The organism is Parapedobacter tibetensis, from assembly GCF_024704835.1.
In the GTDB taxonomy this organism is placed as follows: Bacteria; Bacteroidota; Bacteroidia; order Sphingobacteriales; family Sphingobacteriaceae; genus Parapedobacter; species Parapedobacter tibetensis.
This window is the reverse complement of sequence record NZ_JAMXBE010000003.1, coordinates 285,949-342,927: the sequence shown is the minus strand read 5'-3', so window position 1 is coordinate 342,927 and position 56,979 is coordinate 285,949. Positions and strand designations below refer to the sequence as shown.

At 47.1% G+C, this 56,979-nt stretch carries 58 protein-coding genes and 1 pseudogene (2 of these 59 cut by a window edge); 25 read left to right on the top strand and 34 right to left on the bottom strand.

Annotated elements, in window-relative coordinates:
- Together NF543_RS06485 and NF543_RS06480 are read left to right on the top strand one after the other, a co-directional pair.
- Positions 1-310, top strand: the final stretch of a protein-coding gene (locus tag NF543_RS06485) for a DNA cytosine methyltransferase (RefSeq protein ID WP_257667298.1). Its footprint begins 1,898 nt before the window's first position; the window shows 310 of its 2,208 coding nt (coding positions 1,899-2,208); its start codon lies off the left edge, out of view; it ends in the stop codon at positions 308-310.
- A gap of 2 nt (positions 311-312) precedes the next feature.
- Positions 313-1,509 carry an MvaI/BcnI family restriction endonuclease gene (locus NF543_RS06480; RefSeq protein WP_257667297.1) on the top strand — a complete coding sequence of 399 codons (1,197 nt, stop codon included), beginning with the start codon at positions 313-315 and terminating at the stop codon, positions 1,507-1,509.
- 150 nt (positions 1,510-1,659) lie between these two features.
- Here the strand turns inward: NF543_RS06480 and NF543_RS06475 are convergent, their stop codons facing one another.
- From NF543_RS06475 to NF543_RS06460, 4 genes are all read right to left on the bottom strand, one after another.
- Entirely contained in the window at positions 1,660-2,010 is a 351-nt protein-coding gene (locus NF543_RS06475) for an STAS-like domain-containing protein (RefSeq protein WP_257957447.1), read from the bottom strand.
- A gap of 15 nt (positions 2,011-2,025) precedes the next feature.
- Positions 2,026-2,205, bottom strand: coding sequence for a hypothetical protein (locus NF543_RS06470; RefSeq protein ID WP_257667295.1), 180 nt, complete (start codon positions 2,203-2,205; stop codon positions 2,026-2,028).
- A 5-nt stretch (positions 2,206-2,210) separates the two neighbouring features.
- A complete protein-coding gene (locus NF543_RS06465; protein WP_257667294.1) occupies positions 2,211-3,044 on the bottom strand; it encodes a KilA-N domain-containing protein in 834 nt (277 codons plus the stop codon).
- 204 nt (positions 3,045-3,248) lie between these two features.
- Positions 3,249-3,443, bottom strand: a complete 195-nt coding sequence (locus tag NF543_RS06460; protein ID WP_257957446.1) for a hypothetical protein — start codon at positions 3,441-3,443, stop codon at positions 3,249-3,251.
- 45 nt (positions 3,444-3,488) lie between these two features.
- Between NF543_RS06460 and NF543_RS06455 the strand changes: the two genes are divergently transcribed.
- From NF543_RS06455 to NF543_RS06445, 3 genes are all read left to right on the top strand, one after another.
- Entirely contained in the window at positions 3,489-3,683 is a 195-nt protein-coding gene (locus NF543_RS06455) for a hypothetical protein (RefSeq protein WP_257667293.1), read from the top strand.
- 156 nt (positions 3,684-3,839) lie between these two features.
- Positions 3,840-5,294, top strand: coding sequence for a hypothetical protein (locus tag NF543_RS06450; RefSeq protein ID WP_257667292.1), 1,455 nt, complete (start codon positions 3,840-3,842; stop codon positions 5,292-5,294).
- A gap of 10 nt (positions 5,295-5,304) precedes the next feature.
- Positions 5,305-5,679 (top strand): hypothetical protein, encoded by a 375-nt coding sequence (locus tag NF543_RS06445; protein WP_257667291.1) that lies wholly within the window; start codon positions 5,305-5,307, stop codon positions 5,677-5,679.
- A 203-nt stretch (positions 5,680-5,882) separates the two neighbouring features.
- Here the strand turns inward: NF543_RS06445 and NF543_RS06440 are convergent, their stop codons facing one another.
- Complete coding sequence (locus NF543_RS06440; RefSeq protein WP_257667290.1) at positions 5,883-6,530, bottom strand: autotransporter outer membrane beta-barrel domain-containing protein; 648 nt, start codon at positions 6,528-6,530, stop codon at positions 5,883-5,885.
- Positions 6,531-6,646: 116 nt separating this feature from the next.
- On the opposite strand from NF543_RS06440, the gene NF543_RS06435 reads away from it, so the two are divergent.
- Complete coding sequence (locus NF543_RS06435; protein ID WP_257667289.1) at positions 6,647-7,606, top strand: HNH endonuclease; 960 nt, start codon at positions 6,647-6,649, stop codon at positions 7,604-7,606.
- A gap of 11 nt (positions 7,607-7,617) precedes the next feature.
- On the opposite strand, the gene NF543_RS06430 is transcribed toward NF543_RS06435, so the two are convergent.
- From NF543_RS06430 to NF543_RS06365, 14 genes are all read right to left on the bottom strand, one after another.
- The gene (locus NF543_RS06430; protein WP_257667288.1) at positions 7,618-7,758 is read right to left on the bottom strand and encodes a hypothetical protein; all 141 of its coding nucleotides are present in this window, start codon (positions 7,756-7,758) and stop codon (positions 7,618-7,620) included.
- Positions 7,759-8,010: 252 nt separating this feature from the next.
- Positions 8,011-8,979 (bottom strand): protein NO VEIN domain-containing protein, encoded by a 969-nt coding sequence (locus NF543_RS06425; protein WP_257667287.1) that lies wholly within the window; start codon positions 8,977-8,979, stop codon positions 8,011-8,013.
- A complete protein-coding gene (locus NF543_RS06420) occupies positions 8,976-10,850 on the bottom strand; it encodes a DEAD/DEAH box helicase (RefSeq protein WP_257667286.1) in 1,875 nt (624 codons plus the stop codon). The genes NF543_RS06425 and NF543_RS06420 overlap by 4 nt, the downstream gene beginning before the upstream one ends.
- Complete coding sequence (locus NF543_RS06415; RefSeq protein ID WP_257667285.1) at positions 10,843-12,111, bottom strand: ParB/RepB/Spo0J family partition protein; 1,269 nt, start codon at positions 12,109-12,111, stop codon at positions 10,843-10,845. The genes NF543_RS06420 and NF543_RS06415 overlap by 8 nt, the downstream gene beginning before the upstream one ends.
- A gap of 5 nt (positions 12,112-12,116) precedes the next feature.
- Positions 12,117-12,581 (bottom strand): BglII/BstYI family type II restriction endonuclease, encoded by a 465-nt coding sequence (locus NF543_RS06410; RefSeq protein WP_257667284.1) that lies wholly within the window; start codon positions 12,579-12,581, stop codon positions 12,117-12,119.
- On the bottom strand, positions 12,559-13,467 hold the full coding sequence (locus NF543_RS06405; protein WP_257667283.1) for a DNA-methyltransferase: 909 nt from the start codon (positions 13,465-13,467) through the stop codon (positions 12,559-12,561). Before NF543_RS06405 ends, NF543_RS06410 begins: the two co-directional genes overlap by 23 nt.
- 156 nt (positions 13,468-13,623) lie before the next feature.
- Positions 13,624-13,839, bottom strand: a complete 216-nt coding sequence (locus NF543_RS06400; RefSeq protein WP_257667282.1) for a PLDc N-terminal domain-containing protein — start codon at positions 13,837-13,839, stop codon at positions 13,624-13,626.
- 39 nt (positions 13,840-13,878) lie between these two features.
- On the bottom strand, positions 13,879-14,067 hold the full coding sequence (locus NF543_RS06395; RefSeq protein WP_257667281.1) for a hypothetical protein: 189 nt from the start codon (positions 14,065-14,067) through the stop codon (positions 13,879-13,881).
- 19 nt (positions 14,068-14,086) lie between these two features.
- Positions 14,087-14,572, bottom strand: a complete 486-nt coding sequence (locus NF543_RS06390) for a DUF4943 family protein (RefSeq protein WP_257667280.1) — start codon at positions 14,570-14,572, stop codon at positions 14,087-14,089.
- The gene (locus tag NF543_RS06385; protein ID WP_257667279.1) at positions 14,569-14,844 is read right to left on the bottom strand and encodes a hypothetical protein; all 276 of its coding nucleotides are present in this window, start codon (positions 14,842-14,844) and stop codon (positions 14,569-14,571) included. The genes NF543_RS06390 and NF543_RS06385 overlap by 4 nt, the downstream gene beginning before the upstream one ends.
- Positions 14,845-14,856: 12 nt before the next feature.
- Entirely contained in the window at positions 14,857-15,072 is a 216-nt protein-coding gene (locus NF543_RS06380; protein WP_257667278.1) for a PLDc N-terminal domain-containing protein, read from the bottom strand.
- Between the two features lie 64 nt (positions 15,073-15,136).
- Positions 15,137-15,424, bottom strand: coding sequence for a hypothetical protein (locus NF543_RS06375; RefSeq protein WP_257667277.1), 288 nt, complete (start codon positions 15,422-15,424; stop codon positions 15,137-15,139).
- 418 nt (positions 15,425-15,842) lie between these two features.
- A complete protein-coding gene (locus NF543_RS06370; RefSeq protein WP_257667276.1) occupies positions 15,843-16,886 on the bottom strand; it encodes a PDDEXK nuclease domain-containing protein in 1,044 nt (347 codons plus the stop codon).
- A 25-nt stretch (positions 16,887-16,911) separates the two neighbouring features.
- Entirely contained in the window at positions 16,912-17,394 is a 483-nt protein-coding gene (locus NF543_RS06365) for a hypothetical protein (RefSeq protein ID WP_257667275.1), read from the bottom strand.
- A gap of 1,174 nt (positions 17,395-18,568) precedes the next feature.
- Between NF543_RS06365 and NF543_RS06360 the strand changes: the two genes are divergently transcribed.
- From NF543_RS06360 to NF543_RS06350, 3 genes are read left to right on the top strand one after another with little or no spacing between them, the layout of a single operon-like run.
- Positions 18,569-20,002 carry a TlpA family protein disulfide reductase gene (locus NF543_RS06360; RefSeq protein ID WP_257667274.1) on the top strand — a complete coding sequence of 478 codons (1,434 nt, stop codon included), beginning with the start codon at positions 18,569-18,571 and terminating at the stop codon, positions 20,000-20,002.
- A gap of 3 nt (positions 20,003-20,005) precedes the next feature.
- Entirely contained in the window at positions 20,006-23,197 is a 3,192-nt protein-coding gene (locus NF543_RS06355) for a SusC/RagA family TonB-linked outer membrane protein (protein WP_257667273.1), read from the top strand.
- A 4-nt stretch (positions 23,198-23,201) separates the two neighbouring features.
- Complete coding sequence (locus NF543_RS06350; RefSeq protein ID WP_257667272.1) at positions 23,202-24,575, top strand: RagB/SusD family nutrient uptake outer membrane protein; 1,374 nt, start codon at positions 23,202-23,204, stop codon at positions 24,573-24,575.
- Positions 24,576-24,626: 51 nt separating this feature from the next.
- Here NF543_RS06350 and NF543_RS06345 read toward each other — a convergent pair whose 3' ends face one another.
- The 5 genes from NF543_RS06345 to NF543_RS06325 form a co-directional block, all read right to left on the bottom strand.
- A complete protein-coding gene (locus NF543_RS06345) occupies positions 24,627-24,989 on the bottom strand; it encodes a hypothetical protein (protein ID WP_257667271.1) in 363 nt (120 codons plus the stop codon).
- A gap of 186 nt (positions 24,990-25,175) precedes the next feature.
- A complete protein-coding gene (locus tag NF543_RS06340) occupies positions 25,176-25,643 on the bottom strand; it encodes a MauE/DoxX family redox-associated membrane protein (protein ID WP_257667270.1) in 468 nt (155 codons plus the stop codon).
- Between the two features lie 87 nt (positions 25,644-25,730).
- On the bottom strand, positions 25,731-25,871 hold the full coding sequence (locus tag NF543_RS06335; protein ID WP_257667269.1) for a hypothetical protein: 141 nt from the start codon (positions 25,869-25,871) through the stop codon (positions 25,731-25,733).
- Positions 25,872-26,197: 326 nt separating this feature from the next.
- Positions 26,198-26,779: a Crp/Fnr family transcriptional regulator gene (locus NF543_RS06330; RefSeq protein ID WP_257667268.1), complete on the bottom strand. Its 582-nt coding sequence runs from the start codon at positions 26,777-26,779 to the stop codon at positions 26,198-26,200.
- A gap of 163 nt (positions 26,780-26,942) precedes the next feature.
- Complete coding sequence (locus tag NF543_RS06325) at positions 26,943-27,344, bottom strand: hypothetical protein (RefSeq protein WP_257667267.1); 402 nt, start codon at positions 27,342-27,344, stop codon at positions 26,943-26,945.
- Positions 27,345-27,510: 166 nt separating this feature from the next.
- Between NF543_RS06325 and NF543_RS06320 the strand changes: the two genes are divergently transcribed.
- Entirely contained in the window at positions 27,511-28,500 is a 990-nt protein-coding gene (locus NF543_RS06320) for a hypothetical protein (protein WP_257667266.1), read from the top strand.
- A gap of 173 nt (positions 28,501-28,673) precedes the next feature.
- Here the strand turns inward: NF543_RS06320 and NF543_RS06315 are convergent, their stop codons facing one another.
- The 3 genes from NF543_RS06315 to NF543_RS06305 are packed head-to-tail and all read right to left on the bottom strand — an operon-like array spanning position 28,674 to position 30,039.
- Positions 28,674-28,907: a hypothetical protein gene (locus NF543_RS06315; protein ID WP_257667265.1), complete on the bottom strand. Its 234-nt coding sequence runs from the start codon at positions 28,905-28,907 to the stop codon at positions 28,674-28,676.
- A complete protein-coding gene (locus NF543_RS06310; protein ID WP_257667264.1) occupies positions 28,874-29,284 on the bottom strand; it encodes a DUF5675 family protein in 411 nt (136 codons plus the stop codon). Before NF543_RS06310 ends, NF543_RS06315 begins: the two co-directional genes overlap by 34 nt.
- Positions 29,284-30,039 carry a hypothetical protein gene (locus tag NF543_RS06305; RefSeq protein WP_257667263.1) on the bottom strand — a complete coding sequence of 252 codons (756 nt, stop codon included), beginning with the start codon at positions 30,037-30,039 and terminating at the stop codon, positions 29,284-29,286. Before NF543_RS06305 ends, NF543_RS06310 begins: the two co-directional genes overlap by 1 nt.
- A gap of 402 nt (positions 30,040-30,441) precedes the next feature.
- On the opposite strand from NF543_RS06305, the gene NF543_RS06300 reads away from it, so the two are divergent.
- The 6 genes and pseudogenes from NF543_RS06300 (at position 30,442) to NF543_RS06280 (ending at position 37,504) form a co-directional block, all read left to right on the top strand.
- Positions 30,442-30,660 carry a hypothetical protein gene (locus tag NF543_RS06300; RefSeq protein ID WP_257667262.1) on the top strand — a complete coding sequence of 73 codons (219 nt, stop codon included), beginning with the start codon at positions 30,442-30,444 and terminating at the stop codon, positions 30,658-30,660.
- A gap of 114 nt (positions 30,661-30,774) precedes the next feature.
- Positions 30,775-31,968 carry an ATP-binding protein gene (locus NF543_RS06295; RefSeq protein ID WP_257667261.1) on the top strand — a complete coding sequence of 398 codons (1,194 nt, stop codon included), beginning with the start codon at positions 30,775-30,777 and terminating at the stop codon, positions 31,966-31,968.
- Between the two features lie 299 nt (positions 31,969-32,267).
- Positions 32,268-35,390, top strand: a complete 3,123-nt coding sequence (locus NF543_RS06290; protein WP_257667260.1) for a SusC/RagA family TonB-linked outer membrane protein — start codon at positions 32,268-32,270, stop codon at positions 35,388-35,390.
- A 17-nt stretch (positions 35,391-35,407) separates the two neighbouring features.
- A complete protein-coding gene (locus tag NF543_RS06285; RefSeq protein ID WP_257667259.1) occupies positions 35,408-36,892 on the top strand; it encodes a RagB/SusD family nutrient uptake outer membrane protein in 1,485 nt (494 codons plus the stop codon).
- An 18-nt stretch (positions 36,893-36,910) separates the two neighbouring features.
- Positions 36,911-37,018: pseudogene (locus NF543_RS25475) on the top strand (sigma factor-like helix-turn-helix DNA-binding protein); the annotation flags it as partial.
- A 201-nt stretch (positions 37,019-37,219) separates the two neighbouring features.
- A complete protein-coding gene (locus NF543_RS06280; RefSeq protein ID WP_257667258.1) occupies positions 37,220-37,504 on the top strand; it encodes an Rdx family protein in 285 nt (94 codons plus the stop codon).
- A gap of 65 nt (positions 37,505-37,569) precedes the next feature.
- On the opposite strand, the gene NF543_RS06275 is transcribed toward NF543_RS06280, so the two are convergent.
- From NF543_RS06275 to NF543_RS06265, 3 genes are all read right to left on the bottom strand, one after another.
- Positions 37,570-38,106, bottom strand: coding sequence for a hypothetical protein (locus tag NF543_RS06275; RefSeq protein WP_257667257.1), 537 nt, complete (start codon positions 38,104-38,106; stop codon positions 37,570-37,572).
- Positions 38,107-38,341: 235 nt separating this feature from the next.
- A complete protein-coding gene (locus tag NF543_RS06270; protein WP_257667256.1) occupies positions 38,342-38,764 on the bottom strand; it encodes a hypothetical protein in 423 nt (140 codons plus the stop codon).
- On the bottom strand, positions 38,761-38,955 hold the full coding sequence (locus NF543_RS06265) for a hypothetical protein (protein ID WP_257667255.1): 195 nt from the start codon (positions 38,953-38,955) through the stop codon (positions 38,761-38,763). The genes NF543_RS06270 and NF543_RS06265 overlap by 4 nt, the downstream gene beginning before the upstream one ends.
- A 74-nt stretch (positions 38,956-39,029) precedes the next feature.
- Between NF543_RS06265 and NF543_RS06260 the strand changes: the two genes are divergently transcribed.
- The 7 genes from NF543_RS06260 (at position 39,030) to NF543_RS06230 (ending at position 49,656) form a co-directional block, all read left to right on the top strand.
- The gene (locus NF543_RS06260) at positions 39,030-39,773 is read left to right on the top strand and encodes a T9SS type B sorting domain-containing protein (RefSeq protein ID WP_257667254.1); all 744 of its coding nucleotides are present in this window, start codon (positions 39,030-39,032) and stop codon (positions 39,771-39,773) included.
- Positions 39,774-40,398: 625 nt separating this feature from the next.
- The gene (locus tag NF543_RS06255; protein ID WP_257667253.1) at positions 40,399-42,720 is read left to right on the top strand and encodes a TonB-dependent receptor; all 2,322 of its coding nucleotides are present in this window, start codon (positions 40,399-40,401) and stop codon (positions 42,718-42,720) included.
- Between the two features lie 5 nt (positions 42,721-42,725).
- Positions 42,726-43,340: a MotA/TolQ/ExbB proton channel family protein gene (locus tag NF543_RS06250; RefSeq protein WP_257667252.1), complete on the top strand. Its 615-nt coding sequence runs from the start codon at positions 42,726-42,728 to the stop codon at positions 43,338-43,340.
- A complete protein-coding gene (locus tag NF543_RS06245; RefSeq protein ID WP_257667251.1) occupies positions 43,337-43,678 on the top strand; it encodes a DUF2149 domain-containing protein in 342 nt (113 codons plus the stop codon). The genes NF543_RS06250 and NF543_RS06245 overlap by 4 nt, the downstream gene beginning before the upstream one ends.
- A complete protein-coding gene (locus tag NF543_RS06240) occupies positions 43,675-47,679 on the top strand; it encodes a cobaltochelatase subunit CobN (RefSeq protein ID WP_257667250.1) in 4,005 nt (1,334 codons plus the stop codon). Before NF543_RS06245 ends, NF543_RS06240 begins: the two co-directional genes overlap by 4 nt.
- A 280-nt stretch (positions 47,680-47,959) precedes the next feature.
- The gene (locus tag NF543_RS06235) at positions 47,960-48,862 is read left to right on the top strand and encodes an ABC transporter ATP-binding protein (protein WP_257667249.1); all 903 of its coding nucleotides are present in this window, start codon (positions 47,960-47,962) and stop codon (positions 48,860-48,862) included.
- A gap of 2 nt (positions 48,863-48,864) precedes the next feature.
- Positions 48,865-49,656, top strand: a complete 792-nt coding sequence (locus tag NF543_RS06230) for an ABC transporter permease (RefSeq protein WP_257667248.1) — start codon at positions 48,865-48,867, stop codon at positions 49,654-49,656.
- 25 nt (positions 49,657-49,681) lie between these two features.
- On the opposite strand, the gene NF543_RS06225 is transcribed toward NF543_RS06230, so the two are convergent.
- From NF543_RS06225 to NF543_RS06215, 3 genes are all read right to left on the bottom strand, one after another.
- Positions 49,682-51,121: a sulfatase family protein gene (locus NF543_RS06225; RefSeq protein WP_257667247.1), complete on the bottom strand. Its 1,440-nt coding sequence runs from the start codon at positions 51,119-51,121 to the stop codon at positions 49,682-49,684.
- 122 nt (positions 51,122-51,243) lie between these two features.
- On the bottom strand, positions 51,244-51,756 hold the full coding sequence (idi, locus tag NF543_RS06220) for an isopentenyl-diphosphate Delta-isomerase (RefSeq protein WP_257667246.1): 513 nt from the start codon (positions 51,754-51,756) through the stop codon (positions 51,244-51,246).
- Position 51,757: 1 nt separating this feature from the next.
- Entirely contained in the window at positions 51,758-53,071 is a 1,314-nt protein-coding gene (locus NF543_RS06215; protein WP_257667245.1) for a nicotinamide mononucleotide adenylyltransferase, read from the bottom strand.
- A gap of 123 nt (positions 53,072-53,194) precedes the next feature.
- Here NF543_RS06215 and kbl point away from each other — a divergent pair, with 123 nt between their 5' ends.
- Entirely contained in the window at positions 53,195-54,385 is a 1,191-nt protein-coding gene (kbl, locus tag NF543_RS06210) for a glycine C-acetyltransferase (protein WP_257667244.1), read from the top strand.
- Between the two features lie 88 nt (positions 54,386-54,473).
- Positions 54,474-56,279, top strand: a complete 1,806-nt coding sequence (typA, locus tag NF543_RS06205) for a translational GTPase TypA (RefSeq protein WP_257667243.1) — start codon at positions 54,474-54,476, stop codon at positions 56,277-56,279.
- 21 nt (positions 56,280-56,300) lie between these two features.
- On the opposite strand, the gene NF543_RS06200 is transcribed toward typA, so the two are convergent.
- Positions 56,301-56,979, bottom strand: the 3' portion of a protein-coding gene (locus NF543_RS06200; protein WP_257667242.1) for a RagB/SusD family nutrient uptake outer membrane protein. It continues 779 nt past the right edge of the window; only the last 679 of its 1,458 coding nucleotides appear in the window; the start codon falls outside the window, past its right edge; it ends in the stop codon at positions 56,301-56,303.

The window sequence follows — 56,979 nt, the reverse complement described above, 5'->3', positions numbered from 1 at the left end:
AAAGAAATTAGAAAAAGCTGGCCTATCCTCGGATAAGCGAAATTACAGCGTACTCAAGCCCGATGGCCAAAGCCCAACCGTGATGACGATACCGGATGATTACGTGCATTATCGTGCACCGCGGGCCCTTACCGTACGCGAGATGGCTCGGCTCCAATCGTTTGACGATTCCTTCGTGTTCCAAGGCAAGCGCTCCACAGGAGGCGATAAGCGCAAGTCCGAGGTGCCGCAATATACCCTGGTAGGCAATGCCGTGCCACCATTGTTGGCCAGAGCCGTGGCTATGGAGATCTTACAACATATCGACTAACGATGAGGCAGCTTAGACAAATCGAACTGGACCGACTTCAATTGCTCACAGAACACAACGTTGAGTTTACGCTGATTGAGCCCACGGCCACAGGGCTTACCAAATCCATTATGGACGCAACCGGACCGGTTCGTACTTATCTCAAAACACAAGGCGTACACGACTTCAACCTCCAAGCGCAAGGCCAAGAGCATAAATTGCTAGTACAGGCCAAACTGCTAGGCGCTTTTAGTGAAAGCCATTCAACCGTCTCGCTCTACCGGCCCATTACGAAGAAGGGAGATCCGCGCATTTGGTTTACCGGTTTAAAAAGGTATGTGGAGGCAAACGATATCCTTGGGATTATCCATTTTGAAGGCACATTGTATGTAATCAACGTCGCCCAATTAGATTTGCGCCAACTGATTCAGGGTGAATTGCATAATCCCATCAAGGAATTAGTATCGCAAATCAATCGGGATGCCAATGCGATAGCAAACGAATTGCTCTTTCGCCTGAGAGGTATTGCCGCCATGGGTCCTGTGGCCGCATTGCTGCAAGCAGATACTGCCGTGGGCCGTACATTGGAAACGTTATTGGACATCCCCATCAATTCACGTCGTGCTCCAGATTACAAAGGTATCGAGCTTAAATCCTTTAGGGCCACTAAAGGAGCCAAAAAAACAAACAATCGTAAGACACTATTTGCCCAAGTACCAGATTGGCAGTTCAGCAAATTCAAAAGCTCAGCGCAGATACTGGATGCATTCGGTTATATGCGAAACGGTAAATTTAGGCTCAATTGTACTGTCAGCACATTAGGGTGCAATTCACAGGGCCTGCAATTGAAACTCAATGGATCCTTGGGGCGCTTGGTTGAAAACTCGGCGCGCGCAGAAATCGGAGATTTTGCCACTTGGGCAATAGACTCCCTACACCAGACCCTTCTTAGTAAACACAACGAAACTTTCTGGATTGCGGCGGATTCCATCCATGAAAATGGACAGGAATATCTCCATTATAAGAATGCAGCACATACACGCAAACCTATCACCTCACAATTTGACATTTTGCTTGAGCAGGGGTTAATAACGCTCGACCATCTTATCTCTCGTCATGATGATGGTAAAGTAAAAGAACACGGACCGCTCTTTAAAATCCATCCAAGAGCGCTCAGCTTATTATTTCCGCCAAGTCTATCTTATGACTTGTTGGTATAGTGGGGTGTCTAGTGTTTTACCGCGGCTTGTGTCGCTGCACTTCACAGGGGATGGGGGCCATGATTATAGTTTACGGAAACTACAGGGCGAACCAATGGACCGCAATCAGCCAAATACTTTCGGTAAAAAAAGCTGAATTGGCACCACAACCTACCAGCTCATCACAAAGCTTTCCATTTGCTTCAAATCATTGTACGAAGCTACTTGGTGGGTTTTCTTTACAGCCTTGCGTTTGGTCTGCGTCTTGGATACAGCATCCAACATGCGTATGATGGAAGCATCAGCATTTTTGATCACAATCTCAAAAATATCACTATCACGAAGATACAACTCTTTGTGAAACTGATCTGCAAAAGAGCGCGACATAAACTCTATGCCTGAAAAGTCCAATTCTATTTGCTTTTTGTCGCTATATTCCCTCACTATATCAGCAAGCCGAGTAGCCGCCTCACGAGAGTCCAGTGTAGTGGGCAATAGGCTGACAAGTTTCAATTCAGGCATCATCGTATAGATTCTTTATTGTTTAGGAGGTACCAGCTTTTCCAATTCGGCATACGGTTTCATGAACTTACCTTTCTTTGTAAGAATACCAGCGCTATTAAGTGACAATATAGCCTCTTTCTTAGACATAGTCTTAGCTTCTTCCAGTTTTCTCGCAGCTAGCTCCATTAACGCCTTAAAATCTTTATCAGTCATTGTCCCTAGCTATTCTTCAGTTTTCCCACCGATTTGCTATGCACCACCAATGAACGCAATTGTATGATTGCCATTCGGTTCAGCTGGACCAATCGCTCTGATTGGGCCAGTCCTTGGTGAATAAGCAACGCATTCGTACTTTCCATGTTTGACAATACCACCAGTTGCTCGATAGACGCATAGTCCCGAACGTTGCCCTTCTTGTTCGGATTCTCATCGCGCCATTGCTTGGCTGTCTTTCCAAACAATGCCATATTTAGCACATCAGCTTCATTCGCATACACGAAAGAAACCTGAGCTTTTGACAATGTCTCGGGAATCAGGTTTTCCTTGATGGCATCCGTATGGATGTGGTAGTTTACCTTGGCAAGTGTGCGCTGGAAATCCCAGTTAGATTTAAGCCTGTTGCTTTCCTCTTCCTTCAACCGTTGGAATTCCTTAATCAAATAAAACTTGAACTCTGCACTTAACCAAGTAGCAAACTCGAAAGCAATATCCTTGTGTGCAAATGTGCCGCCGTATCTTCCAGTCCTTGAGAGAATACCGATAGCGTTAGTTGTTTCAATCCATCTTTTCGGGGTAAGAGAAAAACTGTTTGATCCCGACTGATTTTTAATTCCATCGAATTCGATGGAATTAAAAGCGGGATTATTAAATTGTTCCCAGAGACCAATGAATTCAATGGTGCTCCGGTTCCTCATCCAGTTCTGCAGAATGTAATCACTACGTTCAGAATCACGGTGTCTTGCAATATCCGTCAAGGATATAAAATCACTGGTATTCTCTTGAAAGATGGTTATCTCCGTTCCCTTTACCTCTAATTTCGTGTTTTTTGCCATGGATAGGTTGTTATTTGGTTATATGGCAAAGATACATCTTGCCAAACGAAAAGCAAATATTTTTAGCAAAACGAACTCAAGGGCTTTCAAAATAAATTACTGTCGCCTCAACTTGAAGTTCCAATTTGGAAGATCAAGTTTTGAAAGGTATCAACACAAAGCTGGGACATAAAATCTCCGGAAAGCGCTTAATGTACAGAATTCCTATGTATTCGCGCTAATCAAGGCTTCCAGCATCTGTACGATGGAAGCAGCCACATTTTTGATCACAATCATGCCGAAGTTTTCAAAACCCGCTGTATCCGCGGTTGCATGAACCAGATGCCTATAGGCAGTATCCAAATCATAATGAAGTCGGCAACCTTTGACGAAGCAAACAATCCTAATTCGGCTTCCCATTCATTAAGCCCCTTTCGGATTAGATTTATGCAGTATAATAAGCCGATGAAATTCAATAGACTAATCGTATCCGGTATGACTGCCAGGTTGCCTTTAGCTATCACCTTTAGTGCCGGCGCAAATAGGAATACGCAAATCAACGATGAAAAACGCTCGATCGGCCTCTCTTTACAAAAGGTCGGATTTTGGACACCTGCGGTAAATGACCAAGACGTCATTGCCCCATCGCCATCTGCTTAAAGCTGCCAAGCGGCTATGCGACTTGGACGTAATTCTTAATTCGATAGGCCTCCGGCCTTCAGCTGTGCTATAATGGGCAGGTCTGCGGGAGTCCAACGTGTGCGTATTCGTTTCGTTTTATTAATTTTACCTGCGAAAACCAGAAACGAATTTACCATGCACAAAATTTTTGATGCGCCAATGCCCGAGCCGTCGGAAGATGACACGCGTTTACTTCAAGAATTCGCATTCTGGGGAGAGAAAGGAAAAAACCATTACCGAGAGGCTAAGATGTATGTCTCGAATGAGTTCGCGTGGGTCGGTATGACATACCGTAACGATTCAGCCTATCATCTGGCTTATTTCGAAGTGTCATTACCCTTTGAAGGGATCACAAAAACCACGTACTTTCTCAATAAACGGGCGGAAGACTACTGGTTTTGGGGGCACCGGTTTTTTGAAGGTGTTAGCAATAGGAATGCGAAGATTAAAAAGCCAGATGAGGTGGCCGCTTTTTTGTTGGATGCCTATTGGTTCGGAAAGATGGACGGATGTGAATCACATCGCAATTTTGCCTTCACACAGTATTTTTTGGGGAAGCAGCTTATGGAAGCTCATCGAGGGCGAGATCTGGTTTTGGCCAACACCATTAGCAGTGTCTGCTGGGATTTATTGGAAACGGAGCTCATCCAATACCAAATTCGACTACACGACTGGAGTCATTTTTATGCCACATTGCCTCCATATGAGGAAAGTTTGGTCGATATGACCGACTATTTTAAAAAATGGCGCGAGCCGGAATGGGAAACATATTTTGAAACTTTTGTTGAAGAACGTAGGATCGCTGAGTATCCCGTAGAATACGTCATGGCAGACGAGCCGGATCCATTGGAGTATATCTATGAAAAGCTGTGGACTCCTAGCCAATCAGAAGAGCGGGTAAAACAGGAGTTGCTTGATTTTTCGAAAGCGTATCGGATCACGGATGAATTGGATGACGATCTGGATTATCCGATGGAAACAGCGGAAAGGGAAACGCTACAGGCCTTTAGGCAGACGGTTAAGGATGGCACGGCGGATGAGTGCCGTAAACTAATTGGCAGCATCACTAGGTGTCAACGAAAATGGCCGGACAATCCCTATTTCGTTTTGTTGAAAAAAGATGTTTATAAGTCTTTTTGTCGTTCTACCAAGATTGCGGACATAAATAACCTTCTGCGCGACCGCTACCCAGACTTTCTACACACGAAGCTGTTTACTTATCCTGCGAAGGAAAGGAATACGGAATGGGTGTACCGGAATATTTACCATGAAAAGCTGACACCGAATCAGGTATTTCCACACCGCACTGTTTTTACAACAGACGAGGTTACGATTTTTTGTTTCGTGATGTTTGATTATTTCTTACACCGAAAGCATGACCTCGGGGCGGCGCTGCAATACCACAAGCTGTTGAGGCCACTGATTAAATATCCATCATTTGGGTGGTTTGATTTCATAACCGACCAACTTAATAAAAGAATCAGGCCATATGTTGAAAAACTGGTTTTGGAATCAGTAGATGATCACATCAGGCGAAAGAACCTTATCAAACGGATTATGGGGGATGGAATTACAGGCCTACCGGAATAAATAGCCAGTTATGAAAGCAATTTTATTGAAATTAATTATCCTATCTCTTTTATTCGGATTACTGGCATGCGATAAAGCTGAACGGCTTGAAGAAGACGTTTTCCGCGTTACATTCTTGGGAGAAGGGAATGGTTGTCCTAGCGGACCTTTAGTCCGTTTTGGAAAAAATGATATCGATCGGTTAGAGCGGTTTGTTCATGTAGAATTCAGTGAAGGATTTGGCGACCAAAGGGTTATATCGGCCGTCAATCTGAAAGGGGCCTATCGCGAAGGGCAAACCGTTACATTGAAGATCCGGAAATTTACAGACGAAGAAGTCCCTTTCTGCCTCGCACATGTGCCTTGGTACGTAGGCGTGTATGTTTTGGAAGAATACGCGGATTAAGTTGGTAAACTTCGAAAAGCAGTATGTCGAGATCGGCACCGTCTCGTTTATTGATGAGAACAATGCCAACCTTACTAACAAGCGCTCAACACCCATTATGGAGGAATAAAACACCTCTCTCGAGGAACGAAAAGTTCGAAGCGCTTGATTCATGGGTGTAACGCAAATGACGTATGTGGACGCAGACTAGGTTAAGGTACACATCATTTTGAAAACCTATATCCAAAGATAAAGCCCGGTTTTACTGCCGGAACAATGTTATCCCATTCATCACCCCTTACGCCTTTAATGTTTAAGTCGATCGGCACTGACCGATCCTCAGGTGACGCTCGGCCAACGATTTTTCTATCCATGAATCCCAATCCGAGCCCTAGCTGTGGGCCGAAGAAAAACCGTTTTCCTACATATTTCCGGTAACCAAAAAGGCCGTATGCCAACAATAACCCTTTATTCACGGAATACGATTGGCTGGTTCCTGTTTCCCCGTCCTCGTGCACAAGAGCGTCGTACGACGTGTAATTTATCTTAGAACCGCTAATACCTGCACCGAACCACCATTTTCGGCGGAAGAAATAACGGCCTTCCGCCGCCAGACTAAGGCCATCTGTCGGTTCGTCCAACACGTAGTGATAGTAATACACGCCTATATCGGTAGAAAGTGCTATCCTCTCGCTTACCGCGAATTCGACACCTATATTCGCGCTGGGATGTAATACACTGATGTTCCTGGCGGCATTGGTAAAAATCTTTACGCCCGGTGGAATGGTTTGTGCGGCGAGCTTTAATGTGGGTATGGTCACCAATAGCACCAAAGCAAGCATTTTGGTTGATGGGGCAGGTTTTGTTGTCATTAATTGTCGTCAGTTGCGTTTGAGCTAAGATATGTAAAATGGGTTTGTTGCACAAGCCCTCTGGGACGAACGAACACCCAGAGGGACGAACTGCACAAAATCACTAACTTTACCCCATGCCACACACACTCCAAACCTACCTCCATGCCCTCACCCACCTCAAACGAGGCGGTACGAGGTACGGCATCGCACCTCACAAACCCATGTTGGTACTTACCTTAATGGAATTGGTGGAGAAAGGTATAGTTACGAATAATCGCTTCGAGGCCAATGCCGATCTAGTAGGGCATTTTCTGGAAAATTGGCAACTGCTCGTCGCCACACCGCACCAAGCGGATTTCACGCAACCATTCTATTATTTGCAAAGCGATAAGGCTAATGGTGCGCCTTTTTGGTACTTAGTCCCAAAGCCAGGCTGCACGATCAATGCGCACATCAAAAGCGTAAATACGCTGGCCGAGGTACTAGATCATGGGGAATTACGTGTAGACCTCTTTGCACTTATCCAAGATTCGGTGAGCCGTACGGTCTTGCAGACTGCCCTACTGGGCACCTATTTCCCCGATCGCAAAGCTTACTTCCTTGCAGCCAAGCACAGTGGTGAGGGTTACTTACACGAAGTAGAGGCTTATATTCTCCAAGAGCCTGAGTCCAAATACAAAACCGTCCACATTGATACCGAAGAAGAAGTCTTTGTACGCAACGGGCTTTTCAAACGACATATCATTCAGCTTTACCAAAGCACCTGTGCCTTTACCGGCATGTGTTTGGTATCACGGCATGGCCATAGTTTTGTGGATGCCTGCCATATCGTACCGTTCAGCGTGAGCCATGATGACAGGATCGGCAACGGTATCGCGTTATGTCCCAATATGCACCGTGCGTTTGACCGCGGCTTGCTCAGTATAGATAAAGATTACCGGATTATCGTATCGCCGCATTTCACGGAGGATGAAACCCACGAATACAGTATACGAAAACTAAAGGGCAGGAGAATTAATGGGCCTCAGTCAACCAGATACTTTCCTCAGCTCGATAAACTGAATTGGCACCGCGAACATATTTTTAAGGCATAACAGCGGTCCACTCACGCAAACGAGTTGCGCGAACGGGTTCTGACCAGTCCTATCGTATCACCCATGAGCAAGCGCTGCTCTTGAGTACAGCGCACATACTCAATCAAGCTCGAAATCCCATCCACTATATGCAAATCTTTCTTTCGTTGCAATTTAGGGTGACAACAGGTATAGGACTCTTCGGTTGGGAAAATGATATAGCCATTATCATCAAACAATATATCTGGAAATCTCTTTAAGTTATGATACCACTTACCATCAGCTCGGTATAATGAGTGAGCAGCATTTATTTGTAAAACTCGGTTGAGGTAAAGACCATTCATTTCATTCGAAACAACTCGATTAATATTTCTATTGCATTTTATTAGCTGATATATATTTTACCAGTGAGGGGTCTGGAAATCTTAAATCATTTGATATTTCGAAACATCCATTACACAACGACACTCAGACCATTGTAACATATCACTATTATCGGTTGGCATATGTTCAACAAGTTCGGTGGCAGGAATAATAAACGGCCCATACTCGGCTGATTCTGTTTCCAGATTAATACCTGCCCAACAGAAAAAAAAGTAAGACTCAACATCTTCTAACGCCTTATTCCATTCTGGTTTTGAAATATAAAAACGGAATCTACCAAGATTGGTCGTATCGGAAGATTTCACTTCAATTTGTATTTTATCCCTCTCACTATACGTTGATAAAAAATATTTGCCTCTAATTGAGAGGACATCAAATCCAAATCGATCACTTATTCGGGACGCCCACTTTACAAATGATCTGGCTGGTGTAAATCCATCATTAGTTATCCTATCCAATTCATATCGGTAAGTTATCTTTTCTCCTACGTCTCCAATTGCCTTCTTTAGCTCTTCCTTATAATCTTCATATTTTGACAATATATTATCCCACCAGATGTTTACCTCTTCTTTTTCAAAGTCAAAGAGAAAAGCATTGTCCAATAAATTAACCCACTCTGGATCATTGGCAATTAAGGATTCCCTAAAAATCTCCGGGTCTGAGTCATAAAAAATCAGCCATTCAAAATTGTGATATGATAAGATGTGTAATAAAACTTTTCTAAGTGCCGATATATTTATGTCCTCTTGATTACATTCGGGCAATAATGATGTTGTTGTAATATCTGTAATATATAATTGAGAGGAATGAACAGTAAGAAAGCCATAATCTAAACATATCTTAAGACCAGCTTTTGCAGGAACTGTTCCGCCAAGCTTCCCAGATTTCTCTACAATATTTATTGCGTCTTTAGGGGTCATTCCCCTATGTTCATTTGTCAAATAAACGATATGCCAACAAGCCACTAAATGACCATATGATATAGAGTAGTATTTGATTTTTTTCTTCATTCGTGAATAATGTGCTTCTTAATAACCTCAAAATCCACACTATCTATACCAACTTCATCTTCGATTGAAATGTCAGCAGGATCATAAGCTAAAGAGCTTAAATATGGATCTTCAAGCACATTACCCATGGCTTTAATTTTGTCGTTTAGCCTATCAATTAAGACTTCATCAATTGTGTTTTCAGTTATAAGTATTTCAATTTTGGTTACTATCCCTTTTTCTAGGCCAAGCCGATGTATTCTATCGATTGATTGCAAAAAAAACGCAGCATTAAAATTTCTATCAAGATAAATTGCATAATGACAGACTTTATGCAAACTAATACCCTCGCCACATGCTTGTGGATTGGCAATCATTACTTTACATTCTGGATTTTCATGAAACTCTCGAATTTGATATTCCCTCGTTTTTTCATCCTCCTCTGATCCTGATGGCACCTCTCCATAAATCACGACGGGATTATACTCTTTGAGTAATTTTTTAAGAATTAAGATATTACGAACAAAGTATGACCAAATCAAAATTTTATTTGTTGGATTCTCTTCTATGATTTTTTTTACACGTATCTTAATATATTCAATTTTAACTGGTTTCTCGTATTTCTGAAAGTCTTCCAATAGTTCCCAAAATTCTCTGTTTTGAGGCACTGACAACGTTTCTTCTCCGTATTCATCTTTAGCTGTCAATAGTATTGGGTTTGTTGCTGCTTGAAGTAGCTTTACAACGCTTCTTCCTATTCTTCTGAAATTGTAAATTGAAGGTTTATCCATTCCTGAAATTACCCTTGCCGCTTCTGATTTAAATAATCGATACAATTCCGCCTGTATTTTCCCCATAGGAATTAACGTATAATCGATTATTGGATCTTCCAACCCCAATTCGTTCTTCGTTGTTCTTACAAAAAGACCATTGATTGCTTGATTGACTTTGGGTAATATATCTTCATCTTTCGACCTCGTATGTTCCGGTATTATATTTTCTCCGGGCCATAAAAAGTCAAATTGTGGTTCCAAGTCCGTGTAACTCTGAGGCATAGGGGTTCCCGAAAGAATATCCCTTCGCTTTGCCAAATCTGCCAGCTTAATAATCTGACCGTAGCTAATATTGTTCGTTCCGCTTTTAATTCGATGCGATTCATCAAGTATTAGATGCACTTTATTGTTAATAAAAAATGGAATAAGCTGGCTTACGTCTTTTCTTAACTTCTCGTAATTCACTAGAATAATATCTAGATCAGATTGCTCTATTAGGGAAAAGTTCTCAGTGTGATTTCGCTGTAAGCGTTTAATTATCAAGGCGCCTTTTCCAAATATTTCATCTACTTCGTCTTGCCAAGAAATAAAAGCATTTATTGGAGCTATTACAAATAGTTTTGACACAATTCCAAGCTGTTTTAAAACTGTATGGGTCGCGAGTATTGTTGTTGTCTTGCCAGCACCCGGAACGGAGAAATTTGCTCCGTGTTTTAATCTTAGAAGGTGTAATACATCCCTCTTTTGTTCAGCTTTTAGTTTTCTATTAAAATTGTTTTTTTTAAGAATTTGGTTTAAGATATCTTCATTGATATCAACAGCGGATTTTTTTTCCTTTATACTCTTACGGTCATTTACTGTTTCTTCGACTAGCCTTTTGGCAAAAGCATCATATTTTATGTCTAGCTTATATTTTTTTCTTACGTGCGCAATACTTGTTAATCCTCTTTTTAATTCAAACCATGGTAACTTAAAAACAAGATCACTATAAGAATAGTTATCGGAAATAGAGGAACAGATTATTTTCAGTTCATTAAAAACGCGTTCGTCTTTATTGGTAAGATATAGTGTAGCGACCAACGATCGGCGATCGACTGAAATTTCCAAAATATTACTCATCATATTCCTTTAGCTCTCTCAGCAGTCTCTCAGCATTTGTAATAATTTGCTCAAGTTTATTTCTGACACTTCCAAGCTTAGCAGTGTCGTTATCAATGACAAGCCCTTGGAGCTCTCTTAATGCTGCGCTAACGGATTCATATACAGCTTCGGCGTCTTTTCTCTCTTTATTTACTTCTTTAACGTCAAGAATTGCTTCGATTATTTTGCTTGAATTTTCTAATACATTTTCCTGACTATCAAATGAAAAGTTTGTTGAACCTTGATCGTTATCGATCAGATTATCAAGAAGTTCTTCTGCGTTAGGATTGGATTCTTTTGTTTCTTCATGATTAGGAGGGTCCGTAGACACCGTTTGTAGCATTTTTTCGTAAACCTGATCGAATGTTCTAATGAGATCGATAACGTAACCATATAAACGTCCCTTAGAGGGACGCTCTTCAATTATTGTAAATATTGCATTACGCAAAGCTTCCTGTTTAATATTATCTTTTATATATAGTCTACTGCTTTTCTCTAATTGCCTGAAAATTTCTTCCGTATCGTCGAGCTTTGAATAATCATACTCTCCTGGGAAGTTTCTCCATATTAAGAAAGCATCAATTAAGTCTATCATACGCAGCTTTATTTTAAGCTCCTGAGTACTTAATCTTAGGTTTTCGGCTAATTCTTTATCTGTCAATTCTAGTCGCGAATCTTCCTTTCCCTTTCTAATATTTCTCAGTTCATTAATCCAATGATAATCTTCTCTAAAGTCTTGAGCTATTTGCAAAAGCTGCTCTAACAGATAAATGTCTTTTGGAGAAGCATCTTCTGGTAGTACGACACAATCTATATACCTCACTCCTAGATGTTTTAGCCCAGCCGTTCTTCTATTGCCATTTACAATATATCCATCATAAGTAATAATACAAGGGTCTTCCTGTCTACGGGTTTTTAAATCATCCAATAAATCTCTACCTTTTCCTTTTACCATTTCTGTCAAAATTTCCTGTTGAGTTTGCTGAACAACGGGAGATTCTGGGTCATTAAAAAATTCTTTGCCTAAAGAATTTTTACGGATATATGCTAATTGTTGAATTTCTGTGCGTGAGTTTTCAATTCGAAACATTAAATATTCCGAATCGATGTGCACGATCTTTCGATGTAGAGGTTTATCTCTCCAGCTTTTTATAGCATAATAATTTTTATTAGAATTATCTTCTTCTGCGACCTTGGTCACTCTACGGATATATTCAATACGTTCTGCTCTGGGCTTCATATTGTTTAGTTTGATAAACCAAAAATTAATATAGGTACGGGAACAATATCAGTAAACTGATAAAGTTCTTTTGCCAAGCGATCAAATTGAGCATAATTTGCGCCCATCATTTTCGATTCAAGTTTATGAGGAACTATAATTATTCCAACATCGATTATTCCATTTTTATTAAGTAGACTTAGTTTCAAAATATCAGCATAAGTTCGAGCAACATTGCCGATTTGAAAGCACACACCTACTTTGGATTTCATAAAATTAATAGTTAAATTTGAATTCCCTACTTTCACGTTATCCGCCCATCCGTTTTGATTAAATCTTTCGCTTACCTTAGATTTTATTTCCTTTGAAAAATTCTTTCCGAAATATAAACCTTTGTACGTTAGTATATTAATTAGTTCATGCAATAGGTTTCCTTTGGCCTGAATTGTTTCTAAGCCCTTTTGATGACTATATTGATCGCAGACTTTCATTATTATTAAACTCAAGCGGAATTTGAGAAAGTTTGGATTTTGTATGATCATAAATTGGCGTTCCAATAGACCTAAATCGTAGAGAACCATCATCAAATTCTTTAACGCGCTTTACACCAATGTCTCTGTATTTTTTGACTTTTTCTATCCCAATTACATTCCTGTCATTTTTCAAGCTTGCCAATACTGTGGAACCGACACCCGCAAAAGGATCAAGAATCCAGTCGTTTTCATTTGTTAACGCCAATACACATCTTTCAACAAGTTCAATAGGATATTGGCAAGGATGTTCTGTCTTTTCTACGTGGTTAGACTTCACATTAGGAATATTCCATATCTCCTTTTCCCAGTCGTTCAATAATACCTCCCATATATCAGAAGGGTTTTTTCCTTTGGGATTACTAGAATATTGTCCTTTTTTTGGGCCTTTATGGTGCCTTTTCCCTGGATATTTTGAAGGTATGCGAACTGAATCCAAATTGAAAGTATAATCTTCAGTTTTGGTAAACCATAAAATAGTTTCGTATCGTCCTGAAAATCTTTTAGAAGAATGCAAGCCGTGGCCAAATTGCCATACTATTCTATTTCTTAGTTTTAGACCATTATCCTTAAAAATTTGATAATAGAAGATATCCAAAGGAAATATTTCTTTGTCATCTACGAAATTTCCTACTTGCCAACAAATGCTGCCATTAGTGTGTAAAACCCTTACTAATTCTTTAATTATTTCATTTTGTTCTTCAAGATATAATTCAATTGATTTTTTTGTTTCATATTCTTTTCCAACATTATAAGGAGGGGATGTTATAATAAGTTTGAATGTGTTGTCTTTAAATTTCTTAATGGCTTTTAACGAATCTCCTAATATGTATTTGTATTTTGACATTTCTGTAAATTTATCTTCAAATATAGTCAAAGTGATTTGTAATTGACCTACCCGTATCCTACAAAGCGCCTGCCGTTTGACGGGTCATTTAATAACCTTGAATGTGATGTGTCCCATTCACCATTATTTCATCGAATATCCGCTATGATCATAAACTTACAGAATCCCCCCTACAGGTTTCCTCCCAATCACCCAATAAGCAATACCACCCAGCAACTGCAAACAAAGAATAACCAAGAACCACAGCATGCGGTGGAAACTTGGCAATTTTTCATTCGTAATGGAGTGGTACAGACTATAAAACACAAATGCAAATACCGGAAGCATTAATATTAACTCCGCAGTACCTATGTTTAAAAACAGTAATTCCATATTTATGCTTTAATTATTCTTTTCCAGTTGCTCGCCCCCTCAAACCCCCAATAACTTATCAATCACCTCCAGTGATTCCTTTACTGTAATCGTGTGCTCATGGAATCTTGGGGATACGAATGTGATTTCGGTATGCGCTGCCTTTGCTCGGTAAAACGCCACATTGTCAAAATTCACCCGTACGGGTTCGTCTTTTTTTACTGTTGCTAGTCTGAGTATCGTCGCCATTCCGTTTTTCTTTAAATAGTCATTCCGATGTTTCAGCGCCGAACCAAACCAATCCCGTACCCTCTAATGGGTTCAGCTGCCCAAGCTGCAGTGCGCTTTTCCCTTTGTGCCGTGCCCACCAGGCTTCGTAGTGTGGTAGCACCTCATTCAGTGTGACTTTCCTTTCGCGATTGTTGGCATCCACGACGTGCACACCCCTTGCCGGATAATCACCTGGATTACGGATCACTTCGATGGCATAAAGCATGACCAGACCCACCTCTTTCTGGCCGGGATAGTAAGACAATACCGATGCCCAAGGGAATCGGCTGACCAACTGCTCATCTGAAGCATGCCCCAATAGCGCGTCAATATGTTTTATCCTGAAAGCGGGCAACTCCTGAAAGTCATCATACCTTTCTGCTTTCACCTCTCTGACAAATTTCTCTACGATATCGACTTCATTTTTCTTGCAGGCCCAACCCGCCATCAACGACAACAACAATAAGCAGTTCCAACTTTTCATAGGTTCCTCCTGACGTGCTCTTCATGGTTAATAGCCAAATTTTTCCTAGTAACTGAACTTGTCCACTTAAAGATTTTTGCCAGGATTTCTTCAGGAGACTCCTTTACTAAAACGACCTGGTTGTCGATTGCGGTTAGCTTTGTCGCTTTTCCTTCCTCGATTACCTCAAACCCCGTTATGCCAAATATGTTTAGTTGGAATTTTTCATCCGTTTCGGAATCAATTAGTTCAATAAGCTGCGGAAACGGAATATCCCTGAGGTCTCTTTCCATATTATTAGTTTATTAACGGTTTGTAATTTGTTTTTTCCTCCCCACCACCCAGTACGCAATACTGCCAAGCAACGGAATAGCTAGAATCACCAAGCCCCAGATTAGACGATGCGTGCCGGGTATCGCCATGTTCGTAGCCGCATGGAAGAGGCTGTAAAACATGAATGCCAAAAGCGGCAATACAATGATAAGTTCCGTGATTCCCATGTTCAAAAAAAGTAATGTCATATTCTTAGTTCTTGTCTTGCGAGCGACCCATATATTCGAATATCAATATCAACTCCGCGTCAATTTAGTACCCACGTAATTTCACCAGCTCCGCATATGTAGTGACACCAAATCCCCTATGCTTCCTGCTAATCTCATCAATATAATGCTGCGGACGTTTAAGCAGGGTTTTGCGGAGTCGGCTCGACATTATGTTTTCGTGTTCCTTCACCCAGTTCTCAACTGTTTGTAACCCCTCGTCACTCCCAACGGCCGTCAAATTGGCTGGGTGGCAGAACTCTCTTTGTAAAAGCCGGAGCGTCTCCCTTCGCTCTTCTTCACTCAATGCGCTTAAAAGTTTCTCCAGGTTCATAGTATTTGCGTTTGGAACATCATGTTCATTTGTTACTTACTACTCTATCCCCCACCTTAAATCCTATTGCCTTCCGTTTCAGAGCTGGATGTTCAGCTTTCTCTTGCAAGCGGTCTATATATTCGAATATTAACTCGATATTCTTGTCTTGGCCGTCTTGCTTCTTACTAATCTTCTCAATAACATGTTTGATCTCCGCAATCTCTAACCGCATTGTCGTTACACTGTCACGACAATTTGCTCGTCGACGAATTGTTCTGCAAATTGGAGCATCCGTCTGAGGTTTTTCCCTTCAAAATCCCGCCCGTATCTACTTTCTAATTGTGTAGACACTGTCTACACAATCTGTTTTCCATAGGTTGTCCGCTTGTTCGGCAGAATTTCGTTACGCATCTGTTTTTTTCCTGTCATGTACTAGTTATTCCTCTTCATCCATTTTTTTTAACTGTTCTTCCAGTTCCTCAACGCTAGGTAAGCTAGACTTCAAATTATCAGGGAGCACTTCGGCGAGTTGAAACTCACTCACTCCCATCGGCTTATTGATATCGCGAAGTGCAAATTCGGCTTCGATATTATTCTTGTCACGGCACAGTAAGATGCCGATGGTCGGATTGTCGTCCGGAAGCTTGACTAGGCTATCCACAGCCGAAAGATAAAAATTCAACTTACCCGCATACTCGGGGATGAAGGCCGTATTTTTAATTTCCACCACTGTATAGCATTTAAGCCTAGTATGATAAAACAACAGGTCGAGGTAGTAGTCATTCTCACCGACGACCAAATGGTACTGCCGCCCTATGAACGCGAAACCTTTGCCAAGTTCCAACAAGAACTTTGTGATGTGTTGGATAAGCTGGTTTTCGATGTCTCTTTCTTTATAGGACTTAGCCATCGTAATGAAATCGAACACATACGGATCTTTCAAGGTCTGCTGGGCCAGATCGGATACCGGTTCGGGTAGCGTATACTTGAAATTCGTGATAGCCTTCCCATTTCGCTCGTACAAATTAGACTTCAGTTGCAATGCCAGCGTATCCCTACTCCAATTGTTTTCTATCGTCTGTTGTAAATAGAATCGAGCTTCCTCAACATCTTTTGATTTGCTGAATATCAATATGTTATGCCCCCATGGAGTCTTATCCAACAGGTTGTTGGACAATTGGGCAACAACCTGTTGCCCAATTGACGTATGATAAAATTGATAAAATTGCCTACAGTATTTTAGGTTGCGCGGGGACAAGCCATTCATATCTGGAAATTCTTCTTTCAAATCGTTAGACGCTCGGTCTATAACCTTATCTCCCCACTGAAACCGGGCTTGCATTTCAGTAATCATCCGCCCTAACTCCCAATAGAAACCTATCAATTCTGAATTGACAGCCAACGCAGCTTTAATCTGCGACGATCGAACTTTCGTTTTGACTTCGGCAATCCAGGTTTTATATTCGACTGTGATTTCCATACGCTATATTAGTCTACACGCTCCGTTAAACCCTCCCAATCCCATTAGGGCCGTACAAAAATTCAAATGCCTCACTCGGTTTCCTGTTATGTGCCTTTGCGATAAGATAGACCTTGTAAGCAAAAATCTCCCTTTCCCCGCTAACAAAGTGGCTGAAACTATTTGGGGCAGTATCTATCCTCACAGCTATATCTCTTTGTTCGACGACAAACTGCTCAAGATAATTTGCTAATCTTGTCTTTTTAGGGCTTTTCCCAATCGGCTTTATGAAGTTTGGTAATTCAATGTCCCCAAAAATCTGATGGCACGCATCATCTATTTCGCCTTCGACGTCTACTATAGAATAATAAAACTCTTTCCCGTAGATTTTCAAGCGCTCCTTCTTGATCACTGCAGCGACCTGGCCTTCATTCAAATGACCAGCAGCAATAATGATGCTTTGATAATTTTTATCGATTTTTAGAAGAAACTTATGTAATTCTCGGCCTTTCTTGTTTTCAGGTTTCAATTTTTTATATCTTATTATCAATTAGTTATAAACTATATTGTATTTTTAATACTACACATTAAAACACAATTACTATATTTGCAGATAGTTATAATATTAATCGTCAATTATGAAAGCTAAAATGTCATCGTAATACGATAGAAAGCTTAAGAGTCTCGACCCTGTCTAACGCTTTTTTGAACTCGGGACGGTAAAAATATGCCCTTTATCTCGCATAAAGTATATCTTTGTGCTTGATGCGGATATTGGGCTTTGCCGTGATCCACGTTCAAACGTTAGACACTTGGGGTGGGGAGTAGAGCCTAATTCCGTATCAATTAGAGCCCAATTCCCCTCGCGACTCGTTTTCAAAACCTAAAATTATGAAAACGAAAATCCCAAACTTCCAAATCCGTTATCCCCGCAACACCGTTGCCGGAACTACACGATTGCGCTCAACCTCACGGCTGCGCATAGTTACTTTCAAGGCACTTACAAAAAATATCATATGTGCCCCCGAATAAGGGCAAGCCGATAAACATCGGGCAGCAAAAAGCATGGGCGCTAAGCCATGCTTGCCAATAGCAAAAAAGCTATCGGCCGCTACCCGGTAGCACCGACCCCGCCAAAGGAAACTTCGTTGTTTGCTTAGGTTCGGAGTAGATGATCACTTATTGGTCTTGACACCCTAAAGGTAGATGCTTCTCTGTTAATTTGCAAATTTTCGATGATTTTTCCGTTGGCGCGGGGGTCGGTTTATGAAATTAATGTTTTTTAAACCGTTAGTAACCAACTACCAATGGAGCGAATTTTACGCTTTGGGGAGGGCTATGCCCTAATCAAACATAGAAACCAAACAAAAATCAATAGAAAGCCCCCTACTTGGGGCCCAATACATCCCTATGTATCCACTTTTAACCGTGCCGGTAATATACCATCCCAAAATTGCCAAAGCACGGTAAAAACAGAGGGGATTACAAAGACGAACCGCAAACGATCTGGTTTTTTTGACTTTTTTGCTTTTAAATGTCAATCATCCGTTTTATATTTGTGTGTATACAACAAGATGTTGGCAGCTCTCAACCAGTGGCTGCCGGCATTTCTCTGGCTAAACGCAATAAGAACATTTCGCTTTACGCGAACTCCCATAAGGCTAATAACATGCAATCTGCTGCTATTAGTCGCAACAGCAATCATGTGTGCAGAAGCTCGCTCGCAGCGCCCCGATCCCTTGGGGCCTGCGTTAGCGGGCGATTTGAATGATAGCATCAAACCCCTGCAAATTGGGGATACCATCCCCGAATACCTCTGGCACTTGCCCTTACAGGTGGTAAACCAACCGGAAAAGAAAGAGACGATTACGCTTAATGATTACCGAGGTAAGCTGATTATACTGGATTTTTGGGGAACGTATTGCACCACCTGCATATTTAATATGCCCTACCTCCACGGGTTAGCAAATAAATCTGGCGGAGCATTGGCAGTACTCCCCGTAACGCCCGAAAAACGCGATTACGTGGCCCGATTCCTCAACAATAATGCACGGCTAAAGACGCTTTCCATATCCTCCATAGTGCAAGACCAAACGCTTCGCCACACCTTCCCCACGCAGACGCTGCCTCACCTCGTGTTGATAGACCAGCATGGCAGGATACGGACCATCACGCAAGCGGAATACCTGAACGACTCACTCATTGCCAAGCTGGCGGCCGGCAGCCAAGATGTGTATATACCATTGAAGCGTGAGGGACTAAGCCGCCCGCTGATGGATGTAGCCAGTGCGTATAGCGACACAAGGATAAATGGCAATGTCTACTACAGTGCCGTCAGTGGCTTTATCGATGGGATAACCCACACGATGAAACGCTCCGTTGATTCCGCACAACGGCTCATGCACTACACGGTGACGAACACCTCCGTTGCGAAGCTATATACCACGGCACTCGGCTCGCCACTGCCGCTTGATCCCAAGCGCCGAATCCTAGAGGCCGCTTTGCCCCATCGGTATGTATTTGTAGCGAAGCACTACTGGGATATTGACCAACGGCGGTCGAATTTCTATACGTACGAGTGTGTGATGCCAATCGGTATGGCCAAAAAAGACCAATTGGCCAAAATGCGTATAGACTTGGACGCCTACCTCGGCCTAAATGGCCGCATTGCGCCGAGGACGGTGAGATGCCTCGCCTTGGTAAAAACCAATGGCTCGACCGAATTTGCCGCCCGCGAAACAGGCGAGCGGCAAATCGTGGTGGAAGGCAAGATGGATAGCCGCTTTTTTGATAAAATAAGCCAAATGGGGGCGTTGCCGAATGGCGTGGATACGTATATACGGAACGGCAAGTTTGCGGACATGGTAGGGCTGCTCAATCGGATCACGGCCGAGCCGCTTCCGGTCATCCTGAACGAAACCGGATACGACGGCCGATTCAACCTCGATTTTCCTACACCCCATGGAGCTACGTTAGATGCCATCAATACCATGCTGCAAGCCAAAGGGCTCGCACTACAGTGGGTAGACCGCGAAATGGACATGTTCGTGCTTACGGAGACCGGATTTCCGCATGAGGGGCAGTCGCCGACTCTTTCGGATATCGGATATACATATTCTTCAACCCAAACCCAATAAATCATGCTGAAACATACACTCATCGTGCTGATGCTGCTCGCTCAGGCATCGCTATATGCCCAATATCGCATCACCGGCACCGTAATGGATAAAAATTCAAGCGCACCCATACAAGGTGTGTCCATCAAGTTCAGCAAGGACCAAGTTGGCGCCGTTACCGACGAAAAGGGCCGCTTTGCCATCATCTCACAGGACGGCGGGCAGGCGACGCTCTTGATATCGCATATTGGATACCATGCGGTAGACACCACCATCGCGCTCCCGCCAAGGCAGTCGCTATCCATTGCGATGGCACCAAAGGCAAATACCATCGAGGAGGTACAGGTATCTACCGGATACCAGACCCTGCCAAGGGAACGGCTCACCGGCTCATTTGAAGTGGTATCCAACGAGCTGTTCAACCGGCAGATCAGCCAGGATGTAATCAGCAGGCTGGATGGGCTGGTACCGGGCACGCTCTTCGATAAGCGTGCAGGCAATAACATGGCGTTTAGCATCCGGGGGCTGAGCACCATTTCACCGACCATCGCCCAGCCGCTGATCATAGTAGACGATTTCCCTTATGAAGGCGATATCCTGAATATCAACCCGAACGACGTGGAAAGCATCACTTTCCTCAAAGATGCTGCGGCGGCTTCTATTTGGGGTGCGCGTGCTGGAAATGGTGTGGTAGTCATCACCACCAAAAAAGGCATGCTGAATAAACCGTTTGCGATTGCTGCAAGCGCCAATGTGTCTATTCAGGATCGTCCAGACCTTTATTACCTGCCTCAAATGGCTCCTGCAGATTTCATCGATATCGAACGCTTCCTGTTTGACCAAGGGGCCTTTGACAATGATCTAGGCAACACGGTGACGTGGCCGGTAATTACGCCCGCCGTGGAAATCATGGAGCGTCAGCGGCAGGGTCTCATCACCGGAGGACAGGCAGAAAGCATGCTGGCCGAACTCCGCACACGGGACATCCGCAGGGATCTGATGGAGTACATATATCAGCGGCCCGTGGCGCAGCAGTATGCGCTGAACATGAATGGCGGTAGCGACCGATTGAGCTACCTTATCTCCGGTGGGCTGGATAAGTCCATCGCACAGCAGGTAGGCGATGGCTACCAACGGATTACCCTGCGGACACAAAGCACCTTCAAACCGGTAAAGAACCTCGAAATACAGGCTGGTATGGTGTATGCCAATAGCCTAAGGGAAAATAATGGATTGGGCGACCTACGGACGGGAACGAGCGGAACCATATATCCGTATGCCCGCTTAATGGATGACGATGGGCGCCCGGCCATCATCGAGCAGTATTACCGGTTGGGGTTTGTGGATACGGTGGGTCAGGGCAAATTGCTCGATTGGCACTACCGGCCGTTGGCGGAAATCGACTTGGCCGACCATACGATACGGGTAAGTGATGTATTGATGAACCTATCAGCAAAATACCAGATCATCCCCTCACTAAACGCCGAAGTGCGGTACCAATACCAGCACCAGCAAACCGTCGATAGAAACTACCGCAGCGAAGAGACATTCTACACACGCAATCAGATCAATCGATTCACCCAGATTTCGGGAGACGATGCATACCATCCATTTCCCTTGGGTGGTATACTCCAATTGACGGAAGGCAATCGCCGAAGTCACAATGTACGCGGCCAACTGAATTTTTCCAAGGACTGGGCAAACAGCCATCGCTTAATCGCGCTGATGGGGGCGGAGGTGCGGCAAGCGGAAAACCTGTCTTACGCCTCCACGTCCTATGGGTATGACGATGAGCTGATGCTGGCGCAACCCATCGACTTGGTTAGCCGGTATCCCATTTATGGGGGCATGGGCTTCGATAGCCCGTTGGGGCAGGCGCCTACATTCTCGGGTTTGATGAATCGGTTTGTCTCCGTTTTTGCCAATGCGTCTTACACCCTAAAGTCAAACCACGTATTTACGGGAAGTGCGCGGAGGGATGCCTCCAACCTCTTCGGCGTGGCCACAAACGACAAATGGAAGCCGCTGTGGTCTGCCGGATATAAGTGGAAGTTATCTGATGCACCTTTCTACGGGTGGCAATGGCTGCCCGAGCTGTCGATGCGTGCTACCTATGGCCACAGCGGCAACGTGAATAATACCATCGCCGCCGTGACCACCATCGACTACCGCGGACTTTCGCCCTTGGGAAGAAATCAATACGCGTTTATCGTGAATCCGCCCAATGCGGATCTGCGTTGGGAGAATGTGGCGACAACCAATCTGGGCCTCGATTTTGGATTGCAGGGCAACGGGATCACCGGTAGCATCGAATACTTTAGCAAATATGCCACAGACCTGATCTCGCAGGTGCCGGCTGACCTGACCACCGGATTTGACAACCTGACGCGTAACGCGGCAGAAATAAAAACCACGGGGTGGGATATCAGCCTGAGCAGTCGTAACATGCAGGGCGCCTTCGGGTGGAACTCGGATTTTTTCCTCTCCCTGAACCGCACGGATATCAAAAAATACTTGGTGGAACGAAGCCGGGCCAGCACCTACGTAGGCAACGGGGCGAGCCTACTTCCCATAGAAGGGTACGATGCCTATAATGTTGTCAGTTACCGTTGGGGTGGCCTTGACCCTGAAAATGGCAATCCGCGCGCATATGTAAACGGAGAACTGTCATCCGATTACGCACATATCATCAACAACGCGACAATGGGCGATTTGGTGTTCCACGGCTCGGCAATGCCGAGGGCATTCGGCTCCTTGCGGAATACGTGGACATACCGAGGCTTGGTGCTCTCGGCCAATATTACCTATCGTACGGGATACTACTTCCGTAGACCCACGGTAGATTATGTGAGCCTGCTCAACAATGGGGTAGTAGCCCATGCCGACTACTATCTGCGATGGCAGCAGCCGGGAGACGAGGTCAATACTTCCGTGCCTTCCATGATATACCCTACAGACAGCCGCAGGGATCAGATATACCGTGATTCGGAAGCAACCGTGGAAAAGGGGGACCACATCCGGCTGCAGGACATCAACCTGAGTTATCGAGTGGATAAAGCCTCTTTTCGGGCGCTTCCTGCGCATTCAGCCACAGTCACACTCTACGCACGGAATCTGCCCATCTTATGGCGGGCGGGCGAGTCGGCTACTGACCCTGATTTCCGGAGAATGCCCGAACCATTTAGTGTTTCAATAGGTTTTAATTTGAATTTTTAGTGCCATGAATAAAAGATTGAATACGTTGCCAGCAATGGGCATCATGATAGGTATTGTGCTATTGGCGGGCTGTGCAGATTACCTCGATGTAAAGCCCGACCGCTCATTAGCCATCCCCAACACATTGAAAGACCTCCGGGCCATCTTAGACGGGGAGACAGGGAGAAACATGAATTATCTTTTTTCCGGTGATGTGGGAAGCGATTATTATTACCTCAGCGATGCGGATTTCAACGCACGCAACGAGGATGCCCGAAACCTGTACATGTGGCACCCCGAAGCGGTGGCAGAGCAAGATTGGCGAAGTGCATATTCCAAGGTTTTTGATGTCAATGTGGTATTGGGAGAGGTGGATGACGCTGCTCGGGGAAGCCTCAATGAGTCAGACCGGAATCACATAAAAGGTACGGCGTTGTTCTTCCGCGGATGGCTCTTCTTCCAATTGGCGCAGCTCTTCGCCCCACCGTACGACCCTGCAACCGTAGGTAGCCTACTTGGCATACCGGTGCGGCTTACCGCGAATATTGAAGCCCCGACGGTGCGTACATCACTGACGGAGACGTACCAGCAGATCGTTGAAGATCTGGAAAGCGCGGCGGCCCTGTTGCCTGCCACAACGCCCGTGGCCACCCGGCCAGGAAAAGCTGCGGCGCATGCTGCATTGGCGAGGGTGTACCTGATTATGGGCGATTATGAAAGCAGCCTACAACAAGCTGAAGCGTCATTGGCCCTGAATGAGGCGCTCATGGATTTCAACGAATTGAGCGTCACGGCCAACAAGCCCATTCTGGTGCTCAATAGTGAAGTATTGGTGCATATGCAGCTACCCAATGGTGGTGGAGGATTCGCCAATACCCGGGCGAAAGTCAATCCGGAACTCCATGCCAGCTATGCGGAAGGCGATCTACGGCGGAAAATCTATTTTAAGCAAAATGCTGATGGCTCTTATCGCTTTACTGGAGACTATGGCACCAGCACGACGGCAACGACTCCGTTTTGCGGCTTGGCTACAGATGAGGTATACCTTACCAAGGCCGAATGCCTTGCCCGGCTGGGTGATGCCTTTTCTGCGTTGGAAACACTGAATACGTTATTGGCATCAAGATGGGAAGCCGACCTGTTCAGTCCGTACACCGCCGAAGACCCCGACGAGGTATTGGCACTGGTGGTAACTGAGCGGCATAAGGAGTTGGCCTTTCGGGGCGGCATCCGTTGGGGTGACCTCAGGCGCCTGAATAAAGAAACCCGCTTTGTAAATAAACTCAAAAGGGCAATAGATGGCGAAATGTATGAACTGCAACCCAACGATCCGCGTTATACATTGTTGATTCCGCAAAGCGTGATTGCGCATACCGGAATGGAGCAAAACAGTAGATAAATCAAAGGATTAAAAAGGGAGGCGCCAGATGGATGGCGCCTCCCTTTACTTTTAATCGACCATGGGCAACAGGAAAACGTCTCCGTTTTCCGTGTTTTCCTGTTCGATGCGATCCTGCAATCCAGCATCGATAAGCGGCTTGGGGTCGCTTGGCGAACTGTTCGGATCGGTAGGAGCGATGATGCCGCAGATATTTTCATCTTGCTGGCATAAATCCTCCAAACTTTGCGGATTGGTATTGGCCGTGTAGTTCTCCGGATCGGTGGGATCTGAAGCACTATCGTCATAAACCCATTCCTGCGATTGCAGCAGACCTGCCGCTGCGCTCCTGACGCGATGCTTGGCTACCGTTATAAGGGTAGTACTCAGCATCACCGCCACCATTAAAAAACCAATTACTTTTTTAAAAACCATAATTCTTGGGTTTTATATCAATCCGTGGTGCTTTCATCCGGATGTTGGCAGCGCCATTGCCGATAAGCATGCAAATAGCCTTTGTTAGTTTGGGCCTTATTATCGCCCTTCTTCGTATTTTGCTATGGCTAAGCTAACTAACCACCCCATGATGAAAACAAATGAACCATTCTTTCTTTATGCGCATCAGCCACGAATCGATGGTAATACTTCGGCGTCTTCTTTACTTCGGTGCAGCCAGACGCCCAGGGCTGCGATTAGCGTAAACACCAGGTTGAAAAGAAAATGCACCCACCACCCCATGCCTTCCAAAAAACCGCCACACGAACAGGGTACATATCCGAATGCCCCCGTGGCCGCCAAACCTGTATAGACCGTAAAGCTGCCGATAACCAGAAGGTTTGCCGCCAAACTACCTCTGGTTAATTTTGGTGCTGCTATTAAGTAAGGAGGCACCAAAACGATGGCCATGAGTAACTCAGTAGTCGGCACGCCCCAAACGAACACTTCCTTCAACGGTTCTGGAAACGGCTGCCGCCGCATCTTGATGCGATATACCGGAAAATCCAGTAGTTTCGTCATGCCCGTATAGGTATATAGGGCTATGAAAAGGAGCCGGATGCCGGCATCGATGTATGGGGTTTTCTTGTTCATGGTATGTTGCGGTTTGCAAATTCTTGTGTTCACTCCTAGTGGGATAACGCGGATGCCTTGCATCGGCCTATCCATTCGTTTGAGGTGTTAAGGATCCATCACCGTACCCCCTTCCTGTTTAGCCGGAAGAAACTGTACTTCTTCTTCCGGTATGAAACCACCTATTGGGGTATCGTAATAAAACCAGCCCGACCTGTTGTATGCTGTGTTTATGTGTTCGCTGTTCATCTGCTATGTTTTTACCTTTTCTTTTTTCCCAAGCGGGTGGGGCGGAATGAAAACCGCCCCGACCGGCCTGTACCGAAACCATTGCCTATCGATCGGCTCACCTACCTGTCGTTTCCGGTATAGGCAAATGTAGGGTGGCGGTCAGGCCGAAAATGGGCCAGAATGGCCCGTTGTATATCGAATATTTTTTGTATGGGAGGTGTACTCCGCTACCAAAGCCTCATATGATACTATCATGTGTGAAAAACCTCCATACAATATCAATAGCCAACTATTTGCATTGCTTACAAATCAGCAAGCTGATAGGTAAAGTAAATGCATTACACCTACCACTTCCGGTAATACCCCCGCTTGCCTCGCTTGTATGTCGATTCGCTGATCTGCAGGATGGCGCATACTTGCTGCATAGGCAATAGCGGGGCCAGCCTAGGGTAAGCCTCGAAGAATGCGGCAACGCGGGCCTCGCCACCGGTTTGCCGGAACACATGGTCAAGCAGGGCATCCTGCTCGATACGGCGCTGCTTGAGGATGTTGATGAGTTCGCTGAAGGTATGATACTGTTGCTGGGCCTGCTGCAACCGCGCATTGGGCAGCTGCATCACGCGGGTATCGTCAAGTGCCTGGATAAACACCTCATCGCGCCGCTTGGTAAAGGCATGTGCCGTACCGGTGAAATAACCGCCAGCCGTGACCAGCCACGGCACGGCCACCGAACCGTCTTCGGCATAGTACAATGCCATCACCGCACCCTCCAGCACGAGATTCCAGTACGGCCAGAAATCGCCCGCCCGCACGAGGTACGTGCCAAGCGAATAATCCACGACCTTGGCATACGCCTGCACAAAGGCGATGGCCACATCGGGCACGTGGGCTACATGGGTGGTCCAGAATTGGATGAAGGTGTGCATAACGGTTTGTTGATCGTGAGCAAAAGGCATGGTGCCGTGGTATAAGGCACCAGCCATGGGGGCCCACGCCACTTGGCACCACCTGGTAGACAGGCCGGAGGCACTGGGCCGCCATTACCGGACGGGATTGTAGACACTATTGAAACAACGATCATAATCACGATTACTTCCTGTAATACCGGGCAATAAACTGGAAGGTACCCGAGGCATCGCCACCGGATCTGTGCGGACTGCTGGTCCGCGAGGCCCCGTCGATGCCCTCGATGATCTTACCCCATTCCTCGTCGTCGTCTTCCGGCTCTTTGCCCATCACGGCATAGCTGATAGGTAGCCGATGCAGGAAGAAAAACGGAATCCGCGACTGTACGAATTCGATGAACGATGCATGGAGCCCGCTCGCAATAAAGGCTTGCTGATGTGGGGTCAACTCGAAGTGCTTCGTAAGCCATAACGGGAAATCGGTAGCGATTTCTTCCGCCTCAATGACGAGGAATTCATGCGGCAACGCATACAATTTCGAGACGACCTCGCTTACTCCTGTGGGATTCAATGGTTCTTTTGTCATAATGCAAATACTTTGGTTTTTAATAAAAGTTTTGATAAAATTGCCCCAAAACCGTCAAATCAACAATACTACGCGGTACCTCAGGCCGGATTCGTGAGTGTTTTTCCGGATTCGTGAGTGTTTTTGTTGAACATGCTTTCAATCATTTATCCAAATTCTATGCACCATGAAGAAATTGCTTACTTATTATGCACGAAAACCTTACTTGCTGGATCTCATCATCGCCTTGATTTTACTCCCGCTTTTTTGCCACCTCGTGGTGGCCCTGTATTCCAGACGGACCATCGGCGAGCTAATCGTTATGCGGGGCTACCAGATTCCCATGGTGATCAGTTACCTATGCGGGCTCCTCGTGATGGCTTATCTGCGCACCAGCAATTACATGCTCAACAAACGCTATGGCATAGACGATGGCTGGGAATACCGCTTAATACATCAGCTGCGGTGGAATATCCTGCCACCGCTGGCGTTTGTGTTGCTCGTTATCACGGCATACTTTGCTTTATTCGGCCAAAATATCTTAGACCGAGGGTATTTCCGTCGGGAGGTGTTTTTGGTTTTGCTAGGCATCGTGCTGCTGGTGCTATTGTACTACGTGCAAAACAAACACCGCTACCTGTGGAACAAGCAACGCGAACAGGAGGAATATGATCAGCTGGCGGCTGGGAATCCCCCGCCGATGGCCGCCATGGATGATATCGCCATGGGCGAACCTGTAGAAGCAAAACCCTCGATCTGGGTGGTGCAACCAGAAAGGCGGAGAGTGGCCATACTAATGCCGATCGATGCGGCAGCTATCATCGACCGGCACAACGGAAAAACCACGGTAAGCACCTGGGACGGGCAGTTGTACGAATGGCCAATGCCATCCACGCAAATGAAAGCACTGGTGGAAACACACGGATTTACGTGGCTGGGGCAGCATTATGCCCTGCTCCATAATAGTGTGGATAACCTTGAAGGCATAGGCGATAAAGGATGCAAGCTGCGCCTCAAGCTGGGCATTGTGGTGGGGAAGGAAAAGCAAGTATGGATGAATCATGAAGACGGACAGGAGCGCACGTACTTGCTTTTCCATAGAAACATCAGCAGTGGCGTGCGTAGCTGGTATGAAGAAACATGTGAAAAAGGCCGCCCCGTTTCGGAGCGGCCTTGAGGGGCTAACGCTTGCGCCTACGAGTGAGGCGCTGGATCAGCCATGCGGTGAAAAAACTCACCGAGGCACCTACCGCCGCCAGTACGGCGGTATGCAGTACATCCGCCCAAGGTGGAAAGTACGAGACGCCGAGCAATGTGCCGCCGGCAATACCGGCTAGCCGGTTTGCGTGGCTATTCATCGGCCTCTTCCTCCTTGGTTTCAGGCGGGTCGGGCTCACTGGCTTCCAGCGCTTCCAACAGCCCGATGGCGAGGGCCACATACTTCGCCCCAGCCACCACTTTGGGTGGGAGCTTGAGCGGAGCCGCAAGAATCACCCGAGCTGCCGTGGCAAGCCCTTGCTTGATCCGCTGGTAAAGCGATGGCTTCTCGCTCATAATATGCCCTCCGCTACAATGACCAGCCATACCGCTTCACCGGCCTCCAATGCAGGATAGGTAATGGCCTTGATGCGATCCAGCGCTAAGCGGCTGAATACCCCCTTGCCAGGAGCCACGCACTTGGTTACCGGAGCGATGCATCCTTGCAGTTCCGTGACGGCGAAGTTGGCCGGATGGATGAGGATGCTCGATCGGGCAGGCACGTTGGCCACGGCGAGCTGGTCGCCATGCTTGAAGTGCATTCGCCGGAAAAGGCGGTAACGCCCCTCAGGAATGCAGCTCACCCAACGGCGATTGTTGCGCCAAGGCAGCTCGATGGTTTGGCATACGGGCTTTCCCTGGTGCTTGAGCACCCCATTGGTGCCTTCCGGATGGTACGTCCGGATGAGATGTAGCTCCGTCATCAAACGGTGATATTGATGATGGCCATGGGGTTGTACGCGCCATTGTTGAGGCCGTAGCTACGCCCGCCGTCGGCGATGTAGAAGGTGACGCCGAAGACCACCACGATGGGTAGCCCCGCATCCGCGGGAAGCGGAAGTGCAAGCGTCGATTCTTCCGTGGTCAACTGCTTCACGTCCAACTCTGCCGATTGGGCCATGGATAGCGTAGATTCGCCTTCCTCACTGAAATCCAGGGTGGCCGCCCCCGCCACAAACTGGAAGTGGGTAGCCTCCAGTGGCTTGGCCAGCTTCGTGGCAGGCTGGATACCCGGTACGGTTACCTGCACGGTGCCGGCCACGGCATCCACAACGGCGCTGACCGAAGCAAACAGCGTGTTGGACAATGTGGCTGCCGCATTGAAATTGAACCGCCGCAGGATGGCCAGATGCTGCGGCAATACCTGCCGCTCACCACGCACATGTTCGGCATCAGCCCGTACCACACGTAGCATCCGGCTTCCGAGCCGGTTTGGCATACGCGGATCGTACGTCATCAGGATGAGCGGACGCAATGCATCGCGCAAGTGCTTGGCCGCCAAGGAGGCCGTTGCGAAGTCCGCATTGTTTTCGCGCGTGCGCTGGTACTTGGGATCCGTGGCAATGCGTTGGGCGCTCACGCCACCCTTTTCGCGTACCTGATGCCCATTTTTGGTTTTGTAAAAGGTCAAATCCCCGATTCTTCCTTTTAATTTTAAGAAACTGTCTTGTTGTGCCATAAGTATGACTTTTTTTTAACAACGAAGCAAAGTTCCGAACTATGGATTTGGCGCATGTCGCCTGGCGCCGCATAAGACGCAATTGGCGTTATTGTCGCAATAAAACCTAATTGTCGCTTTTGTCGCTTGCTCCATTCGATGGCCGATATTAAATTTGTGGTTGAATAAACCGTCGTGTTTCGGGAATGAGCACCCCCTTGGCCGTAGCCTATCCGATTCCTATTCGCCCCTGCTCCGCATATGCGCCGCTATATATTCGTTAAAACGTGGCAAAAGTGACAGGGTACCGATACGTAAGCGGAAAGGAAGCGGCAAACAAGGAGGTGGGAGGCACCTTAAACGCGGGCGCGGCATTTGATTAACGACACCTCGGCCAAGTGCCGGGGCGGTAAATTTCTGACCATGAAAAGAACCAAACTTGTCATAAATGCCAATGAAATCAGCATCATCCTAGGCATTAGTATCCGCCAAGCGCAACGCTACAGGCAGCAGGTATTAAAAGAACTACGCAAAAAAAGCCATCAAGTAGTCACCTACGAGGAGTTTTCCGAGTATTCCGGAATCAACCTTGCCAATATACTAGAAGTCTGTTTAGGCAAGAGGCCCGACGAAAGAGGGTGAGGGGCATCGGCACGGCCCATTGCGGGCCGTGTTATGCAAATATAGCGGAAAAATGTCTTTGTTTGAAGACATTTTATAGCTAATTTTGTCTTTTACTGAAGACAATTTGAAAAGATGGATATTTTAAAGGAAAAATCCGCGGTCTTATTGAGCCAGGTAGATATGGGCTTCCAACGGACACTATTGCGCCAGATTAACTGGGAAAATAGGCTCATCGGCGTACTCGGATCCAGAGGAGCCGGCAAAACCACGTTATTGCTGCAACGCATGAAGACGCTGGATCTACCGACGGACGAAATGCTTTATATCAGCTTGGATGACTTGTACTTCACTACGCACACGTTGGCCGAAACGGCCGAAACGTTCAGGAAATCGGGCGGCAAATACCTGTTTGTAGACGAGGTACATAAATATGAAGGCTGGGCGCGGGAACTCAAAAACCTATACGATTTCTACCGGGACATTCATGTGGTATTTACGGGTTCATCCATTGTTGAGATGTTGTCCTTGGAGGTTGATCTCAGCAGGCGTGCCCATGTGCATCACCTCCCCGGTTTTTCTTTCCGCGAATTCGTTGCCTTTGAGCACGGGATAGCGCAACCGGCTGTCGCGTTGGAAGATTTGCTTGAAAACCACGTGGCGCTGGCCAGCAAGCTGAATAACTGGAAACCCATCAAGCTATTCGGGCAGTACACCACCTACGGATACTATCCGTTTTACAAGGAAGATATAGCGAGTTATCCCCGTCAGCTTGCCAATGTGGTCAACCTTACGATTGCCTATGATCTCGCTTTTATCGAGGATATCGACAAGCAACAGGTCCGTAAGATCAACCAACTGCTTTCCAGCTTGGCTACACAGGTACCGTTTAAACCTAATGTCTCCGAGCTTGCAAAAACCATTGGTATGAGCAGGACGACACTTATCCAGTACCTGCATTACCTGGAAAAAGCCAAACTGATCCAGTTGGTCTATCTGGAGGGTAAGGGTCTGGGACCGTTGGAGAAGCCGGGAAAGTTGCTTTTGGATAACCCCAATCTATTTCATGCAATTTCTACCCAACCCAAAAACGCCGGAAGCATACGCGAGAGCTTCTTCGTCAATCAGCTGCGAAACGCAGGCTACCAAATCGACCTCGCCAAAAAAGGGGATTTTGTCGTAGATAATCGGTATATCTTCGAAGTAGGCGGGGCCAGAAAAAACTTCAGCCAAATAGCGGATATCCATGATGCGTATATAGCTGCAGATGATATCGAAATCGGGAATGGCAATAAGGTGCCGCTTTGGCTTTTCGGAATGCTCTATTAAACCGTTGAAGAGGGGGCGTCAGTTGCAGAACAGGGCAAATGCATTTAAGCGAAATCCCTGATCTATTTTCCAAAAATTTGGAAGTTTAAAATATATTTCTGTAATTAGCGGGTACGTTACCGATTAAAACCCTTAGTACTCGATCTTGAGGGAGCGCTTATGCACGTGGTGCTTAGGACTTTATTTAGCTGTACGTTTTGCGCAATTTGCGTGTACGTACCCGTGATTTACATGGAGCAGTTAAAAAAAGCCATTGCGCAGTGTGCTTATACAGAAAGAAACAACTAATCAATATAGGCATGAAAAAAAAACTTTTTTTTCTTTGGCTTTCAAGCTTAACGGCTTGGGGTGTACACGCCGGTCCGCTCCCATCGGCGAGGGCAGGCAGTTCGCTGTCGATGGCTGGTGTTCGGATGCAGCAGGCCGTATCGGGCACGGTGAAGGATGCCTCTGGTACACCGTTGGAAGGCGTGAGTGTCATAATAAAACGAACTGGATCGGGTACGGCTACCAGTACAGCGGGCAAATTTACAATTGAGCAGGTTGAGCCTAGCGACATATTGGTATTCAAACGCATGGGCTATAAGGAGATGGAGATGGGCGTGTCGGGAAGGTCTACCGTGGATGTGGTCATGGAGGAAGATGTAGCGGGGCTTGACGAAGTAATCGTGGTTGGCTATGGAACGCAAAAGAAGAGCTCGGTGACCGCAGCGATTTCCAAGGTGGATAACAAAATACTGGATCAAATTCCAGTAGGGCGTCCCGAGCTTGCATTGGTAGGCCGATTGGCCGGTGTCAACATTTCCAATACCCGGAGCAACCCCGGTTCGGCACCCATTATTCGAGTACGCGGCTCCGGATCGATTTCTGCCAGTAATGATCCCTTGATTGTGATCGATGGGTTTCCGGGAGGAAGCATGAGCAGTGTAAATATGAATGATGTGGAGTCTATTGAGGTCCTGAAAGACGCATCTTCTGCAGCCATTTACGGCTCTCGGGGTTCAGGTGGGGTCATTATTATCACTACAAAAAAGGGAAGTATCGGAAAGCCCCAACTTCAATTGAATGCCTATGCCGGGGTAGCGGAAGCTTTGGGGCACGACGATTGGATTTCCGGTGATGAGTTCCACGATTATATTGCCCGTTACATGAATCGGGACTATACTTGGCAGGGCGGCGATGTATCAGTACCACTTTGGGGCGATGATCGCCGTCCACCGAATTTCCGTGTCAACCCGGTCATCCGTGAAGGGAACTACATCTGGGAAGATATTTTATTGCGCCCGGCACCAATGCAAAACTATAGCCTGTCCGTACGCGGAGGAACAGATGACGTTACGTATTATATTTCCGGGACGTATCGCGATGAGCAGGGAACGTTATTGACGACGGGCTATAAAACCTATGCTTTTCGGGCCAATGTGGATGCGAAATTAGCTCCCGGTATTAATGTGGGCATCATGGTAAGCCCAAACTGGGCCGATCGGCGGACTTCCCCGGTGACCATGGAGGCGATCGTGAAAACAGCACCGTTCGTTTCTCCCGATCCCTATCCGGATGGGACTTACCCCCGGCCGCTGGACTATTGGGGTAATTCGGTATCTGCACAAACAAGCCCGCTAGCTACATTATACGGTACTTTTAATACGTTGTCTTCCATGAACAATGTCGGCGAGATGTATGCAGAAGCGCAGTTAGGAAAAGGGTTGTCAGTTCGGTCGTCCTTCGGTGCCAACATAACTTACGGTATCGATGAAAGATTCCAATCAGCATCCGCGACGACCAACGGGCTTAACTCCGGGTCGGCCCGCGATACCCGGTCCCTTAACCTGCTTAACGAAAACGTATTGCGGTATACCAATGATTTTGGGGGAGATCATGATTTTAACGCCATTTTGGGGGCTTCTTTCCAAAAAGCAACTTCCCGCACGGCACTGCAGACCGCCGTGGCTGGAAGCTTTAACAACGAAGCCATACGCACGCTGAATAATGCGATTATTGATCCCTCCCGATCGTATACGACCAAATCCAAATGGGGGCTTATTTCGTATTTCGGTCGGGTAAATTATGCGTACAAAGGAAAGTATCTGCTAGCAGCTTCGTTTCGTACGGATGGCAGCTCCCGGTTCGGGCCAAACAACCGATGGGGAAATTTCCCTTCGGCATCCATCGCTTGGCGGATTTCTCAGGAGGACTTTATGCAGGGTAACACGGTGGTCAGCGAACTAAAACCCCGGGTTAGTTACGGCGTGGTCGGTAATTTCAATATCGGTGATTTCAGCTATCTCGGCACGATCGATGATGTGTATTATTCACCCGACGATGTACTTACCAAAGGGTGGGCACAAAACGCCATTGGTAACGGTGGGCTGCAATGGGAACGGACGGAAAGCTATAACATCGGGCTGGATTTGGGGCTGTTTAATAACCGGCTGACGATGGCGGCCGACTACTACCAGAAGAAGACGACCAACCTGTTGTATGATGTTTCGGTACCGTCTATTTCTGGTTTCCCGACCGCACTGGTGAATGTGGGGGATGTCCGAAATACCGGTTTTGAAGTTGAATTGAACTCCCAGAACCTGACGGGCGCCTTCAAGTGGTCGACGGCGTTTAACTTTTCGCGAAACAAAAATGAAGTGGTCGACTTGGGAGGGGTGGATGAGGTCATCAACACACACTCCAGGGGAATGTCCTGGATTCTGCGGAAGGGAGAACCCATGTTTTCCTTTTACGGATACAAATTAGCCGGTGTGTTGGTTGATGAAAACGATGTGGCCAACTCGCCCATCATGGATGGATCGAAACCAGGAAATACAAAGTATGCCGATGTGAGTGGACCGGATGGTGTTCCTGATGGGAAAATTACGCCGGATGATCGGGTGATTTTGGGTAGTTACCTGCCTAAGATGACATTTGGTATGGTCAACGACTTTTCGTGGAAAAATTTCGATTTGAGCATCGCCATGCAATCATCTATCGGTGCCAAGATGTATAATCTGGAAAACTTATATTATCAGGGAGCCACCGTTAGTGCAATAAGACGGTCATTGGTAGAAAACCAATGGTGGTCGCCAACGGAACCCGGCAATGGCAAAGAGCCCGCAACGGCGCTCAGTCAACTGGCTTGGGTGTCCAATAGCGATTATTATCTGGAGGATGCTTCTTTTCTGGCCATTCGTAATTTGAACCTCGGCTATTCCGTACCGCAATCTTTCTCGGAACGATATAAGATTAGCAATTTTCGCCTTTTTGCGTCCATCAGCAACTTGCTGATGATCACCAAAAAAGGATTCCACGGATATAATCCGGAAGGATTTACAGGTGACGAAAGTAACGGAATAAAAAGTATGCCCGGGTTTAATAATGGCTCGGAACCGATCAATCGGGTGTATACGTTTGGAGTTAACGTAATTTTCTAACCTATAACAAACGCATCATGACACGAACTATAGTGAATCAATTGACCAAAGGCGTATTGTTGGCGGTCTTTTTGGCCTTCGGGGCCTGTAATAGCATTCTGGAGTTGACCCCTGAATCGGAATTGACCGAAGCAAATTTTTTTAAAACTGCCGCAGACATGGATGGAGCGGTACTAGGAATTTACAACAACTATCAGACCCGATTCCCCCGTGATTGGACTATTTCCGAAATGTTATCGGATAATACCTATCGTACGGGGTATTTTAATATCGGCGGTATCGACGAATTGAATAATTTATCGATTACCTCGGAGAATCCACGTTTTGCCGACTTCTGGCGACTTGCTTACCAAGGTGTCTTTCGGGCGAACTCCGTAATTTTTTATATAAATAATCCGACAGATTATGCAGAAAACCAGCAAGCGCAACTCACCGGTGAGGCGCTCTTTATGCGAGGGCTTCTCTATTTCGATCTGGTGAAAGTATTTGGAGGTGTTCCACTGGTCACATCCAAACTTACGGTGGAAGAAACTTATGACGTACCACGGTCGTCCGAAGCAGAAGTGTACCACCAGATTACCGAAGATCTGAAGCAGGCGATCGACCTGCTGCCAATGAAAGCAGCTATAGCCGGGGGACGGGCCAGCAAGGAGGCTGCGGTCTCATTATTGGCTAAAGTATACGTCTACCTAAAAGAATGGGATGAAGCGAAAACTTATCTGGATATGGTTGAAGGGTTTAACTTTCAACTAGAAGCCGAATTCAAATCGCTTTGGTCGCTCAGTTCGGAAAATAACAAGGAGGTTATTTTTGCAATGAAATACCTTGACGGTGAAAATGGACAGCCACTTTCAACGGATTTCCTGCCGTATTTCGGGGTGTCCGGCATATCGGCCCGCGGCAATGAAAACATCTTCCCCACATGGAGCTTGTACAAACTGTACGATGATGAAGACAGCCGGAAAGCCGAAACCATTACGCCCTATTGGAAATCACCGAATAGCCCCCCTGCCGATCCGCCCGTATGGTACCCGTTTGTGAATAAGTTTGCCGTCCAGCATACACCCAATAACAGCGGACTGGACCTGCCTGTGCTCAGATATGCTGACCTGGTGCTGCTCAAAGCGGAGGTTCTATATTACCTGAACCAGCCAGAGCTGGCACTGGCCGAGATCAATCGCGTGCGTCAGCGGGCTTTCGGCGACGACAGCCACAACTATACGTTAGCAGATATCGGTACCGAAGAGGCGTTTCTGGATAAACTCTTGTTGGAACGCCGCTTGGAATTTGCTTTTGAAAACGAGCGTTGGTTCGACTTAGTGCGGACAGGCCGCTACCTGACTGAACTGACAACGGTAGAGCGGTATTATAATCCGTCTGACGGTTCTGTTCAGACCGTGCAATTAAATCCCCAAGAGCACCATCGGTATATGCCAATACCGCGTAGTCAGATAGATTTGGTCGGAAGCGAGGTGCTACGACAAAATGAAGGATATCACTGATGGACCGGTCAAGAAGGGGTTTCACACAACGAGATCGCCCAGCGGTTGGGCATCTCACGGGAAACCGTCAAAAAACAAATCGCCCTCGCTGCAGGCTGGTGCCTCGCGCAGGGCAATCGAATTTAAAACTTTTTCGTCATTGCGAGGCTTTGAGAGCCGAAGCAACCTTCGTCCAAAATAGATTGCTTCGCTCCATTTCATTCCCAAACGCTCTTGCTCGGCAAAGACGCATGGCTATTATCTTTTTTAAACGCGGTTACCTTGGCGCCTCGCGTTTTTTAGCATTCTTTATAATATTTTGGGTATTTTAGCCAATCCTTTAGCGATATGGAGATGAAACCAACTATTACTATTGAATATTGCCCCAAATGCGGCTGGATGCTAAGATCGGTATACTTGGCGTCAGAACTGCTCACTACCTTCACAGAGGAGCTGGGCGGGGTGTTGCTACGACCTTCAGAAGACGCCGGAAAATTCAGCATCTTCCTTGATGGAGAGGTAATCGTAGACCGTAAAAAGGACGGTGGGTTCCCCGAAATAACCGCACTGAAGCGTTTGGTACGCGATTACATAGCGCCCCATAAGAACCTAGGGCATTCGGAAAAGGATTGATGAGCTGCGGTGTGAAGTGACCTTCGCCGAATATGGCGAATACTCCTGCATCAACCTCGTGTGCATCATCGCAAATCTATCGAATAATTGGATATACGCTGCCGGAGCTGAGCAGTCAGTCGCTGGAACACGGGGCTCTTGGGAATCAGCTCATCGCAACGGACGGCCCACGCCAGCTCTTCATGTAGGGCTGGGTCATTGGCTGCCAAGGAGGCAGCATAAGCATTGGAGGCCTTGTATAAGTAGGAGCAAATCTCGCGAGCATACAAATTGAGCGCAAACTGCTTCTCTTCTTGAAACCCCTCGATCTTGGTGCTATCCATCGTGCCGCTCCAAAAGGGCTCCATCGTCTCGTGATACCGCCTGTCATTTTCTGCCGCGATGGAATCTAAAGGAATGTCCATCAACTCGCTTACTAACTGCGGGCCCGCTTGCTTCACACCCGCGGTGTCCTTGACCATGACATGGTAAGCCAAGCGATAGCGCAGTAGTGCCTGTCTTTGCGGTGGCGAGAGATAAGGCACCAGTAGGTCCGCAAAAGTAAGCGACTGCTGGAATGCCAGTGGATTGCTGTCCTTCATGGAATTGGATGCCCCCTTCATGTTGCCCGCGGCTACATAGTGGCAGGAAGAAACAGGCTGAGAAAAAAGTGATTTGCATGTATTTGCTGGTACACATTGCCGTGTAGTATTGGTTATCACCCAAAGGTAGGAAAAATAGTATGGCCGGCATCGTTCTTGACCGATCTGGGAGGCGAATTATTCGTAGTTACATTCGCCAATTATCTATATATTCACGTCGATAATATTCCTAAATTGTTTTTATATACTCGGGCGCTTAATACCGGTTTACCGTGCCGTCTATGTAGTAATTCACCAGGATAGCCATGCTTCCATTGGCATCGACCACGCCTTCATGGGTCGCCACAAGCTCATTTTCCAGATAGATCTTAATGAATACCTCTTGGCCCGGCACCGCATAGTCAACCGATATGCTACAGCCTATCCCTTGTACCAGGTCGTTGAGCGTGACTTCTTTTATCCAAGGCAATGACACCGTCTCTTCGTATTCGATATTATCAAGATCCGGATCGTCATCCAAGATGGTGGGCGTGTACGAAATCATGACTTGCTTCGAAATTGTACCCGTGACCTCATAGCGGTAATGGCGGTTCTCACGAGTTTCGTTTTCTTTTTTACATCCTGCCAAACCCAAGGCAAGGACAAACAGGGCTAAAACTGGGATTAGTTTACGAATCATACACCGTTTAATTTTGATAAATTGGTTGACTCAAAATCCGGGCCGAAAATAAATAGGTCTTCCTGCACGAGCAAGCATATCTGCCGTTGATCATCGCAGCAGGAACCTTTCAAGGGCCCGCACCCTATGCCCAAGTCAATGACATAATAATATGCGCCTACAGGCAGATCGGTGCCGCTTAGGTCAATCATATTAAATAAATAATGCCATAACTTTAGGCAATAAATTGATTTATGATTATCATTGTTGTCTATTTATAGACAGTATGTACATACGATCAACCGGCCTAGTTATCCTTACCCTTTTGCTCTATGCTTGCATAGGGGTACAAGCGCAGCAGCGCCCCCAGTATACGCAATACATTTTTAATGGTTTTTTGGCCAACCCGGCCGTGGCCGGTATCGAGCGTTATGTGGATTTAAAAATGGGTGCCCGCAGTCAATGGCAGGGGGTGGATGGTGCCCCGCAGACGCTTACCAATGCGGCCGGTTGCACGGATGAGACGAGTATAATCGTGGAGATGTACGAGCCGCTGACGGCACCGTTCATCCCGGATACCGTAATCTGTACTGCGGAGCGCGAGGTAATACACATCGTGGCACCGCCAGGATACGCCGCTTACTACTGGAATGGCAGTATCAGCGGTCCGTATTTTGACATATCCAGTCCGGGTAGCTATACCTTGCAAGTGGAGGACGAAAACGGATGTACCACCACTGCCACATTTGAGGTGCGGCCATACTGCAAGGAGATCATCATTCCAAACACCTTTTCACCAAATGGTGATGGCGTCAATGACGTGTGGGTAATAGGTGGGCTTGAAGAAGATATACAGGCGCAGGTGGCGGTATTCAATCGCAACGGTCAGGAAGTATTTCGTTCACGAGGATATGCTACGCCATGGAATGGTACTTATAAAGGGCAACGGGTGCCGGTGGGGGCTTATTATTACACCATCATCACGACGCGTGGCGAAACACTCAAAGGCTCGATAACGGTGTTGTACTAAGCATAACGAAGGAACTGGTATTTCCGAAAATTTAAGGTGCCGAAAACGCTGTATGTGGAGAGCATTTATGACTGTGGTCGGTGAGATAGGTGCTGTCTGGCATTTTTTCGCAGCTAATGTGGGCTAATGGGACGGATTGCCCACTCCGCGAAGTGGCGGAAAGGGCGTAAAATAAAAAAATGAAAAAATGTTTTGCTTAGTGTAGAAAATACACTACCTTTGTGTCATCATAATTTAGGTTTATAATTTAGGTTTATAATTGGTTAGTAAAGGCTTCCATTCTCCCCGTTTGGAAGCCTTTCGTTTTTTAACCGTATTGGAAACCTTCCGTCGTTTTTTCAGCAGTAATAGCACCCTTCACTCATTTAATAATGGTCCGCCCCTTCCTGTTTTTAACCATATGGATGGGAAGGCTATTGCCTTAGCTTTCGGTTTTCCGATAGTCCATGGCTTGTCTGCCGGCATTGCTTCCATCTTCAAAAGGGGCTGTCTAAAAAGTCAAATCATAATAATCCATAAATATTTTTAAAAGAAACATAGTTGCATTTAAATATTGATCTCTATATTTGCAACCCAGTTGCTTTATAAAAAGCTCGATCATTATCTAGTAATAATTGTTTTCTATATGATACCTTACTTACATGCTATTTACAAACACTTCCGAGGCGCCGCGTGGTGTTTGCTGGTCCTCGCGCTAACCTTTCAACAGTTGTATGCACAGCGGACGGAAAACAAATTCATCCAGGGGCGCATTGTCGATGCTTCGGGTGTGGGTATACCCGGGGCGACCATAACGGTAGCACAGCAGGGACCCCGCGCGGCCACGGATTCGGAGGGCAGGTTTTGGATTGCATTGGGAGAAAGCCGAAGGCTGGCAGTAACCCATGTAAACTATAATGCACTTGATGTACGGCTGCCATCCCCAGTTTCAGCGGATTCGCTTTATACCTGGCTTTTGGTGCCTAAGACAACGCTGCTGGACGATGTTTCCGTTACAGCCTCAGCAACACCCATGCAGCTTCGTAAAATCGCTTCCAGTGTATCCGTATTAAAGCAGAGCGATGCGGAGCTTCGCCAAATCCAAACCATTGATGAAGCATTGGGTTACTTGCCCGGTGTGGCCGTGGATCGCAGTCGAGGCCTCACCACCACTGGTGCCCATACGAGCATCGTGCTGCGGGGTACCGGATCGGCAAACCGCACACTCATCCTCAAAGACGGTGTGCCCATTAACGATTCCTATACGGGAGGGGTATCGGAGTGGAACAGCCTTGCCAGCAACAGCATTGAACGCATCGAAGTGGTGCGGGGGCCGGGTTCTTCCATCTATGGGTCGAGCTCCATGGGAGGTACCGTAAACCTGGTCACACAAAGCCCTGGTGATAGACCTGTGCTCGGGGCAGATCTACGGTACGGCTCGATGAATACCTTCCAAACCAACATAAAGGCCGGCAAACGTTTTGGCAATGGGTGGGGAGCCATCGCCTTTGCCGAGTATAAGAAGACGGATGGATATGCCTACATGGCCGATAGCTTATGGCAAAGCTATTATCAGAAACCCCGCATGGAGCTGCTCAATGTGAATGCAAAACTTGCCTATGACCTGCCGGTGGGTGGTACCTTTACGGCCATTGCCGACTATAACCTCCAGCAACCGGAGTCGGGCACATCAACCATCTACGACGACCGCACCACTACAGGAAACTTCCAACTCCGCTACGCGGACGACCAGGCAAAGGTTAAACCTGAAATCATTGCTTATTACAATCGCCAAGACCGCAAATCTAATTCATTCAGGTGGAACGCGGAATCTCGGGCTTTTGACAACAGGTATTACGACTCGGAAGTGCCTTTAGATACTTATGGGTTGATTGCCAAAGCAAACCAAACCTGGTACGGCAACTCCATTACCCTAGGGGCCGACCTCCGGTTTACCAAGGTACAATCGCATAAATTCTATTATGGCCAAGGCGATCAGGATTTTTCTGGAAACCAGAATTTCATATCTTTTTTTCTCAACGATGATATCAGTATCGGTGAGCGGCTCCATGTGAACGCTGGGTTACGCTTTGACCATTGGAGCAACAAACAGGGACATTTTTTTGATAACATGTCTGGCGAGGCGATCGATATCACATATGATGACGCTTCGTCCGATATATTTACCCCGAAGCTGGGGCTGACCTACGACTTCCTGCCTAACTTCAGGCTCCGCACGGTATACGCCACCGGTTTCAAGGCACCAAGTAGTTATTACCTGTACAATGCTACACCGTTGGGCACGTCCTTCCGGCTCGGGAATCCGTCGCTCAAACCGGAACGGATGGCTTATTCCGTAGATTTCGGTGCAGATTTCCAACTTGGCAACCGCCTTGAAATTTCTGCGACGGTATATGCTTCGCAGTATAGCGACTTTCTGACCAGTGTGCTGATAGACCGCAGCGAGGTACCTTCCTATTTCGACCCTGGCAACCTGCCCGTAAGGCAATACATCAACATCGGTAAGGTGAATCTTCGAGGGTTGGAATCCTTTGTACGTTATCGCATCGGCGATGGGCTTTCCCTGCAAGCCAGTTATTTCCACAACCGCTCGGAAATCATACGTTATGAAACCAATCCGGAATATGAGGGCAAGGAGATGAACGATAATCCCAAGCATAGCCTATCGGGAGCTGTGGTTTTTGACAAGACTCGCTGGTTTCACCTAAGCGCTTGGGCAAGGCATACCGGCAGCCATTATGGAGATCTGGAAAACACGCCGGATAAAACGATGGCAGCTGTTACCGTATTTGACTTGAAATTGGGTAAATCAGTTGGGCCGGTATCCATCAACCTCAATGTGATGAACTTATTTGACAAACAATATTACGGCAGCTATTCGTCGCCAACAAGTTATTATTATGCGCCTGGGCGTACATTTTTTACGGGCATCAGTTACCAACTTTAACATCCATGATAGCATTTCTTGATCATTTCCTCTTTCAACTAACCTCCTTTTTATTCCTGCCCATATTCCTGGCACTATTTGCCATGGTATGCTGGACAACCATTTCATTAGGTATATTCCTCCGTGAATGGATAGATCATAAACGCAAAGGAAGCCAGCGGCTGCGGGTCTTTCGGCAAGAACACGATGAATCGATTGCGGAAATCTTGCGCAATCCGAAGTATGCGGATATCCGGCTCACCGAAATGGTAAGGCGATGGGAAAAAAAGCTGAACAACCGCTTGGATAACATCCGTTTCATGATCAAAGCGGGTCCTTCCATTGGGCTTGTGGGCACGCTGATTCCCATGGGGCATGCCTTGGCGTCACTCTCGTCTGGCGACATGACGGCCATGTCTGAAAACATGGTTACGGCATTTACATCCACTATTGTGGGCATCACTTGTGGCACCATCGCTTACCTTATCGCCCTGGGCAAGGAAAAATGGCTGCATGCCGATTTCCTGGCCTGCGAGGTATATGTGGAGACACGACTGCGCGAAATTGCTCCTTCCGATAAGTGGAATGTCCCCGTGGAAAAAGAAGCGATAGCCGTGGAAGAAGAAAATATGGTACGATGAAGCTGTTGACCAATAGCCGCATGGAAGGCCGGCAGGAACCTCTTGAAGATCCCATCAGCGGAGTAGCCAATCTGTTTGACGTAAGTGTAGTACTTATTGTGGCGATGATTTTTGCACTCATCTCGGCCCTCAATATGCTGGATCTTTTTGACCCCAATACGGAAGTGACCGTCACCAAGCAGAACGCCAATGGGCAGATGGAAATCATCACCAAAAAAGGGAAGGAAATTAAGGTGAAGAAACTTACTCCCGAGGAAGCCTCGGGCAAAGGAGAACGGCTTGGTACAGCTTACCAGCTGGAAGATGGACAGATCATTTATGTGCCGGAAGGAGAATGATGACGAATAAATCACCCTTTATAGCCATGGTTGTCTTGCTGGCTTTGCTTGGCTACGGTTTCGGTGCAATGACGCAGCAAGTAAAAAAAGTGAGCTTACTATTAACCGAAAACTACGGAAAACCAGCACATGAGGCGATAAAGGAACTTGAAGCACTGCCCGGCTTTGCTGATGACTACCACGTATCAGTTGTTACAGCAGCTGAAAGCGAAGGCTTAGCAACGGCAGACCTCGTGGTTTGTTATGTACATGCTGGAGGGGTGATCGAGCGGTTCAATGCGCCATTGCGCTCGGCCTTGACCCGTGGTGCCCATTGCTATGCCGTGGGTACTACGCCCGAAGAAGAGGCGTACAAAAAACAAGGGATACGGTTCGATATGGATGTGGCCCGGTATTTCGAACACCCCAGTCCCGAAAACCTCAAGAATATGCTGCTTTTCCTGCTGCATCGCCACTTCGACAGCCCATACCCTTATGCCGAAGTGCAGGAATTGCCAGAAAGCGGGCTGTTTGCTTTCGAAACGGGCAAGGTGTATGACCGCTTTGCCGATTATCAAAATTCCGGCATCCGGATTAAGCTCGGGGCACCATGGATAGGCTTGTATACCTTCCGCTATGAGGTGGTTACACGGCAGTTGGAGCATATACAGGCTTATGCTGCCGCACTTGATTCCGCGGGATTCAATGTGCTACCTTTCTATGGTTATCCATTGGATAAGGCCATCGACGCGTTCTGCCTTGATGACGATGGCACCTCACGCGTGGCGGCCCTTGTATCGTTCTCGTCGCTGCCGGGATCGTCTACCGTAGTGCTGCAAGAAGCCTTCGAACGGCTGGGAGTACCTGTCATCAATGCCATCAATATCGCTGAAACCGCTGACGAATGGCGGCAATCGCCACAGGGGCTCTCCGTGTTTTCGCGGACCATGGCGCTGGCCCGACCCGAACTTTCTGGACAGATCCAACCCTTCGTGGCCAGTAGCATGGAGCAGGTGGATGATGGAACAGGCCATCAATATAAAACCAAAGTGGCCATTGCAAGTCGGGTAAAGCGGCTGGTGGGCAGGCTTCAGGCTTGGACACGCCTGCAACAGAAGTCAAACGAAGGCAAACAGGTGGCCATTGTCTATTACAACGGGCACCCGGGCAAAAACAATATCGGTGCCAGCTACCTCAATGTATTACCCCAAAGCATGGAAAATATCCTGAATCGCCTCCAGGCGGAAGGATATGACTTGGGAGACGATGCGCCAACGGGAGAGGCAATCTATGGTGCAGTGATGGATAGCGGCCGCAACATCGGCTCTTGGGCACCCGCCGAGCTCGATCGCCTAGTGAAAGAAACAAATCCGGTGCTGGTGCCTATTGAGGCATATAAGAGGTGGTTTGCAGACTTGCATCCCCATCTACAACAGCAGGTGCTTGATAAATGGGGTGCCCCGGAGGAAGCCCGGATTATGGTGTGGGAAGACGCCTCGGGTAAGCGCTTTTTTGTGCTGCCAAGGGTGCAGTATGGCCACATCCACCTGATGCCCCAGCCGGCCAGGGGATGGGATGAAGATTCGGAAGCGCTATTCCACGACATTACACTACCCCCTCACCATCAATACATCGCTTTTTACCTTTATTTGCAACACGAGCTGGATGTGAATGCCGTGGTACATCTAGGTACCCATGGCACGCACGAATGGCTATCGGGCAGGGAGGTTGGCTTTGATGATGACGACGCATCCGAGGCGTTAATCGGAGACCTCGTGAATATCTATCCGTACATCGTAGACAATGTGGGTGAAGGTACCCAAGCCAAACGCAGAGGCATGGCCGTCATCATCGACCACATGACGCCTCCTTTCGACCAAGCGGGAATGAACCCCGAGTTACGGGAGCTCGCCGGAGTAATCAACGACTATAGCGCGGCCATGGAGAAGAGCCCCGCATTGGCCGAAATCCACCTGGCTACCATTAATCGACTGGCGAAAGCCGCAGGCTTGCATAAAGATCTTGGGATGGAGCAAGGGTTCGCTGCAGCGGATATTGAAAAGCTAGAACATTACCTGCAGGAAATCAACGAAAACCAAACCCCAATGGGCCTGCATACGTTTGGGATGTCGCCCGATTCGGCCAAGGCTCAAAAAACAGCGGCGGCCATTGCGAGTAGACAGCAACAGTTATCGCCCAAAGCCCGCGAAGAGCTAATGGAAGATATGTTTCACCGGATAATGGTCAGCGGACAAAGCGAGATGGATGCACTGATGAGCGCCTTGGAAGGACGGTATATCCGGGCGGGACAGGGCAACGATCCCATCCGAAATCCCGATGCCCTGCCCACTGGCAAAAACTTTTTTGCGTTTGACCCTTCCCGTATCCCCACGGAAGACACTTATCAAGCGGGGGCCAGCATGGCCAGGCAGCTTATTGATGACTATCAGCAGCGGCATGAGGGGCAATACCCCGATAAAGTGGCCATCAACCTCTGGTCCGTGGAGACCATCCGGCATGAAGGCATCATGGAATCCCAGATTTTGCACCTGCTGGGCATCAGGCCTGGGTACGATGGCTTTGGCCGTGTGAAAGGACTCGAAGCCATCCCACAAGATAGTTTGGGAAGACCCCGTATCGATGTGGTAGTACTGCCCTCTGGCTTGTATCGCGACATGTTCCCCAACTTGATGCATCTGCTCGACCAAGCCGTGGCGCTGGCTTATGAACAGGATGAGCCGACCAACTTCGTGCGCCAACACATTGATACCACGATGAACCGGCTTGTTGCTGAAGGCATCCGCGATACAGCGCTCGCCAAACGCATGGCGTCGGTGCGTTTATTCGGTGTGCCTAGCGGCGCCTATGGCACCGGACTGAACGATGCTATCCAAGCATCAGCTAAATGGGACGATGAAGGACAGGTGTCATCCGTGTATTTCAACCGCATGGGTCACCTTTACGGACAGGGATTTTGGGGCGACCGGGATATCATTGCCGATGAAGGACAAACGGCAAAGGACTTGGTCATCGGCCTCTTCAAAAAGACATTGGCCGGTACGAAGACGGTGCTTCATAGTCGATCCTCCAATGTGTATGGTGCGCTGGACAACGATGATTTCTTCCAGTACCTCGGCGGCGCAGCCATGGCGATACGTGCTGTAGATGGTTCTTCCCCAGAAGTGGTGGTAACGAATCTTTCTGACCCCAATGCCCTGCGCCAAGAAAGCTTGGATAAATTCCTTGGAAGGGAACTGAATACACGGTACCTCAATCCCAAATGGATTACGGAAATGCTGGATGAAGGCTATGCTGGAGCACGTATGGTAGGCCGGGTGGTCGATAACATGTGGGGATGGCAGGTGACGGTGCCGGAGGCGATTGACGAACAGAAATGGCAACAGTGGTATGATACCTATGTTGCTGACAAATATGAGTTAGATATCAGGCAGAAATTCGCCGATGCTAATAACACGTATGCCTACCAAACCATGCTGGCCCGAATGATTGAGGTGGTTCGCAAGGAATATTGGAAACCGGATGAACAGGTAATGGATAAACTCATAGACGCCTACCTGCAAACAATGGAGGACACGGGCCTTTCCTGCGCTGAAAATGTCTGCGGGAATGAAGCGCTTACCGAATACATCGTAGGCAGGGTAGACAATGGCATATCAACGAAGTTGGTAAACAACCTCATAGACCGGCTGGGGAATATACAGCAGCAACCAGCCGTGGGTAGCGTTGCCCCTCGCCCTGGCCAACAGCCATCACAGTCAATACAACCACCACCGCCTATACAACAATCCCCAGCAAGGGAAAGGCCACAGGTGAAAGATCAGTCTGACGCCAAAGCGACGGAAAATATAGTGAGTGGGTTTAAAATGGAAGAGACTTTGAGGGATTCTCCAGACAAAAAGCCAAAGGCATTGCCCGCTCATACTCCTGTGGATAGTCGCTATTTAATTGGATTGGGATTGTTATTGCTATTGGCATTTAGTTTTGGTAAGCGATTGAGATAGAAGAGAATATCTTGCCATACATATAGGGTATTCTGCATACCTCGAATGGTGATAATAGCTAGCAGATAAAAAAAGTGAAAATTTATTTTGCATAGTGTAGAAAATACACTATCTTTGTGCCATCATAATTTAGGTTTATAATTGGTTAGTAAAGGTTTCCATTCTCCCCGTTTGGAAACCTTTCATTTTTTTGGCTATTGCCAGCCGCTTTGACGATGTGGGCTACATGCCCTGTAACAATCCCTAAAGCCGGCTATCTAAACTAACAAAATCTGTACGTATGTATGATTATAGCATAGAAACACAGGCACTCCAATTCCGCTTTGGCACACAACAAGTGGTAGACAATGTATCATTACAAGTGCCTAAGGGTAGCATATATGGCTTTCTTGGACCCAATGGGGCAGGTAAGACGACAACCATCAAATTGCTGCTCAATCTATTGCGTACCCGAGAAAAGAATATCTATCTGTTTGGGCAAGAACTGAATGCCAAGCGGGTTGGGATTTTATCACGTGTAGGTTCACTAGTGGAACAACCCGCTATATATGGGCACCTCAGCGGTAGGGAAAATCTCACCAACCGGGCGATGCTTCTCGGTGTCCCAAAGAAGAATGTACAGCAATTGCTTAAGCTTGTAGACTTGGAACAGGCAGCTGAAAAGAAAGCCAGCAACTATTCGCTAGGGATGAAGCAGCGTTTAGGGATAGCCCTTGCGCTGCTTGCTGATCCGGAATTGCTAATCCTCGATGAACCCACAAACGGCCTTGATCCCAATGGCATTATCGAAGTGCGTGAATTGCTACAAGACCTTGCCCAAAACCAAGGGAAAACCATCTTTGTTTCCAGTCACCTGCTTGCCGAAGTGGAAAAGATGGCCACACATGTGGGCATTATCAATAAAGGCAAACTCCTCTTCCAAGGAAGTATACATGAGCTGCATGCACTCAATGCAAGCCTGGTGCGTATCGGGGTGGATAGGCTTGCCGAAGCGGGCGAATTTCTTACCCAAGAAGGATTTTTGATATCCGCTTCGGACGGATTTCTGAACGTACCTTTCAATAGCCAGGAAGAGATGGGGCGCGTAAATACCTTGCTGGTCAACCATGGATTTACTGTGTTCTCCCTGCAACACCAAAGGAAAGACCTGGAAAACCTATTTCTTGATATCACGAAAAACTAACTATGCATTCATTCCTTGTTTCCTTACGTTCGGAATTTTATAAATCGCGTAAGACATTAGCTTTTTGGGGCGCAATATTGCTTCCCGTGGCGATTATCAGCCTGATTACGTTTGGTTTCTATGCCAAAAGCGGTAAATTTACCCAATCAGAAGGCATCGTAATCTGGGGGCAGTACGTCGATGGTGTATTGGGGGTGATGGGGGTATTGCTTATGCCCATGTTTGTGATTTTTGTGGCTTATTCAGTCAATAACATCGAGCATCGGGCCGATATGTGGAAGAGTATCTTTAGCCTGCCACTCAATCGGTGGGGTATATACGCGGGTAAATTTGGCTTTGCTGTGTTGCTCATTGCGCTTTGCCTCTTTTTGTTTGCTGCCCTCTTACTGGCTGGAGGCAATATATTGGGCGTAATGAAACCCGACGAGCTCAAGTTTCATCAATATAATTTTGCCGCGGAGGCTTTTTTGCTACATACCAAGCTGTTTTTGTCTGGCATGGGTATCCTCGCTATCCAATTCCTACTGAGCTTGATATGGACAGACTTCATCAAACCCATGGGCATAGGCTTCCTGAGTACCGTTGCAGGCATCATCGCGGCCAATGTAAATTGGGAATATGACTACCTGATCCCCTATGCACATCCCTTGTTGGCCTTGCAATCCATGAAACCCTCGGAAAGTGGCACCGTGGATGTCAATGTTTTTTCACAAGAAGTGGTTGTGGGGCTTATTGTAGCCGCCGTGGCTTTTGTCCTTGGCTATATCATTGTAGCGCGCCGAAGTGTAAAGTAAGTGTGGAGAAGCGAGTTGTTTTGACTTAATTAACGTCCAATCTACCGGGCTCCCTCAGGTTTTTTCCTTCCATTTGCATCAAGGCATCTCCCATGTCTTCTCTGGCCTGTTGTGCCAACTGGAGCATTTTTTCCACTACTTCCGGATTTTTATCCGCCAGGTTATTAGTTTCGCTGATATCGTCGCCAAGGTGGTACAATTCCGGTTTTTCGATTTTGGTCATTTCATACTTAATGGGGATGCCATCGTCCCTGAACGGCTGTCCTGCTCTAATCCTGCGGTAAGCGTGCGGCAGGTAAAGCTTCCAATGGCCCATTAAAACGGCTTGAAGTTCATTCTTGTTATAATAGATGTAATAGGCCTCATGCGGGGAAGTCTCGTTTTCCTCCAGTTGTATCAACGGCCATATATCGAGCCCATCGATTTTATGTTCCGGCAGTTGCCCTCCTGTAAGGTGTGCTATGGTGGGCAACAGGTCTATGGTCATGGCTGCCTCGGTCTGGGTTTTACCTGCGGGCAACTTGCCCGGCCACCTCATGATGCATGGCACACGCACGCCACCTTCCCAGGAGGTGCCTTTTCCTTCGCGCAATGGATTTGCCGAACCGGAATGACCACTATAGGAAAGCCAGGGGCCATTGTCCGATGTGAAAATAACCAAGGTATTATCATCGAGGCCATGTTTTTTAAGGGCTTCCAGGATTTGGCCAACCGACCAGTCGATTTCCATGATTACATCTCCATATAACCCCCTTTCGGATTTGCCTTTGAATTTATCCGAGACAAACAAAGGCACATGAGGCATACTATGGGCCAAATACAAGAAGAAGGGAGTTTCCGTATTCCGTTCGATAAAATCCAACGCTCTTTCGGTATACCAAGTGGTCAGCAGGTGTTGATTTTCGAGGGTGTCGATGATATTTTCATTTTCATATAAGGGCAATGGAGGATAATAACCCTTGTTCTCGGGATGATGAGGCCACATATCATTGGAATAGGGCAGGCCAAAAAATTCATCGAAACCTTGCCTGGTTGGAAGGAATTCCTTGTGGTGCCCGAGATGCCATTTGCCGATAATGGCGGTACGGTAACCAAGCGGTTTGACCACTTCTGCGATGGTCGTTTCTTCGGGGTTCAGGCCATATTCGCTGGTGTGATTCAAGGCACCATGGATACCCACCCTATTGGAATAACTGCCCGTTAGCAGTGCGGCCCTGGAGGCCGAGCAGACAGCCTGTGCAACATGGAAATTAGTGAATTTGACCCCCTCTGCAGCCATTTGGTCCAAGTTAGGGGTAAGGATATCCGGCGATCCAAAAACGCCAACGTCCTCATAGCCCTGATCATCGGTAAAGATGACAATGATATTAGGGCGTTTTGCCGGCGATTTATGCTGGGCTTTGGAAAGGCTGCAATGAAGAAATAGTGCCGGAATCAGTAAATAGAATAAAATATACTTGGTCATGTAATAATTCTTTTGACATGAAACATGCTGGTATCAATAGGTGTATAGCCGCTAAGTTAGGGAATGTTTTCTTTTTTTGGGAACAAAACTGGAGGTGAATAAGAAAACAATAGCGAAGGAGGCTAAACTAAGGCAAAGACCTTTTGATAGATGAGCCGGAACCATACGGTATAAGCTTGAGGATTGGATTGAATTTCATCTTGGAGATCTTCAAAACGCCACCATTGGTAATCGGCTACCTCCTCGGGATTGATGAGGGGCGTTTTGTTGGTATGGCCTATGAAGACATGGTCCAATTCGTGCTCAACCAAACCGTTGTCAAATGGCGTGCGGTATAAAAAAGTAAATGCGAAGGTCAATGGAGTTTCCAGCCCCATCTCCTCCCCTAGCCGTCGATGTGCCGCTGCCAGCGCTTCCTCACTGGGAACCGGATGGCTGCAGCAGGTATTGGTCCACAGGCCGGCACTATGGTATTTGCTTAGCGCCCGTTGCTGGAGCAGTAGCCGTTTATCGTTGTCAAATATGAAAACACTAATGGCCCGATGCAGCAATCCTTGCCGGTGGGCCTCCAATTTTTCCATGGTGCCAACAGCCTGATCTTGCTCATTTACCAATATGACATTTTCGGTTTGCATATCAAACGGTCTTCACATAACGCTCATCGTAATCCTCGATGTCAATGATGTAATCATTCTTAACGAGAAACTCAAAGAGCGGTCTCGCCTCATCCGATACCGGCATGTTTTTGGTCGTGATGATTTGATTATCCTGTTTATTGAGATAAGGATAGGCATATAGCTTTACGTTTTTGCTAAATAAGCCACTCACATAAGCCAGCAGTTCATTGGTATAATCACCTTTGTTGTATTGTGTGGAATTGAAGACGTTGCGCAAGTTGGATATATTGGTAGAAATGCCCACGTTACGCGGTTTGAATTGGGCAAGATATTCGGCCAAGTAATGATTGCGTGTGAAGTTGGACACGAGGATATGATTACCCGTGCTGCAAAGGTATTCGGCACGCTCAGCGAAATAAACTAAGTCTTCGTTGCTAATGTCAGGGGTTTCATCCAGCGCATTACTCATCAGCACCTCAATCATCACCACCAAATGGTTGTCTTTGATGCCGAGATTGCGTTTAAACTGGTCTACGGCAAGATTAAACAGGTCAAAGTTCGGATTGGATTTCTGCCGGTACTTCGTGCGCAGAATCATGATATCTTTTTTGTATAAAAAGTCCTTGCTTTGATAGGCTGAGCCCTCAGGGTTGAAAATAGCCGCCTTGGAAAACCCTTTGGCAATGAGATAAAGATTGATGAGTCGCTCATTCACATCCTTGAATACGGGGCCATTCAATTTCACCAAATCAATTTCCACGGAGCCCGGTGAAAGGTTGTCGGCCAGTGATTCAATCATGGTTTGCACATCCTGGGTATAATAATAGGCTGCGAAAACAAGGTTTACGCCGAGTATGCCCAACACTTTTTGCTGCAACATGGTATCGCTATCCAGTAAGCGCACATGGAAGATGATGTCGTTTGGGGGGCCTCCTGCTTCATGCTGGAAGCGGATGCCGATCCATCCGTGGGCGTCATTGGTTTTGCTAAAGTTCAGTGCGGCCACCGTGCCGGCGAAGGTAAAGAGTCGTTTGGTGTGGTATTTTTCGCCGGTGAGGCGTTCCGTGAGCAACTCAAACTCATGTACCAGCATTTTGCGTAGCCGCGAGCGGCTCACATATCTTCCCGAACTCTCCACGCCGTAAATGGCATCGCTGAAGGCCATGTCATAGGCCGAGATGGTTTTGGCAATGGTGCCCGATGCTGCTCCGGCATTGAAAAAATTGCGGGCTACCTCCTGTCCAGCACCGATTTCTGCAAACGTACCATAGATTTCTTCATTCAGGTTGATGCGTAGCGCTTTTCGCTTCGTTTCGAAGATTTCTCTTGCCATGGGACAAAGATAGGGCTTTAGAATTTTAGATTTACGATTTACGATTTTAGATTTACGAATTTTGAATTAGCGTTTTAATTCTTGACTTTTGCTTTTTAACTTAACGTTTTTAATTTTTGCTTCATGTACAAAACCCTCCAACCCGCACTGCAACAAGAATTGCAAGCGATCAAAGATGCCGGACTATATAAAAATGAACGTGTGATCGTAACGCCCCAAGGGGCCGACATCGAGGTTCAAAGTGGCGAAGCGGTAATCAACTTTTGCGCCAACAATTACCTGGGGCTATCATCACACCCCGAAGTGATTGAGACGGCCAAGAACACCATCGATTCCCATGGCTATGGCATGTCGTCTGTACGTTTCATCTGTGGCACGCAGGATATTCACAAGTCTTTGGAAGAAAAAATATCACAGTTTCTCGGCACGGAAGATACCATCCTTTATGCGGCGGCTTTTGATGCCAATGGAGGGGTATTCGAACCCTTGCTTGGTGCCGAAGATGCGATTATCTCCGATGAACTCAACCATGCTTCCATTATCGACGGGGTGCGGCTATGCAAGGCCCAGCGATTCCGCTACAAGAACTGTGATATGGCCGACCTGGAGGAGCAGCTCAAAGCTGCGCAGGGCGCCCGCCATCGCATTATCGTGACCGATGGGGCTTTTTCTATGGATGGCAGCATTGCTCCCCTGGACAAGCTATGTGATTTGGCCGACCAATATGAAGCGTTGGTGATGATTGATGAATCGCACTGCACGGGATTCATCGGCAAAACCGGACGGGGCACGCATGAGTTGCATAGTGTGATGGACCGCGTAGACATCATCACAGGCACCTTAGGCAAAGCCTTAGGCGGAGCCTCCGGTGGATTTACCGCTGGCCGCAAGGAAATCATCGACATGCTGCGTCAGCGCTCACGGCCTTACCTGTTTTCTAACACGTTGGCTCCAGCTATCGCCGGAGCATCTATCGCTGTGCTGGATATGCTGAGCCAAACCACTCAATTGCGAGATAAGCTGGAATATAACACCAACTATTTCCGCAGGAAAGTGACGGAAGCGGGTTTTGACATCAAACCAGGGGTACACCCCATTGTGCCCGTGATGCTGTATGATGCGAAACTGGCCCAGCAATTTGCTGCTAGGATGCTGGAAGAGGGCATTTATGTGATTGGGTTCTATTTTCCTGTGGTGCCCAAGGAAAAAGCCCGTATCCGTGTACAGCTTTCCGCTGCCCATGAACAGCATCATTTGGACAAGGCAATAGCTGCATTTACTAAGGTGGGCAAGGAATTAGGGGTTATTCAGTGATCCCAAAGAGACTCATAATAAATCACCCAACTCTAATAAATTTTCCCTACCTTTGCGCCCTCAAAATTGGTAAAAAAGCTTCGGCGAAATGCAGAAAATCAGAAATATAGCGATCATCGCACACGTAGACCACGGGAAAACAACGTTGGTAGACAAGATCCTCCACTTCACCAACCTCTTCCGCGAGAATGAGCAAATGGGTGAACTCATACTGGATAGCAACGACTTGGAACGTGAGCGAGGCATCACTATCGTGTCCAAAAACGTATCGGTACAGTATCAAGATATAAAAATCAATATTATAGACACGCCCGGTCACGCCGATTTTGGGGGAGAAGTGGAGCGTGTATTGAAAATGGCCGATGGGGTAATCCTATTGGTGGATGCTTTTGAAGGCCCCATGCCTCAAACGCGTTTCGTGACCCAAAAGGCACTGGCTTTAGGCCTTAAGCCCATTGTGGTGGTCAACAAGGTCGACAAGGAAAACTGTCGCCCCGAGGAGGTATACGAGGCTGTGTTCGAACTGTTTTTCAACCTCGATGCCACGGAAGAACAATTGGATTTTCCGGTATTGTACGGGTCGTCCAAGCAAGGATGGATGTCTACCGATTGGAAACAACCAACAGATAATTTTACCGCCCTATTGGACGCTATATTGGAGCACATCCCTTCAGCACCGTATTCAGAGGGAACATTGCAGATGCAGGTTACTTCGTTGGATTATTCCTCTTTCGTAGGGCGGATAGCCATTGGCAGGGTGGCACGGGGCAGCATTAAGGAAAACCAGCCGATATCCTTGGTCAAACGGGAAGGCAAAATCGTGAAATCACGCGTGAAAGAACTGCATACCTTCGTAGGCCTTGGTCGAGTAAAAGTGCAAGAAGTGAAAGCTGGGGATATCTGTGCCGTGGTGGGGATTGAAGGATTTGACATTGGCGACACGATTGCCGACTTCGAAAACCCGGAGCAACTGGCGATCATCAAAATCGATGAGCCCACGATGAATATGCTCTTTACCATCAACAACTCACCGTTCTTTGGCAAAGAGGGTAAATTTGTAACCTCACGACACCTACATGATAGGCTACATAAGGAAATGGAGAAGAACCTTGCCTTGCGAGTGGTGCCCACCGAATCACCGGATTCGTTTTTGGTCTATGGTCGAGGCATCCTTCACCTGTCGGTACTGATTGAGACCATGCGTCGCGAAGGGTATGAATTGCAGGTGGGGCAACCGCAAGTAATCATCAAAGAAATCGATGGCGTCAAATGCGAACCTATTGAAACCATGGTGGTGGATGTACCCGCCGAAGTATCGGGCAAGGTCATCGAACTGGTCACCCAACGTAAGGGCGAACTCCTGGTGATGGAGACCAAGGGCGACATGCAGCACCTCGAATTTGATATCCCCGCGCGGGGCATCATCGGCTTGCGTAATAATGTGCTCACCGCTACCGCTGGTGAAGCCGTGATGGCACACCGTTTCAAGGGCTATGAACCCTGGAAAGGCACGATCCCAGGCCGACTGTCCGGGGTGCTGGTATCCATGGAGAAGGGACAGACAACAGCCTATTCCATCGATAAGCTACAAGATAGAGGACGGTTTTTCGTAGACCCCGGCGTGGATATCTATGAAGGGCAAATCGTGGGTGAACACATCCGTGACAACGACCTTGTGGTAAACCTCGTAAAGGGCAAGCAGCTCACCAATATGCGGGCTTCAGGTAGCGATGACAATACGCGCATCGCCCCTGCCGTTAAATTCTCGTTGGAAGAATCGATGGAATATATCCAAGCAGATGAATACATCGAAGTGACACCCAAGAGTATTCGCCTCCGTAAGATTTACCTCACGGAAAACGAGCGTAAGATAAACGCGAAGAAGTTCCAGTAAAAGCTAAACCCGTAGGGGTTTTCAATAACCGGGGTTTTGTTCTAACGTGGGATTTGTTTGTCGTTCAGCTGCGGGAATGGGCAATAGGAGATATTTCGGGTCAAACCGATACGTATCGCTCCCCTCTGCTAGTTGTGATAGAAAAGCATCCATAGTCGTTTGCATTTTTTCTTCTCCCTGCCTCACAAGGTCAAACCAGCGAAGGAATTCACCGGCAAATTCTTTTCTTCGCTCTTCGAATAGCGCCTCTCGAAACGCTTCCTGCGATGGGATGGAGGTAGCATCCCATGGGGGTAGTCCGGCCCGCTCCCGAATGCGATTAACCAGCTGAAACGCCTCACCATCCGGCACATAGCCTAACTCATTCAGTACTTCTGCATACATCAACAGCACGTCGGTATAGCGTAGTATGGATAGGTTTACACCATAGTCAAATGGATCTGGCGGTACGGCCCCATGTGCCAGTTTGATAAAAAGCAACGTACTGGTATCGGTGACATTACTGCTGGAGGTATACCCCTTTTGTATGGTAAAATCACGGCGGTTATCCAAGGTGTCATAGCTGTTATAAAGGTCGCGTGATACAGCCAGCCAAAGGGAACGACCCCCATTGGGGAAAAGTTCCGACCGGATGTTTTCCGGCACCAGCGTGTATACCAACTGATTTCCCTGATTTACCAAGCCCGATGTGTATTGGACT

What these genes read in the sequence shown, in the direction of transcription:
- NF543_RS06480 (WP_257667297.1), top strand. Translation starts at nt 313, where the DNA reads ATGAGGCAGCTTAGACAAATCGAACTGGACCGACTTCAATTGCTCACA.
- NF543_RS06475 (WP_257957447.1), bottom strand. Translation starts at nt 2,010, where the DNA reads ATGCCTGAATTGAAACTTGTCAGCCTATTGCCCACTACACTGGACTCT.
- NF543_RS06470 (WP_257667295.1), bottom strand. Translation starts at nt 2,205, where the DNA reads ATGACTGATAAAGATTTTAAGGCGTTAATGGAGCTAGCTGCGAGAAAA.
- NF543_RS06465 (WP_257667294.1), bottom strand. Translation starts at nt 3,044, where the DNA reads ATGGCAAAAAACACGAAATTAGAGGTAAAGGGAACGGAGATAACCATC.
- NF543_RS06460 (WP_257957446.1), bottom strand. Translation starts at nt 3,443, where the DNA reads ATGGGAAGCCGAATTAGGATTGTTTGCTTCGTCAAAGGTTGCCGACTT.
- NF543_RS06455 (WP_257667293.1), top strand. Translation starts at nt 3,489, where the DNA reads ATGAAATTCAATAGACTAATCGTATCCGGTATGACTGCCAGGTTGCCT.
- NF543_RS06450 (WP_257667292.1), top strand. Translation starts at nt 3,840, where the DNA reads ATGCACAAAATTTTTGATGCGCCAATGCCCGAGCCGTCGGAAGATGAC.
- NF543_RS06445 (WP_257667291.1), top strand. Translation starts at nt 5,305, where the DNA reads ATGAAAGCAATTTTATTGAAATTAATTATCCTATCTCTTTTATTCGGA.
- NF543_RS06440 (WP_257667290.1), bottom strand. Translation starts at nt 6,530, where the DNA reads ATGACAACAAAACCTGCCCCATCAACCAAAATGCTTGCTTTGGTGCTA.
- NF543_RS06435 (WP_257667289.1), top strand. Translation starts at nt 6,647, where the DNA reads ATGCCACACACACTCCAAACCTACCTCCATGCCCTCACCCACCTCAAA.
- NF543_RS06425 (WP_257667287.1), bottom strand. Translation starts at nt 8,979, where the DNA reads ATGAAGAAAAAAATCAAATACTACTCTATATCATATGGTCATTTAGTG.
- NF543_RS06420 (WP_257667286.1), bottom strand. Translation starts at nt 10,850, where the DNA reads ATGAGTAATATTTTGGAAATTTCAGTCGATCGCCGATCGTTGGTCGCT.
- NF543_RS06415 (WP_257667285.1), bottom strand. Translation starts at nt 12,111, where the DNA reads ATGAAGCCCAGAGCAGAACGTATTGAATATATCCGTAGAGTGACCAAG.
- NF543_RS06410 (WP_257667284.1), bottom strand. Translation starts at nt 12,581, where the DNA reads ATGAAAGTCTGCGATCAATATAGTCATCAAAAGGGCTTAGAAACAATT.
- NF543_RS06405 (WP_257667283.1), bottom strand. Translation starts at nt 13,467, where the DNA reads ATGTCAAAATACAAATACATATTAGGAGATTCGTTAAAAGCCATTAAG.
- NF543_RS06400 (WP_257667282.1), bottom strand. Translation starts at nt 13,839, where the DNA reads ATGGAATTACTGTTTTTAAACATAGGTACTGCGGAGTTAATATTAATG.
- NF543_RS06395 (WP_257667281.1), bottom strand. Translation starts at nt 14,067, where the DNA reads ATGGCGACGATACTCAGACTAGCAACAGTAAAAAAAGACGAACCCGTA.
- NF543_RS06390 (WP_257667280.1), bottom strand. Translation starts at nt 14,572, where the DNA reads ATGAAAAGTTGGAACTGCTTATTGTTGTTGTCGTTGATGGCGGGTTGG.
- NF543_RS06385 (WP_257667279.1), bottom strand. Translation starts at nt 14,844, where the DNA reads ATGGAAAGAGACCTCAGGGATATTCCGTTTCCGCAGCTTATTGAACTA.
- NF543_RS06380 (WP_257667278.1), bottom strand. Translation starts at nt 15,072, where the DNA reads ATGACATTACTTTTTTTGAACATGGGAATCACGGAACTTATCATTGTA.
- NF543_RS06375 (WP_257667277.1), bottom strand. Translation starts at nt 15,424, where the DNA reads ATGAACCTGGAGAAACTTTTAAGCGCATTGAGTGAAGAAGAGCGAAGG.
- NF543_RS06370 (WP_257667276.1), bottom strand. Translation starts at nt 16,886, where the DNA reads ATGGAAATCACAGTCGAATATAAAACCTGGATTGCCGAAGTCAAAACG.
- NF543_RS06360 (WP_257667274.1), top strand. Translation starts at nt 18,569, where the DNA reads ATGTGTGCAGAAGCTCGCTCGCAGCGCCCCGATCCCTTGGGGCCTGCG.
- NF543_RS06355 (WP_257667273.1), top strand. Translation starts at nt 20,006, where the DNA reads ATGCTGAAACATACACTCATCGTGCTGATGCTGCTCGCTCAGGCATCG.
- NF543_RS06350 (WP_257667272.1), top strand. Translation starts at nt 23,202, where the DNA reads ATGAATAAAAGATTGAATACGTTGCCAGCAATGGGCATCATGATAGGT.
- NF543_RS06345 (WP_257667271.1), bottom strand. Translation starts at nt 24,989, where the DNA reads ATGGTTTTTAAAAAAGTAATTGGTTTTTTAATGGTGGCGGTGATGCTG.
- NF543_RS06340 (WP_257667270.1), bottom strand. Translation starts at nt 25,643, where the DNA reads ATGAACAAGAAAACCCCATACATCGATGCCGGCATCCGGCTCCTTTTC.
- NF543_RS06335 (WP_257667269.1), bottom strand. Translation starts at nt 25,871, where the DNA reads ATGAACAGCGAACACATAAACACAGCATACAACAGGTCGGGCTGGTTT.
- NF543_RS06330 (WP_257667268.1), bottom strand. Translation starts at nt 26,779, where the DNA reads ATGCACACCTTCATCCAATTCTGGACCACCCATGTAGCCCACGTGCCC.
- NF543_RS06325 (WP_257667267.1), bottom strand. Translation starts at nt 27,344, where the DNA reads ATGACAAAAGAACCATTGAATCCCACAGGAGTAAGCGAGGTCGTCTCG.
- NF543_RS06320 (WP_257667266.1), top strand. Translation starts at nt 27,511, where the DNA reads ATGAAGAAATTGCTTACTTATTATGCACGAAAACCTTACTTGCTGGAT.
- NF543_RS06315 (WP_257667265.1), bottom strand. Translation starts at nt 28,907, where the DNA reads ATGGCTGGTCATTGTAGCGGAGGGCATATTATGAGCGAGAAGCCATCG.
- NF543_RS06310 (WP_257667264.1), bottom strand. Translation starts at nt 29,284, where the DNA reads ATGACGGAGCTACATCTCATCCGGACGTACCATCCGGAAGGCACCAAT.
- NF543_RS06305 (WP_257667263.1), bottom strand. Translation starts at nt 30,039, where the DNA reads ATGGCACAACAAGACAGTTTCTTAAAATTAAAAGGAAGAATCGGGGAT.
- NF543_RS06300 (WP_257667262.1), top strand. Translation starts at nt 30,442, where the DNA reads ATGAAAAGAACCAAACTTGTCATAAATGCCAATGAAATCAGCATCATC.
- NF543_RS06295 (WP_257667261.1), top strand. Translation starts at nt 30,775, where the DNA reads ATGGATATTTTAAAGGAAAAATCCGCGGTCTTATTGAGCCAGGTAGAT.
- NF543_RS06290 (WP_257667260.1), top strand. Translation starts at nt 32,268, where the DNA reads ATGAAAAAAAAACTTTTTTTTCTTTGGCTTTCAAGCTTAACGGCTTGG.
- NF543_RS06285 (WP_257667259.1), top strand. Translation starts at nt 35,408, where the DNA reads ATGACACGAACTATAGTGAATCAATTGACCAAAGGCGTATTGTTGGCG.
- NF543_RS06280 (WP_257667258.1), top strand. Translation starts at nt 37,220, where the DNA reads ATGGAGATGAAACCAACTATTACTATTGAATATTGCCCCAAATGCGGC.
- NF543_RS06275 (WP_257667257.1), bottom strand. Translation starts at nt 38,106, where the DNA reads ATGAAGGGGGCATCCAATTCCATGAAGGACAGCAATCCACTGGCATTC.
- NF543_RS06270 (WP_257667256.1), bottom strand. Translation starts at nt 38,764, where the DNA reads ATGATTCGTAAACTAATCCCAGTTTTAGCCCTGTTTGTCCTTGCCTTG.
- NF543_RS06265 (WP_257667255.1), bottom strand. Translation starts at nt 38,955, where the DNA reads ATGATTGACCTAAGCGGCACCGATCTGCCTGTAGGCGCATATTATTAT.
- NF543_RS06260 (WP_257667254.1), top strand. Translation starts at nt 39,030, where the DNA reads ATGTACATACGATCAACCGGCCTAGTTATCCTTACCCTTTTGCTCTAT.
- NF543_RS06255 (WP_257667253.1), top strand. Translation starts at nt 40,399, where the DNA reads ATGATACCTTACTTACATGCTATTTACAAACACTTCCGAGGCGCCGCG.
- NF543_RS06250 (WP_257667252.1), top strand. Translation starts at nt 42,726, where the DNA reads ATGATAGCATTTCTTGATCATTTCCTCTTTCAACTAACCTCCTTTTTA.
- NF543_RS06245 (WP_257667251.1), top strand. Translation starts at nt 43,337, where the DNA reads ATGAAGCTGTTGACCAATAGCCGCATGGAAGGCCGGCAGGAACCTCTT.
- NF543_RS06240 (WP_257667250.1), top strand. Translation starts at nt 43,675, where the DNA reads ATGATGACGAATAAATCACCCTTTATAGCCATGGTTGTCTTGCTGGCT.
- NF543_RS06235 (WP_257667249.1), top strand. Translation starts at nt 47,960, where the DNA reads ATGTATGATTATAGCATAGAAACACAGGCACTCCAATTCCGCTTTGGC.
- NF543_RS06230 (WP_257667248.1), top strand. Translation starts at nt 48,865, where the DNA reads ATGCATTCATTCCTTGTTTCCTTACGTTCGGAATTTTATAAATCGCGT.
- NF543_RS06225 (WP_257667247.1), bottom strand. Translation starts at nt 51,121, where the DNA reads ATGACCAAGTATATTTTATTCTATTTACTGATTCCGGCACTATTTCTT.
- idi (WP_257667246.1), bottom strand. Translation starts at nt 51,756, where the DNA reads ATGCAAACCGAAAATGTCATATTGGTAAATGAGCAAGATCAGGCTGTT.
- NF543_RS06215 (WP_257667245.1), bottom strand. Translation starts at nt 53,071, where the DNA reads ATGGCAAGAGAAATCTTCGAAACGAAGCGAAAAGCGCTACGCATCAAC.
- kbl (WP_257667244.1), top strand. Translation starts at nt 53,195, where the DNA reads ATGTACAAAACCCTCCAACCCGCACTGCAACAAGAATTGCAAGCGATC.
- typA (WP_257667243.1), top strand. Translation starts at nt 54,474, where the DNA reads ATGCAGAAAATCAGAAATATAGCGATCATCGCACACGTAGACCACGGG.